Annotated in this window: 44 protein-coding genes; 15 read left to right on the top strand and 29 right to left on the bottom strand. The window is 59.2% G+C overall.

Going from position 1 to position 42,691, the window contains the following annotated elements:
- Positions 1–85: 85 nt before the first annotated feature.
- Entirely contained in the window at positions 86–865 is a 780-nt protein-coding gene (locus tag ACW9I6_RS10745) for an IclR family transcriptional regulator (protein WP_008435411.1), read from the bottom strand.
- A 215-nt stretch (positions 866–1,080) separates the two neighbouring features.
- Between ACW9I6_RS10745 and ACW9I6_RS10740 the strand changes: the two genes are divergently transcribed.
- The 4 genes from ACW9I6_RS10740 to ACW9I6_RS10725 are packed head-to-tail and all read left to right on the top strand — an operon-like array spanning position 1,081 to position 4,539.
- Entirely contained in the window at positions 1,081–1,863 is a 783-nt protein-coding gene (locus ACW9I6_RS10740; RefSeq protein WP_003211407.1) for an ABC transporter substrate-binding protein, read from the top strand.
- Positions 1,860–2,528, top strand: coding sequence for an ectoine/hydroxyectoine ABC transporter permease subunit EhuD (ehuD, locus tag ACW9I6_RS10735; protein WP_003211406.1), 669 nt, complete (start codon positions 1,860–1,862; stop codon positions 2,526–2,528). The genes ACW9I6_RS10740 and ehuD overlap by 4 nt, the downstream gene beginning before the upstream one ends.
- Complete coding sequence (locus tag ACW9I6_RS10730; RefSeq protein WP_087694235.1) at positions 2,525–3,277, top strand: amino acid ABC transporter ATP-binding protein; 753 nt, start codon at positions 2,525–2,527, stop codon at positions 3,275–3,277. Before ehuD ends, ACW9I6_RS10730 begins: the two co-directional genes overlap by 4 nt.
- A complete protein-coding gene (locus ACW9I6_RS10725) occupies positions 3,274–4,539 on the top strand; it encodes an NAD(P)/FAD-dependent oxidoreductase (protein ID WP_177022012.1) in 1,266 nt (421 codons plus the stop codon). The genes ACW9I6_RS10730 and ACW9I6_RS10725 overlap by 4 nt, the downstream gene beginning before the upstream one ends.
- A gap of 62 nt (positions 4,540–4,601) precedes the next feature.
- On the opposite strand, the gene ACW9I6_RS10720 is transcribed toward ACW9I6_RS10725, so the two are convergent.
- On the bottom strand, positions 4,602–5,288 hold the full coding sequence (locus tag ACW9I6_RS10720) for a M24 family metallopeptidase (RefSeq protein WP_087694233.1): 687 nt from the start codon (positions 5,286–5,288) through the stop codon (positions 4,602–4,604).
- Positions 5,289–5,851: 563 nt separating this feature from the next.
- Between ACW9I6_RS10720 and ACW9I6_RS10715 the strand changes: the two genes are divergently transcribed.
- Positions 5,852–6,199, top strand: a complete 348-nt coding sequence (locus ACW9I6_RS10715; protein ID WP_219407161.1) for a DUF6124 family protein — start codon at positions 5,852–5,854, stop codon at positions 6,197–6,199.
- 115 nt (positions 6,200–6,314) lie between these two features.
- Here the strand turns inward: ACW9I6_RS10715 and glsB are convergent, their stop codons facing one another.
- From glsB to ACW9I6_RS10690, 5 genes are all read right to left on the bottom strand, one after another.
- Entirely contained in the window at positions 6,315–7,223 is a 909-nt protein-coding gene (glsB, locus tag ACW9I6_RS10710) for a glutaminase B (protein WP_457339273.1), read from the bottom strand.
- A gap of 187 nt (positions 7,224–7,410) precedes the next feature.
- Entirely contained in the window at positions 7,411–7,896 is a 486-nt protein-coding gene (locus tag ACW9I6_RS10705) for a DUF2199 domain-containing protein (protein ID WP_003211394.1), read from the bottom strand.
- Between the two features lie 104 nt (positions 7,897–8,000).
- A complete protein-coding gene (locus tag ACW9I6_RS10700; RefSeq protein ID WP_177022015.1) occupies positions 8,001–9,227 on the bottom strand; it encodes a nucleoside permease in 1,227 nt (408 codons plus the stop codon).
- Between the two features lie 42 nt (positions 9,228–9,269).
- Positions 9,270–10,322, bottom strand: a complete 1,053-nt coding sequence (locus ACW9I6_RS10695; RefSeq protein WP_087694231.1) for a sugar phosphate isomerase/epimerase family protein — start codon at positions 10,320–10,322, stop codon at positions 9,270–9,272.
- A 14-nt stretch (positions 10,323–10,336) separates the two neighbouring features.
- The gene (locus tag ACW9I6_RS10690; RefSeq protein ID WP_457339274.1) at positions 10,337–11,467 is read right to left on the bottom strand and encodes a Gfo/Idh/MocA family protein; all 1,131 of its coding nucleotides are present in this window, start codon (positions 11,465–11,467) and stop codon (positions 10,337–10,339) included.
- Between the two features lie 167 nt (positions 11,468–11,634).
- Between ACW9I6_RS10690 and ACW9I6_RS10685 the strand changes: the two genes are divergently transcribed.
- Complete coding sequence (locus tag ACW9I6_RS10685; RefSeq protein WP_457339272.1) at positions 11,635–12,630, top strand: LacI family DNA-binding transcriptional regulator; 996 nt, start codon at positions 11,635–11,637, stop codon at positions 12,628–12,630.
- Here the strand turns inward: ACW9I6_RS10685 and ACW9I6_RS10680 are convergent.
- Positions 12,624–13,034 (bottom strand): hypothetical protein, encoded by a 411-nt coding sequence (locus tag ACW9I6_RS10680; RefSeq protein WP_003211385.1) that lies wholly within the window; start codon positions 13,032–13,034, stop codon positions 12,624–12,626. The two genes, ACW9I6_RS10685 and ACW9I6_RS10680, sit on opposite strands and share 7 nt — an antisense overlap.
- A gap of 109 nt (positions 13,035–13,143) precedes the next feature.
- Between ACW9I6_RS10680 and ACW9I6_RS10675 the strand changes: the two genes are divergently transcribed.
- The 5 genes from ACW9I6_RS10675 to ACW9I6_RS10655 all read left to right on the top strand — a co-directional run bounded on the left by ACW9I6_RS10675 (position 13,144) and on the right by ACW9I6_RS10655 (position 18,100).
- Positions 13,144–13,995 (top strand): AraC family transcriptional regulator, encoded by an 852-nt coding sequence (locus tag ACW9I6_RS10675; protein WP_003211383.1) that lies wholly within the window; start codon positions 13,144–13,146, stop codon positions 13,993–13,995.
- 291 nt (positions 13,996–14,286) lie between these two features.
- Positions 14,287–15,015 carry a winged helix-turn-helix domain-containing protein gene (locus ACW9I6_RS10670; RefSeq protein ID WP_003211381.1) on the top strand — a complete coding sequence of 243 codons (729 nt, stop codon included), beginning with the start codon at positions 14,287–14,289 and terminating at the stop codon, positions 15,013–15,015.
- Positions 15,008–15,763 carry a hypothetical protein gene (locus tag ACW9I6_RS10665; protein WP_457339271.1) on the top strand — a complete coding sequence of 252 codons (756 nt, stop codon included), beginning with the start codon at positions 15,008–15,010 and terminating at the stop codon, positions 15,761–15,763. The genes ACW9I6_RS10670 and ACW9I6_RS10665 overlap by 8 nt, the downstream gene beginning before the upstream one ends.
- Positions 15,764–15,795: 32 nt before the next feature.
- Positions 15,796–16,485, top strand: a complete 690-nt coding sequence (locus ACW9I6_RS10660) for a winged helix-turn-helix domain-containing protein (protein WP_003211376.1) — start codon at positions 15,796–15,798, stop codon at positions 16,483–16,485.
- 220 nt (positions 16,486–16,705) lie between these two features.
- Positions 16,706–18,100, top strand: coding sequence for an undecaprenyl-phosphate glucose phosphotransferase (locus ACW9I6_RS10655; protein WP_087694227.1), 1,395 nt, complete (start codon positions 16,706–16,708; stop codon positions 18,098–18,100).
- A gap of 264 nt (positions 18,101–18,364) precedes the next feature.
- On the opposite strand, the gene ACW9I6_RS10650 is transcribed toward ACW9I6_RS10655, so the two are convergent.
- The 17 genes from ACW9I6_RS10650 to ACW9I6_RS10570 all read right to left on the bottom strand — a co-directional run bounded on the left by ACW9I6_RS10650 (position 18,365) and on the right by ACW9I6_RS10570 (position 36,478).
- The gene (locus tag ACW9I6_RS10650) at positions 18,365–20,455 is read right to left on the bottom strand and encodes a YjbH domain-containing protein (RefSeq protein WP_457339270.1); all 2,091 of its coding nucleotides are present in this window, start codon (positions 20,453–20,455) and stop codon (positions 18,365–18,367) included.
- Complete coding sequence (locus tag ACW9I6_RS10645) at positions 20,452–21,219, bottom strand: capsule biosynthesis GfcC family protein (RefSeq protein WP_457339269.1); 768 nt, start codon at positions 21,217–21,219, stop codon at positions 20,452–20,454. The genes ACW9I6_RS10650 and ACW9I6_RS10645 overlap by 4 nt, the downstream gene beginning before the upstream one ends.
- Positions 21,216–21,875, bottom strand: coding sequence for a YjbF family lipoprotein (locus ACW9I6_RS10640; RefSeq protein ID WP_032899416.1), 660 nt, complete (start codon positions 21,873–21,875; stop codon positions 21,216–21,218). Before ACW9I6_RS10640 ends, ACW9I6_RS10645 begins: the two co-directional genes overlap by 4 nt.
- Positions 21,876–21,889: 14 nt before the next feature.
- Positions 21,890–23,002, bottom strand: coding sequence for a polysaccharide export protein (locus ACW9I6_RS10635; protein WP_143495494.1), 1,113 nt, complete (start codon positions 23,000–23,002; stop codon positions 21,890–21,892).
- An 85-nt stretch (positions 23,003–23,087) separates the two neighbouring features.
- Positions 23,088–23,372, bottom strand: a complete 285-nt coding sequence (locus ACW9I6_RS10630) for a hypothetical protein (protein ID WP_003211359.1) — start codon at positions 23,370–23,372, stop codon at positions 23,088–23,090.
- A gap of 179 nt (positions 23,373–23,551) precedes the next feature.
- Positions 23,552–24,895, bottom strand: coding sequence for a UDP-glucose dehydrogenase family protein (locus ACW9I6_RS10625; protein WP_457339268.1), 1,344 nt, complete (start codon positions 24,893–24,895; stop codon positions 23,552–23,554).
- A 12-nt stretch (positions 24,896–24,907) separates the two neighbouring features.
- Positions 24,908–26,335: a mannose-1-phosphate guanylyltransferase/mannose-6-phosphate isomerase gene (locus tag ACW9I6_RS10620; RefSeq protein WP_457339267.1), complete on the bottom strand. Its 1,428-nt coding sequence runs from the start codon at positions 26,333–26,335 to the stop codon at positions 24,908–24,910.
- 54 nt (positions 26,336–26,389) lie between these two features.
- On the bottom strand, positions 26,390–26,866 hold the full coding sequence (locus tag ACW9I6_RS10615; protein WP_003211352.1) for a glycosyltransferase: 477 nt from the start codon (positions 26,864–26,866) through the stop codon (positions 26,390–26,392).
- Positions 26,867–27,322, bottom strand: coding sequence for a glycosyltransferase family protein (locus ACW9I6_RS10610; RefSeq protein WP_023658755.1), 456 nt, complete (start codon positions 27,320–27,322; stop codon positions 26,867–26,869).
- 35 nt (positions 27,323–27,357) lie between these two features.
- The gene (locus tag ACW9I6_RS10605) at positions 27,358–28,320 is read right to left on the bottom strand and encodes a glycosyltransferase family protein (protein ID WP_087694223.1); all 963 of its coding nucleotides are present in this window, start codon (positions 28,318–28,320) and stop codon (positions 27,358–27,360) included.
- Positions 28,321–28,374: 54 nt separating this feature from the next.
- Entirely contained in the window at positions 28,375–28,917 is a 543-nt protein-coding gene (locus ACW9I6_RS10600; protein WP_087694222.1) for an acyltransferase, read from the bottom strand.
- Positions 28,918–29,763, bottom strand: a complete 846-nt coding sequence (locus ACW9I6_RS10595) for a polysaccharide lyase (protein ID WP_457339266.1) — start codon at positions 29,761–29,763, stop codon at positions 28,918–28,920.
- Positions 29,764–29,781: 18 nt separating this feature from the next.
- Entirely contained in the window at positions 29,782–30,933 is a 1,152-nt protein-coding gene (locus ACW9I6_RS10590) for a polysaccharide pyruvyl transferase family protein (RefSeq protein WP_134326349.1), read from the bottom strand.
- Positions 30,930–32,390, bottom strand: coding sequence for an oligosaccharide flippase family protein (locus ACW9I6_RS10585; protein WP_177022021.1), 1,461 nt, complete (start codon positions 32,388–32,390; stop codon positions 30,930–30,932). The genes ACW9I6_RS10590 and ACW9I6_RS10585 overlap by 4 nt, the downstream gene beginning before the upstream one ends.
- Positions 32,387–33,658, bottom strand: a complete 1,272-nt coding sequence (locus ACW9I6_RS10580; RefSeq protein ID WP_008435476.1) for a DUF6369 family protein — start codon at positions 33,656–33,658, stop codon at positions 32,387–32,389. The genes ACW9I6_RS10585 and ACW9I6_RS10580 overlap by 4 nt, the downstream gene beginning before the upstream one ends.
- Positions 33,659–33,763: 105 nt before the next feature.
- Positions 33,764–35,992 carry a polysaccharide biosynthesis tyrosine autokinase gene (locus tag ACW9I6_RS10575; RefSeq protein WP_457339265.1) on the bottom strand — a complete coding sequence of 743 codons (2,229 nt, stop codon included), beginning with the start codon at positions 35,990–35,992 and terminating at the stop codon, positions 33,764–33,766.
- Positions 35,993–36,037: 45 nt separating this feature from the next.
- Positions 36,038–36,478 carry a low molecular weight protein-tyrosine-phosphatase gene (locus tag ACW9I6_RS10570; protein WP_032899408.1) on the bottom strand — a complete coding sequence of 147 codons (441 nt, stop codon included), beginning with the start codon at positions 36,476–36,478 and terminating at the stop codon, positions 36,038–36,040.
- Between the two features lie 232 nt (positions 36,479–36,710).
- Here ACW9I6_RS10570 and rfaH point away from each other — a divergent pair, with 232 nt between their 5' ends.
- From rfaH to ACW9I6_RS10555, 3 genes are all read left to right on the top strand, one after another.
- A complete protein-coding gene (gene rfaH / locus ACW9I6_RS10565; RefSeq protein WP_457339264.1) occupies positions 36,711–37,220 on the top strand; it encodes a transcription/translation regulatory transformer protein RfaH in 510 nt (169 codons plus the stop codon).
- A gap of 120 nt (positions 37,221–37,340) precedes the next feature.
- Positions 37,341–37,649, top strand: a complete 309-nt coding sequence (locus tag ACW9I6_RS10560) for a hypothetical protein (RefSeq protein ID WP_023658750.1) — start codon at positions 37,341–37,343, stop codon at positions 37,647–37,649.
- On the top strand, positions 37,646–37,993 hold the full coding sequence (locus tag ACW9I6_RS10555; protein ID WP_087694217.1) for a hypothetical protein: 348 nt from the start codon (positions 37,646–37,648) through the stop codon (positions 37,991–37,993). The genes ACW9I6_RS10560 and ACW9I6_RS10555 overlap by 4 nt, the downstream gene beginning before the upstream one ends.
- Here ACW9I6_RS10555 and ACW9I6_RS10550 read toward each other — a convergent pair.
- From ACW9I6_RS10550 to ACW9I6_RS10535, 4 genes are all read right to left on the bottom strand, one after another.
- Positions 37,945–38,568 (bottom strand): hypothetical protein, encoded by a 624-nt coding sequence (locus ACW9I6_RS10550; protein ID WP_087694216.1) that lies wholly within the window; start codon positions 38,566–38,568, stop codon positions 37,945–37,947. The two genes, ACW9I6_RS10555 and ACW9I6_RS10550, sit on opposite strands and share 49 nt — an antisense overlap.
- A gap of 69 nt (positions 38,569–38,637) precedes the next feature.
- On the bottom strand, positions 38,638–39,627 hold the full coding sequence (locus ACW9I6_RS10545; RefSeq protein WP_008435483.1) for an ABC transporter substrate-binding protein: 990 nt from the start codon (positions 39,625–39,627) through the stop codon (positions 38,638–38,640).
- Positions 39,620–40,387: an ABC transporter ATP-binding protein gene (locus ACW9I6_RS10540; RefSeq protein ID WP_214498910.1), complete on the bottom strand. Its 768-nt coding sequence runs from the start codon at positions 40,385–40,387 to the stop codon at positions 39,620–39,622. The genes ACW9I6_RS10545 and ACW9I6_RS10540 overlap by 8 nt, the downstream gene beginning before the upstream one ends.
- Before the next feature lies 1 nt (position 40,388).
- A complete protein-coding gene (locus ACW9I6_RS10535) occupies positions 40,389–41,252 on the bottom strand; it encodes an ABC transporter permease (protein ID WP_219406979.1) in 864 nt (287 codons plus the stop codon).
- A gap of 250 nt (positions 41,253–41,502) precedes the next feature.
- On the opposite strand from ACW9I6_RS10535, the gene ACW9I6_RS10530 reads away from it, so the two are divergent.
- Positions 41,503–42,591, top strand: coding sequence for an LLM class flavin-dependent oxidoreductase (locus ACW9I6_RS10530; RefSeq protein ID WP_457339263.1), 1,089 nt, complete (start codon positions 41,503–41,505; stop codon positions 42,589–42,591).
- Positions 42,592–42,691 lie beyond the last annotated feature (100 nt).

Below are 42,691 nucleotides of genomic sequence, written 5' to 3'. Positions count from 1 at the left end.
AGTCACTGCATCTGGCGACTGATACACCGCATTCGCGAGCAAGCCCGCTCCCACATTTTGGATTTGCTGTGTTCTTGAGAGCGGGTTACTCCAGGTTACGCGCCGAATTGCTCAACGCCCTTGAGCACTGCAACAACGCCGGCGCCAACTGCTTCTCTGCATCCGCCCGGCTCCAGCGACTGGTCGGCGCCACCACATGCACCGCCGCCACCGGCCGACCGTTCGCCCCCAGCACCGGCGCGCCGATGGTCATGTCCCCCAGGAACAGTTCCTGGCCATTCACCGCATAGCCCTGCTCGCGCACCTGCTGCAACGACTCCATGATCCTGTCGACCTCAGTCAACGTCTGGCTGGTGTGCGCCACCCGCTGGCTGTGCTCGATCAATGCCAGCGCCTCATCCTGCGGCAACGCACTCAGATACGCGCGCCCCGACGCCGTGCAATACATCGGCACCCGCGAGCCAATCGGCATGTGTACCGGCACGAAGCCCGAGCTGACAAACCGCGCGATATACGTCATGTCGTAACCCGCAGGCTCGGTCAGGCACGAGGTTTCTCCCGTCAGGCGGGTCAATTCCGAGAGGAACGGGTTGGCCACTTCAATCAGCGAATGCGCATCCAGATAACTGAAGCCCAACTCCAGCACCCGTGGTGTGAGTTGGTAATGACGGGTGCGCGAGTGTTTCCGAAGGTAACCCAGGCTCTCGAGGGTAAACACCATGCGCTGGGCCGAGCTTTTGGTCATGCCGGCGGCCTCGGCCACCTCTGCAAGGCTCATGCTGCGGCGCTGGGCGCTGAATGCCTTGAGCACCGACAGGCCTTTTTCCAGGGATTGGTTGTGCAAGCTGTTGCGTTCTTCGGACATGGCGAACTCGCGGTCAGGTCGATCAAGCGTGGCGATATTTCTACACGAAATCGCGAAATTCGACCACTAAAAATCGCATACCGATACGAATGGTTCATTTTGTTCAATTTCCATAGCGTAAAACGATTTTGTTTAATCGAAATGGCACAGAGCTTGCGGTTTGCTCGGTAACCGCTCGCGGTACTGACGATCCGTTTTCCTTCTGGAGTAACCCGATGAACAGTCTTTCGCCCTTGTTTCGCCGCCTCGCCTTCGGTCTTTGCGCCACCTTTTGCGTGGCCACCGTGCACGCCGCCGGTGCAGCCTCGTACAAAGTCGGTGCAACGGCCAGCGGTTCGCCGTTCACCTTCCTCGACATCAAGAGCAACAGCATCCAGGGCGTGATGGTCGACGTCGCCAATGCCGTAGGCAAGGCCGGTGGCTTCACCAGCGAAATCGAGCAGACCAACTTTGCCGCGCTGATCCCGTCCCTCACCTCGGGCAAGCTCGACTTCATCGCCGCCGGCATGCTCAAGACCCCGGAGCGTGCTCAAGTAGTGGACTTCAGCGCGCCGGTGTACGCCTACGGTGAAGGGCTGATCGTGAGTGCCGACGACAACGCGACCTATACCGACCTCAGCTCCTTGAAGGACCAGGTAGTGGGCGTACAAGCCGGCACGATCTTCTACGACATGCTCAACAAGCTGGGGATCTTCAAGGAAATCCGCACCTACGACTCCATCGGCGAAATGGTCCGCGACCTGAGCCTGGGCCGCATCAAGGCCGCCGTGGGTGACCAGCCGGTGGTGGCGTACCAGATCCGCCAGAAGCTGTTCAAGGGCGTGAAGCTCGCCGCCGACTACAAGCCGGTCAACGTCGGCGAGGTGTGCCTGGTGGTGCGCAAAGGCGACAGCGAAACCCTCGCACGCCTGAACCAGGCCATCGCCAGCATCAAGGCCGACGGCACCCTGGACGCGATCCTGAAGAAGTGGGGGCTTGATGCCCAGGTGCAGCCATGAACCCGGCTGAATTCCTGCAAAATGCCCGGGACTTCCTGCCGATCCTGCTGCAAGGCGCCTGGGTGACGATCCAGATCACCGTGCTGTCGTTCCTGCTCAGCAGCGCGATCGGCCTGGTGCTGGCGCTGCTCAAACTGTCGCCGATCAAGGCGCTGTCGTGGGCGGCGAGCACCGTGATCAATGTGATTCGCGGCCTGCCGATCATCGTGCAGCTGTTCTACATCTACTTCGTGTTGCCGGACATGGGCGTGCACCTCAGTGCATTCCAGGCGGGTGTGATCGGCATGGGCATCGCCTACTCGGCGTACCAGGCGGAGAACTTCCGTACCGGCATCATCGCCGTCGAACAGGGCCAGCGTGAAGCCGCCGAAGCCCTGGGCATGCGCTCGGTGCTGATGATGCGCCGGGTAATCCTGCCCCAGGCGTTTCGCATCGCCTTGCCGCCCTACGGCAACACCCTGGTGATGATGCTCAAGGACTCATCGCTGGTGTCGACCATCACCGTGGCCGAGATGACGCGCCAGGGCCAACTGATCGCCTCGTCCACCTTCCAGAACATGACCGTCTACACCCTGGTCGCCCTGCTCTACCTGCTGATGAGCCTGCCGCTGGTGTATGGCCTGCGCCGCATGGAACAGCACCTGGGCCGGAGGAAAAAAGCATGATCGAGATTCGCCAACTGCAAAAGCACTACGGCACCCATCGCGTGCTGCACGGCGTCGACCTGGACGTGGCCAAGGGCGAAGTGGTGTGCCTGATCGGCCCGTCCGGCTCGGGCAAATCCACCTTGCTGCGCTGCATCAACGCCCTGGAAGCCTACGATGGCGGCACCATCAACGTGTTCGGCGAAACCGTGCAACGTGGCAGCAAGACCGTACACGCCCTGCGCAGCCGCATGGGCATGGTGTTCCAGCGCTTCAACCTGTTCCCCCATCGCACCGTGCTGGAAAACGTGATGGAAGGCCCGGTGTACGTCAAGGGCGAACCGCTGCAACAGGCCCGGGAAGAAGCCTTGGCGCTGCTGGATAAAGTCGGCCTGTCGGCCAAGGCCGATGCCTACCCGGAACAACTCTCCGGCGGCCAGCAACAGCGGGTGGCCATCGCCCGCGCACTGGCGATGAAACCCGACGCCATGCTGTTCGACGAACCCACTTCGGCCCTCGACCCGGAACTGGTGGGCGATGTGCTGGAGGTCATGCGCACCCTCGCCGACGAAGGCATGACCATGATCGTGGTGACCCACGAAATGGGCTTTGCCCGGGAAGTGGCCGACCGCGTGTGCTTCCTGCACGGCGGCTACATCGTGGAGAGCGGGCCGGCCGAGCAGGTGCTGGGCAACCCGCAACAACCGCGCACCCAGGACTTCCTGCGCCGCGTGCTGCACCCGACGGCCAACACCCGGAGCCTGCCATGAAGTCACTCTGGGCCGCGACGGCGCCCGCTGCACCGCAAACACCCGCGTTGGCTGAGTCATTGAAGGTGGACGTGGCCATCGTCGGCGCCGGGTATACCGGCTTGTCCACGGCGCTGCACCTGGCGGAGCGCGGCGTGAGCGTGTGCGTGCTGGAGGCCAACGAGCCCGGCTGGGGCGCGTCCGGGCGCAATGGCGGGCAGGTCAACCCGACACTCAAATACGACCCGGATCAACTGGTGCAGATGTACGGTGCCGAGCGCGCCGAGCCACTGATCAACACCGTGTCCAACTCTGCCGACCTGGTGTTCAACCTGATCGAGCGCCATGGCATCGACTGTGCGCCCACACGCAAGGGCTGGATGCAGGTTTCCTATTCCGAAAAAGGCGTGGCGGGCCTGCACGCCCGGGCCGAACAGTGGGCACGTCGCGGGGTGCCGGTGCAGCGCCTGGATGCCGGCGCGGTGTCCGCCCGCATGGGCAGCCAGGCGTTTGCCGGTGGCTGGCTGGACGGTCGCGCGGGCGCCATCCAACCCTTGGCCTATGCTCGGGGCCTGGTGCGTGCAGCCCAGGCGGCGGGCGTGCGCATTCATGGGCAGAGCGCAGTGACCGCGATGCAACAGGCGGGCGCGGGCTGGAAGTTGCAGACCGCGAGCGGCGCGCAGGTGTCGGCCGGCCAAGTGGTACTGGCCACCAACGGCTACAGCGGCGACTTGTGGCCCGGCATGGCCCAGAGTGTGCTCGCGGCCAACAGTTTTATCGTCGCCACCCGGCCCTTGAGCGGGCCTGCGGCCGAGAGCATTTTGCCGGGGCAGGAAACCGTCTCAACCGCCCAACGGCTGCTGCTGTACTTTCGCAAGGACGCCCACGGTCGCCTGCTGATGGGCGGGCGCGGGTTGTTCGAAGATCCCACCGGGCCCGCAGATTTTGCGCACCTGGAGCGCTCGCTGGCACTGTTGTTTCCCCAGTTGGGCAAGCTGGACTTCGAGTACCGCTGGGCGGGCCGGATCGCGATCACCCGGGACTTTATGCCTCACGTCCACGAGCCTGCACCGGGGCTGACCCTGGCACTGGGCTGCAACGGGCGCGGGATTGCCTTGTGCACCAGCCTCGGCCAGCAACTGGCCGGGCGCCTGTGTGACAGCCGCTCCGACTTCGCTTACCCGGTAACGCCTTTGCAGCGGTTGCCACTGCATGGCTTGCAACGCTTCTACATCGGCGCGGGCGTGGCGTGGTACAGCCTGCTGGATCGCCTCTCCCTGTAGGAGCGAGCTTGCTCGCGAAAAAACCGAAGGCGCCGCGTGTCCTCAGGAGACCGGCGCCTTCGTCAAAGCTCGCAGACCTTTCCCTCATCACTGAAGAAATAGATATTTTCATGCTTGTAGCCCCAGCGACCGCCTCGCTCGCGAGCATGCGGCTCGAAGGTAAAGCACGTCACCTCCTCCAGGCGCCGATGATTGCCCGCCTCGATGTAGAGCCTTTGGTCACGCTGCTCGCAGATGCTGTGGCCGACGTTGCCGGCGAAATCGAGGTTCTCGAAACCCTCGGATGCGATCAGGTCATTGGCGAACGCGTGGAGATCGTTGAACGTGGTTTCAGGCCGGGCGAATGTGCGCATCATCGCGTGTAGCAGGTGCTCGACTTCATAACCCCTGCTGAACTCGGCCCCCACCGGCACCGCCCGGCACACGCCCTCCTCCACATAGAAAGAGCGGGCACAGTCGCCCCACACATTGCCTGCTCTCGGGCTCAAATCCACCGTGATCAGATTGTGTAAACCAACGGCTTCATCACTGGGCCGATAGTCGCGTCCCGACACCGAAAGCGCACTGCGCGAACCCAGCAATACGAAGGCCGGGCAGTCGTAATACCAGGTCTGCGGATAGCCGGAATCCGCGAGCATCTGCGTCGCCATTTCGGCGATGGAGGCTTCGGTGGACTGTGGCGTGATCCGCGTAACGAGCTGCTGCAGCACCGACTTGGCGGCGGCCTGGACCACGCGATTAGGCAACATGGATTGTCTCTGACTGATGAGGGATTGCGTCGATGGTAGCAGCACTCTCCTCGACAGGGAGACGCACTCGGATTTTAAGCTCGTTCCCACGCTCCGCGTGGGAATGCAGACCGTGACGCTCCGCGTCACAAAGGCAGACGCAGAGCGTCCAGGGCAGCGCTCCCACGCAGAGCGTGGGAGCGATCAATAGCCGGAGCACCGACTTGGCGGTGGCCAGGACCACACGATTGTGCGACATGGACCGTCTCTGACTGAGGGAGACATGCTCGGATTTTTCCGACAACTGTTTCAGGTTGTCGGTCGGACCCGGGCTGACTAACCTCCCGCAGTCGCTGCCAATTCAGCGACCGGATTTGACCGTCCGCAACCATAGAACAACTGCGCCAAAACCGATCTTGGGCGTTTTTTTTACGCCTGATGTATTGTGTCGCGGCAGCTGTACGCGGGATACCTTCGGGTATGCCGGTTTTGTTCTTTGGGCCGGTCGGTCAACCCGCGTATAGCTGCCACCCTAATCGTTTGACCGCGAATCGTGGCAGCTCCATTCACAAAGGAGCTTCACCATGATTAAAGACAGCCCAAATCCCCCACCGCATACCGACCGGCTTCAAGAAGCCGCTTACCGCGCCATTCACCACTATCTGAAACCTGACGCCCAACCCCAACCGCCTGAACCCACCGAGCTACCGTTCGATGGATTGTTTACCGTGCGTAAGGACCTGGACACAGAAACCTTGCTGGCCAATGCCTCGCAAGACCTGGCGTCGATCAATGTCATCGCCGCTCACCTGGCCTTCGAAGTCGATGGTACCCAGCGCAACGTGGCGCTGGGCATTTGCCGGATGCTGGAAGGTGTGCAGATGCTGGTCGACAAAGCGCTGGATCGATGCGCGCAAACCAGCCCGCGCTGAGCTCGTTCCCACGCTCCGCGTGGGAATGCAGACCGTGACGCTCCGCGTCACAAAGGCAGACGCGGAGCGTCCAGGGCTGCGCTCCCACGCAGAGCGTGGGAGCGATCAAGTCTCTTCAAAAAACCGACCATCCGATCCGCTCGCTCAACAACTCCAACGCCTTCATCCCCGCCAGCGAATTGCCTGCCGCATTCAACTCCGGCGACCACACGCACACCGTAAACTGCCCCGGCACCACCGCGAGAATCCCGCCGCCTACCCCGCTCTTTCCCGGCAACCCGACGCGATACGCAAAATTCCCCGCCTCGTCATACAGCCCGCTGGTGGCCATGATCGAGTTCACTTGCTTGGTCTGGCGCGCCGTCAGAATCTGCTCGCCGCTGTGGGTGCACACCCCCTCATTCGCCAGGAAGCAAAATGCCTTGGCCAGGTCCAGGCAGCTCATCTGCAACGCGCAGTAGTTGAAGTAGCTGTGCAGCACTGCATCCACGTCATTGTGGAAGTTGCCGAAGGACTTCATCAGGTACGCCATCGCCGCATTGCGCGCACCGTGCTGGGCTTCGGATTCAGCCACGACACTGTTGACCAGAATCTGCGGATTGCCCGACAGCCGCCGCACAAAATCACGCATGGACAAAATAGGCACGGCAAAGCGCGATTGGTTGATGTCGCAGATCACCAGCGCACCGGCGTTGATAAACGGGTTGCGTGGCCGCCCACGCTCGAACTCCAGCTGCACCATGGAGTTGAACGGCTGCCCCGAAGGTTCGTGGCCCAGGCGTTGCCAGATGCTCTCGCCGCCATGGTCGATGGCCTGCACCAGGCTGAATACCTTGGAGATGCTCTGTACGGAGAACAAGGTGTGGGCATCGCCCGCGCAGTAGGACGAGCCGTCATTGCCATACACGGCAATGCCCAGTTGCTGGGCCGGCACGTCGGCGAGCGCGGGGATGTAGTCGGCGACCTTGCCGAGGCCGATCAGTGGACGGACTTCGTCGAGAATCGACTCCAACAGGGCCTGCATGTTGTGTTCTGGCATGGTTTGGAAAATAGTGATTGGCGGGCGCGGAGGATACCTGAAACCCAGGGGGTAGAAACGCGCAGGCGCGCACAACGAGGTCTTCGTTTATCCAGACTTTAACTGTTGGTCGATCCATGAAGAGTCGGGCATTCGGTCGCAGCGTTTCTTATGGTCTCTACTGGCAGTGGCGTCAACGTGTCCACACCACATATTCGTGTGCACGATGCGCCGTAATGCCTCGGCATTGCTCAAACGACAGCGGATGGTTACTCGCGATCAGCGTCACCTTTGGCCGGTTAGCCGGGTCAGTCAGGTTCAGCATGGCGGGGAGCCCACATGTTGCAGGCAGACCCGGGATGTCATTGGCAATCGTCACCGAAAACGGTGGTTCGCTTGATTGCTGCGGGTCATCCCAGAGTTCGTAAACCCGCTCAAAATCCAACTGCTCGATTCTGACCCAAATACCGATGTGAAAAACCTCCTCGCGACCCAGCACCGGCAATGGCAGCAACGCACGAATGAAAAATTGCTTACCGCCGATGATGGCCAGGTCATTGTTCTCCTGGACCCCACTCTCTCTGTCGTCTTGCGATAGCGCCATAACGGCATCGGGACGTCGAAACGCCAGCTCCATCTCGTCAATCCGGTGTTCTTCTTCGCACTGGTTGCACAGCAATTAGCGTCTCCTTCAAACATTCTGGCCGCACAGTCGACTCGCTGCGCCGGGCCATTCTAGCGCGATACCAACGCTGCGCAACGCCGCTTTGCGGGCGCCATGCGTCAATCAGCCGGCTCTGCTGGCACCCGCTCCCGCCCCTTGAACGCCAGCGAAAAACAAAAAAAGATCACCAGCGCAAAACCCGCCGGAAACAACCAGATGCTGCGCCAGTCATGGCTGCCACCCGCCGCCACATAGTGGTCGGTCACCTGCCCTGCCACCCAGAACCCAATCAACATGCCCACACCGTACGTGGCCAGGGTAATCAGCCCCTGCGCCGAACTCCTGAAGCGCTCCGGCGCTTTCGCGTCGGTGTAGATCTGCCCCGAGACAAAGAAGAAGTCATAGCAGATGCCATGCAGCGCAATCCCGGTAAACAGCATGAAGGCCAGCTCGCCATTATTGCCGTAGGCGAACAGTGCATAGCGCAGCGCCCACGCCAGCATGCCCACCAACAGCGCGACCTTGATGCCAAAACGCTGGATGAACAGCGGCAATAGCAGCATGAACAGCACCTCGGACACTTGCCCAATGGCCATTTTTGCCGTGGGGTTGGTCACGCCGATTTCCGCGAGAAACGGGTTGGCGTTCTGGTAGTAGAACGCCAGGGGAATGCAGATCAGGATCGAGGCGATGAAGAACACCAGGTAGCTACGATCCTTGAGCAACCCCAGCGCATCCAGCCCCAGCAGTTGCTTGATATCACCCTTGCCCGCCTCGGCTTTCAAGGGCGCGGTACGCGGCAAGGTGAAGCTGTAGAAACCCAGCACCACTGACGCGATGGCAGACATCAGGAAGGTGTTGCGCAACGCGCCCGTGGTGATCGACTGCTGCGAATCCCAGGCGAACACAAAGCTGATCACCAGCCCCGCAACAATCCAGCCCAGGGTGCCCCACACACGGATGCGCGAAAACTCCTGGGCCGGGTCGCTCATTTGCCGGAAGGCCACCGAGTTCACCAGTGCCAGGGTCGGCATGTAGATGACCATGTATGCCAGCACGTAGGGATAAAAGCCGACGAAGTCCGGCGCGCGGTACAGCTGGTACAGCAGCACCGCGCCGATCAGGTGCAGCACCGCCAGGATGCGCTCGGCGTTGAAGTAGCGGTCGGCGATCAGGCCGATGATAAACGGGGCGATGATCGCCCCCCACGACTGGGTGGAAAACGCCATGCCGATCTGCCCGCCGCTGGCCCCCAGGTTGCTGGCGAGGAAGGTGCCGAGGGTGACGAACCAGCCGCCCCAGATGAAGAATTGCAGGAACATCATGACGCTCAGTCGCGCTTTCATTGTGGTCACCGTTTTATTGTTATTTTGAGTCAGAAGCGCTGTTCAGGCGTCGGGCAGGCCCAGCAGCCGTCGGTTGGATTGCTCGTCGGATGTCACGCCGGCGAAGTCATCGAATGCCTTGCTGGTCTTGCGGATCATGTGCTGGCGGATGAACTCCGCCCCTTCTGCCGCGCCTTGTTGCGCGTCCTTCAGGCAGCACTCCCACTCCAGCACGGCCCAGCCGTGGAAGTCGTACTGGGTGAGCTTGCTGAAGATCGATTTGAAGTCGATCTGGCCATCGCCCAATGAGCGAAAACGGCCAGGGCGGTCGACCCATCCTTGGTAGCCGCCATACACGCCGGAGCGCGCGTCGGGGCGAAACTCGGCGTCCTTGACGTGGAACATGCGGATGCGCGCGTGGTAGCGGTCGATGAAGCCCAGGTAATCCATTTGCTGCAGCAGCAGGTGGCTGGGGTCGTAGAGAATGTTGGCCCGGGGATGGTGGTCGACGGCTTCGAGGAAGCGCTCGAAAGAGGCGCCGTCGTGAAGGTCTTCGCCGGGGTGGATTTCGTAGCACAGGTCGACGCCGGCCGCCTCGAAGCAATCGAGAATCGGCAGCCAGCGCTTGGCCAACTCGGCAAAGCCTTGCTCCACCAGGCCGCTGGGGCGTTGTGGCCAGGGGTAGATGTACGGCCAGAGCAGCGCGCCGGAGAAGGTCGCGTGGGCCGTCAAGCCAAGGCGCTGGCTGGCGCGGGCGGCGAGTTTCAATTGGTCGATGGCCCACTCGGTCCGTGCCTGGGGCTGGCCGCGCAGATGGGCCGGGGCGAAGTCGTCGAACAGCGTGTCGAATGCCGGGTGCACGGCCACAAGTTGGCCCTGCAGGTGGGTCGATAGCTCGCTGATTTCGACGCCCGCATGGGCGCAGGTCGCCTTGAGTTCATCGCAGTAGGCCTGGCTTTCTGCAGCGCGGGCCAGGTCAATGTAGCGGGTGCCGAGTGTGGGCAACTGGATCGCCTTGTAGCCCTGGGATGCCGCCCATTGGGCGATGTTGGCCAGGGTGTCGAAAGGCGCTTCGTCCGAGATGAACTGGGCGAGAAAAATGCCTGGGCCGCGCATGTCTGTAGTCTCCTTCATGGGTGGTTCGCCAAGGTGGTCCACTTCGCCTCGCCGTGATGGTTGGCGATCACGGCTTCGATAAAGGCCATGCCGCGCACGCCGACTTCGATGCCGGGTACGCCAACGGCCTCGGTGCCCTGGCGAATGGCCTTGGCGAAGTCGCGGTAGAGGTTGGCCATGGCTTCCAGGTAACCCTCGGGATGCCCGGCGGGCAGGCGCATGCGCTGCAATGCCGCGTCGCACAGCCAGGGCTGGCCGACGCCGGAACGCAGGATGCGCAGCGGTTGGTCGAGGGAACGATGGATCAGACTGGCGGGTTCTTCCTGGCGCCATTCCAGGCCGCCCTTGTCGCCATAGAGGCGGATCTTCAGCGGGTTCTCTTCACCGGCACACACTTGGCTGGCGATCAGCACGCCGCTGGCGCCGGAGGCCATCTTGAACAGCATGGCGGCATCGTCATCCAGTTGCCGGCCGGGTACATGGATGCCCAGGTTCGCGCAAAGCTGTTCGATCGGTTGGTCGGCGATGAACTCGGCCAGGGAAAAGGCGTGGGTGCCGATGTCGCCGATGCAGCCGCCCAGTCCCGAGAGTTCGGGCCGGCTGCGCCAGTCCGCCTGTTTATTGCCCTGCCCGGCCACGTCCTGGCTGAGCCAGCCTTGTGGGTACTCGACGATCACTTTGCGCAACGCGCCGATCACGCCATTGCGCACCATGTCGCGGGCCTGCCAAACCATCGGGTAGCCCAGGTAGGTGTGTGCCAGCCCATAAAGCCCGGAACTGTTTTTGACAACGTCTGCCAGCGCCTGCACTTCAGCAAGATTGAGCGCGGCCGGCTTCTCGCTGAACACGTGGAAGCCCGCCTGCAGCGCCTGGGTCGCAATCGGTGCATGCAGATGATTGGGGGTGACGATCACCAGCAGCTGCATGCGCTGCTCGGCCGGGAGTGCCTGTTCGGCGGCGAGCATCTGCTGCCATTCGCTGTAACAGCGGGACGCGGGCAGGCCCAGCGCATTGCCAGTGCTCCGGTTGTTCTCGGGCTCACGGCTGAAGGCACCGCACACCAGTTCATAACACCCATCCAGCCCCGCCGCCTGGCGGTGAGCCTGGCCGATGAAGGCGCCTTCGCCGCCGCCAACAAAGCCCATTCTTATTTTTTGCACAGCAGCCGTCATCGCAAGTCTTCTCTTTATGGGCAATTACCGATCATGATGTAACCGGTTACATCGTGCCGGAAATTTAGGCCTGGTTGCTCGCGGTGTCAAACCCCGACTGCGGTAAACTTGCAGGCTGCTGTTCTGATAACGAGGTGGTCTTGTCCAATATTCGTGAAGTCGCCCGGCTGGCCGGGGTCTCGGTGGCCACCGTGTCCAGGACCCTGGCCAGCCCTGAACGCGTGTTGCCCGAGACCCGCGACAAGGTCAACGCCGCCGTGGAACAGACCGGCTACCGGCCGAACCGCATGGCGGTGCAATTCCGTTCGCGGCGCACCGGCAACCTGGTGATCTTGGTGCCGGCGATTGCCAACACGTTTTTCGCCCGGGTCATCAGCGGTGCACAGCAAGCGGCGCAGGCATCGGGTTATCGATTGCTGTTGTGCGACACCCGGGGCCAGGCAGAAATCGAAAAACAGTTCGCCGAACTGGTCCACGCCCATCAGGCCGATGGTGTGATTCAGTTGCGGGCCTCGGACCCGTTCAGCGACTGCAGCGACTCACCGCCACTGGTGAACGCCTGCGAGGTGATCCAGGACGGTCGCCACCCCACCATCAGCCTCGACAACCGTGGCGCCGCCCGGGCCATGACCCAGCACTTGATCGACCTCGGCCACCGCCGCATCGGCTTGATCAAAGGCCCGAAAAGCAGCCCACTGACCCGTGACCGCGTGGCCGGTTATGAAGATGCCTTGCTCGCGGCGGGCATCCCCCGCGACCCGGCGCTTATCTGCCACGGCGACTTCACCCTGCACGCCGGTTTCGAGGGCGCAGGCAACATGCTCGCCCTGCCCGAGCGGCCCACTGCGCTGTTCTGCGAGAACGACGAAATGGCCATTGGCGCCTTGAAGCGCATCAAGCAACAGGGCCTGCGCGTGCCCCAGGATATTTCCCTGGTGGGCTTTGATGACATCCCCTTCGCGGCCTACTGCGACCCGCCGCTGACCACTATTGCCCAGCCTGCCGAAATCTTCGGCCGCAAGGCCGTCGAGATGCTCATCGCACTGATCGAGAAAACGCCGCTGCCGGAGCGTCAGGTAGTGGTGCCGTTCGAACTCACAGTACGCGACAGCACGGCAGCGCCCCACACTCAATAGTGCGCCACATCCGACACCTGGGTATCCAGCACATCCCGCGCCAATGCCCAGGCCTGATCCGTGGATTCCACCACCAGCAACGGGTAGCCCCACGCCTTGCCGAACATCACGGCAAACGGCTTGAGCGCCAGCCGCTTGGCTGCGCTGGGCTCCACCTGGATCATGCCTTTGACGAAAGTACGCAGGGCCACCTTGTGCTTCTTCATCCAGATCGAGGCCTGTTTGCGCTCTTCGTGGGAGTGCTCGTGAGTGCTTTCATCCACGGCTTTCTCGTGCAGCAGGACGAAGGGTTCCTCGCGCTGCAACAAGGCCTCGAATGCGCCAAAGGTATCTTGCGGGGGAGTGTCGCTCGGGGCGTCAAACACGATTTTCACCACGGGGAATGTTGAACTGTCGAGTTGCATGGGAAGCTCCTTTAACGAGAATGTTTCTCATGATAGCCATGCCATCACTGGACGCCATTGCACAGAATGGCCAGAATGTTTCGCATTCCAGCCAAGACGCCGCGCCGCCATGTACAACCACCGCCTCGAAACCCGTGACCCCTTGCGCCCGGCCCTCGCCGATGCAATTCCCCGTGCGGTGGTTGCAGTGAGCGCCTCAAGCACCTCTGCGAGTTGGGAGCACGCACCGCACCAGCACCGCAAGGGCCAGTTGATGTACACGTTGCGCGGGGTGATTCATTGCGTCATCGAAGAAGGTATCTGGATCGTGCCCCCCCAGTGCGCGTTGTGGATTCCGGGCGGCCTTTCCCATGCCGCGCGCGGGTCGGGGGCAGCGGATATCTACTGTCTGTTGGTCGACCCCGACGCCGCCGGCGCCCTGCCCCGGCAATGCTGCACCCTGGCGGTATCGCCGTTGTTACACGAATTGATCAGCAAGGCCGTCAGCTTCCCGCCGTTGTACGACACCGAGGGCGCCCAGGGCCGGTTGGTGGCCACGCTGCTGGACGAACTGGCACTGGCACCGGTGGAGGCCCTGCACCTGCCCATGCCCCGGGACACTCGGCTGCGGCGCCTGGCCGACAGTTTGCTGGCCAACCCCAGCGACAAGGCCACCCTGGGCGAATGGGCCGTACGCATCGGCATGAGCGAACGCAGCATGACGCGCTTGTTGCTGGAGGAGATCGGCCTGAGTTTCGGCCGCTGGCGCAGGCAACTGCATGTGATTCTGTCACTGCAGCGCCTGGCGAAAGGCGAAAGTGTGCAGACGGTGGCGCTGGACCTTGGCTATGAAAACGCCAGCGGCTTTATCACCATGTTCCGCAAGGCCATCGGCCAACCGCCGGCGCGCTACCTGGCCGACCGCGCGAGCATCCCCCAGCACACGACGCCCGCTATCGCCTTGCTGGATTATTATAAATAGTCACGTATAAGCATTTTTAGAGCTAAGGGACTAGAAGGCTTAAATCATTCCAGCCAAAAAAAATCAACCTGCCTAAAATACTTATCGCACACTAAAAAATTTGCACTAGCATATGAGTACCCCGGTCCACAAACCCGCTCTCAACACCCGCCTGAAATCCGCCTTACCCCCCGCAAATAAAGTGCCGAATGTTAAAATTTGTCACGTTTTGGCGTATTCAATTCGATTAACATCTAAACGCCTGCAGCGATTGAATTGACGGCCTCGCATGCCGGAAAAGGGAGCAACGTGATGCATTTTTCCAACGTCCTCGCTATTGCACGGACCCCATCGAAATCCGAGGACTTCAGCGAGCTTATAGTTCGTACTGTACCGAAAAATCTAAAAGTCGATACACGCTCCTACGGCCAACTAATCGGTCCCTATGCAAGCCATGGACATTACCGTGCCATCATCATAGAGATCGACACCCCCTCTGCCAGCACCCAAACGCTGGACATCATTAAAAAAACCAGATCGGAAAATCCTGGCAGCACCATTTTCCTGGTTGTCACCTTCGCCACTACACTAAGCAAAACCAAATATTATCTCGCAGGCGCCGATTACTGCATAAAGGTCGTCGAGAGCTCGCCCGAGAAAAAACTTGCCCTGTTTGCCGCGTTCCTCAGCGAGACATACTGGCTAAGTAATACTGATTTGCTACTCGATCAGGACCGCATGTGCATCTACGGGGGTGGCAAAAAGCTCGAAGTGTCCTTTGTCGAAATGAAAGTACTGGAAGCGCTCATTCATAATCGATTGCTCAGCCATGATGAAATCGCCGTGGTAATGGGGCTGAATCCCCGATTTTATGATTCAAGGGCCCTCGAAAAATCGATTAGCCGGTTACGTGGCAAAATAAAATCACATTACGGAAGCAATATAATTCAGAGCATTCGCGGTTACGGCTACAAACTAAGCAGAGGGCTGGCTTCGGTTAATCATATCCACCCCGTCAGGGAGCGGTCGAACCGTGAATAGCGGAACCTTATTACGTGAGGCGTCAGCCTGCTTCACTTTTTCGCGGCAAGCGATACTTGAACGAAGTTGCACGCTGTGGGGCAGTGAGATCCGCGTCCACGCCGGGCCTGCGCTCGACAGCCCGCGTGATGACGCCTGCCCGTTTTATTCCGAACAACTTAAAGACGCCTACAGCGAAGCCCTGCAACATGCCAGGCCGAGTTCATTTGCCCGCACAAGTAAACGTTTGCGCGCGGATAAAAGCCCGGGCCTCCACAAGTTTTTCCGAATTGAGCAATCGCTGTTGATGAATGAGGACCTGCTCAAGGAAATTATCGATACTTCACACACGCTGGAAAAAAACAGACAACAACTCATTGTCAGCGTTGAAAATACACTGGACACCCTTCCGGGCCCGCTGGAACGCCGGAGCATGATCCGTCAACTGTATAGCCTGAAAGACCAGAGCAACCTGAAGCTTGCCTATAACAATTACACATTAAATACAAAAAACACCGACCTGCTGATCGACTTGAGTCTTTATGACTATATAAAAATGCCTTTTCCAGACTCGGCCCTCAGGCTCAGTCTGAACACCCGCTCGGGCCTGTTCGACCGGCTTTACGACCAGATGCTGGGGCTGATGAGCACCACCCGGGTCTCCTTCATCGCCGACAACGTCGAGCACGCCGACAGCGCACTTCTCGCCAGACGCTTGCCTTTTGACTATTTTCAGGGCCCCTACTTCTCCCCTGCTGATAGTTTATGAACCCCCGTACTTTCCTGGAATCGGTGAATGCCATGAGTTCTCTCAAGAAACACACATTTACATCGACGTACCCGTCAATCGCACTGCACGATTTCACGCCAAATGTGGCATTTTTACATTACGACGTCGACAGCGGGCCGCTGATCGAAACCGTGGAAAAAACATCGGACGCTTCGACCAGTTCCTACGCCGTTACCAAAGAGCAGAATTTCAATCTGTGGCTCAGTAACTATGTCGCCGCCAAAAGACTTTACGAAGCCAGTAATCGGCTGACCCGACAACTTTACGACGCATCAAAAAAACCTAACATCACGGCTCTAAAATCAGACGTCACACACACGGACCTGAATAACACCACCGCGGAAACAGTTAACTCATCCTCTGCATTACGCGGCCCCGATGTCTGGCTACTTACCCAGCAAGATCGTGCGCTGGTGAAAGGTGGGCTACGCATTTCCTTGACCACTATTGAGTCGGCATTGATCAAGAAAATGTTGAACCATGAAGAACGTGTGGTCAGCAAGGAAGAACTTATCCGCAACATCGGACGTGAGCCCGACCTCTATCGCGGGCTTGAAATGTGCCTTAGCCGATTGCAGGACAAGTTCAAGCGCGTGAATGATGGCGAACGCCTGTTCCGCGCGGTGCGTAACCGTGGCTACTGCCTGACACAAAAAATAAAAAGCCCGCTGAGCAGTCGCGCAAACGTCACAGAACAATAATTATTTCATAAAAATTACAATTCACCCTGCCTATTAGAACGCCTTTCTATCTGCCATTTTATAACAACATGACCGCGTTATAAGTCGTCAGCCATTGCTCCCTGCCATTTATTACTATCAATACGCACGCCTACGCGTGCGCCTGCCATTTGATAGTCATTAAAACCACGCCTCGCTTTAACCTGCCAGCACGTGAGTGGATACCACAGGGAGCAGAAGTATGCTTAACAACAGAAGAATGCATCGTAACCTTACACCCAAAGGCCTGACCTTTTGGGGACAGTGGGCAATTGCCCTGAGTGTGGTCGTTGTACTTTTGTTTTCACTGGTACTTTTCAAGACCGGGCAATTGGAATCCCATTACCGGATATTGGCAGCCATTACAATACTGGCCTCTATACCGGCCTACATGTTATGTGACGTCTATAGCAAAAAAGATGACTTTTTTGTTGGGCTGGGACGATTATTCACCGGCTGGTTATTGACCCTGGGCATATTGTTCGCGGTCGGCATAGCCTGTAATGCCAGTTCGCTGTTTCCCTTCGAGATCCTGCTACTCTGGGCTGCTGTCAGCTATCCAATACTAGCCCTTTGCTACATTCCCATTCACAGTCTATCCAGGTACTACCACCGGCAACTACATGAGCGCCAGAAATCGCTGATTATTGGTACGGGAAAACTTGCAACCGACTTGGCCAATACTCTCGCCAGGCAAAAACGCTCCCCTCTGGTCGGTCTCGTAGGTCCCCGCACCACCTCCCCCCAGGCCGGCACCCAGCCTCAGATCCTCGGTGACTTGCCCGATCTTCCCGCGCTGATCCGCCAGCACGGTATCCGCCGCCTGTACATCACTCACTCTCTCCAGGAAGCGACCCACATCGAGGCGCTGTACCTCAACCTGCTGGAGATCAGCGTGGACGTGATCTGGGTGCCCGACCTCAACAACATGCTGCTGCTCAACCACAGCGTGGCCGAGGTGGATGGATTGCCCGCGATCTTCCTCAATGAAAGCCCGCTGACCAGCCGGCCGACCGCAGCACTGAGCAAGTCGCTGCTGGACAAGAGCCTGGCCCTGTTGGCGATCATCCTGCTCAGCCCGTTGCTGCTGCTGTTCGCCCTGCTGATCAAACTCACCTCTCCCGGCCCGGTAATTTTCAAGCAGGATCGTCACGGCTGGAACGGCGAGGTGATCAAGGTCTGGAAGTTCCGCTCGATGCGCGTGCATGACGACCACGAAGTGCGCCAGGCGAGCCGCAACGACTCACGCATTACCCCCGTAGGGCGCTTTATCCGCCGCACCTCCATCGACGAGCTGCCCCAGCTGTTCAACGTGCTGCAAGGGCATATGGCACTGGTCGGCCCACGCCCGCATGCCGTCGCCCACAATGACTACTACTCGGGCAAGATTCGCGCGTACATGGCGCGGCATCGCATCAAGCCCGGCATCACCGGCCTGGCGCAGGTCAATGGCTGCCGGGGTGAAACCGAGACCCTGGAGAAGATGCAGCAACGCGTCGATATCGACCTGCGCTATATCAACAACTGGTCGCTGTGGCTGGACATCAAGATCCTGTTCAAGACGCCGTTTACCCTGCTGTCCAAAGACATCTACTGACCCCGCCCTTCCCCGTGCCGCTGCATCGGCGGCGCGGGGCACCAGGCGCGCTTTGCGCCCTCCCCGCCACCACTCCCCGCAAGGCGCAACGATAGCGCCCACAGCAACGCCCGGGCCCGGGCCATTCGCATAGTCATCAAAGAGGAAAGTCAGGCAAGTGTTGCGCGCCGGCATTGCACCTGGCGCTGTAGCGTTCTGGCTTGGCGACTGCCCGGCGCATTCAACGCCGGGCAGTCGATAACCTTGTCGGCAGATGCCGCACCGTCACTCCGTGATCTTCTCGAAGTTGTTATAGAACAACTCGCTGTCACGCCCGTCAGTCATGGTCTGCAGCGAATAGCCGCGGTTCAGGCGTGCGCCGCCGTCACGGGTCAGTGGCGCCCATACGACGTTGGCCCGACGCATCGTCGAGGTGCTCATCAATTCGTCGAAGGGGACGGAAATATAGATGCCCTTGTCGAAGCTGCCTTCGCCATATTCTTCCTTCGAGGCGGTGGTCAGCGTCACCCAGCCACCAAACTTCACGCCGTTCTTGAACTGGCGCGAGATGTCGACGGTGGTGCCCCAGTCCCGCGCCAGGTAACGCCCCACACTGACGGCGGCGAGGGTGTCATAGGGCAGCTCGGTATAGCTGGTGACATGGCCGGTGATGGTCTGGTAATCCCGCAGGCCGAAGCCCTGGTTGAAATCACGCTGGCGCACGAAGTTCAGGTCTGCGCCCACTGACCAGTGCTTGCCCGCCGGCCGGAACAACACCTCGCCGCCCACCCCGGCGTACATGGACTCCAGGTAGCCGCCGTAGACCATGCCATACAGGTCGCGGTCCAGGCGCTGCGCATGGTTGACCTGGAAATTCGGCATCGTCACATCGGACGTGGTCATGTATTGGCGCAGGTCGGTGCGTACTCGCGGCAAACCGCTGGGTGCGTCGTAGGTGAACTTGTCGTAGTTGTTCAGCAGGTTGGCGCTGAGCAAGCCGCTCCACCAGGTATTGCGGGTAAAACGGTACTCCGCGTCGGCGTCGGCAGTGAACTGATAAAGCAAGCCGTCGGGGCCACCGATGTTCTGTTTGTAACCCAGGCCGAGGCCATAGTTGAACGGCTCGGATTTTCCGCTGTAGAGCGTGGTTTCCCGATGGGCAACCGCCGGATTGACCTCGGTATTACGGTGCAGGTCCGTCAACGGCTGCTGGTTGTTCACCAAGGCGCGGAAGGTGTCACGGGGCACGCTGGTTTCTTCGATGGGCATGTCATAGCGCTTGTTCACCAGGGTGAACCAGTCGATATCCTGATTGGCGCTGTTGTCGAGAATCCGGCTGGCGCGTCCCACGGCCTTGGCTGAATAGAAGTAGCGTTGCTGCTCGCCATATACCATCAATTCCGAGCCGCGCCGGGCAATGCGCTCCACCTTGTAGCCGGCATTCTGCTGCAGCCTGTCGGCGACGTTGGCCCAGTTGACCTGGTCGGCCGGGGTGGTGGGCATGCGCGCCGGCAACGGTTCGGCGGGCGGGTCATAGGTCTTGACCGGTGCCTTGCGGCTGACAAAGTTGGTGTGCAGGGTGATGCCGAACATCGCGGTATTCCCGCGTTCCCAGGCCGCACTCAGGTCGACGCTGTCAGCCAGCTTATAGACCACGCCAATGTTTACCGGCGAGTCCTGCTTGATCGGGTTGTCCAACGGCTCGTGCTTGTAGTCATTGCCCTCGTATTCGAGTTTCAGGCTCAGGGGTTCCCAGGGCGTTTGATAGGCGATCCCGCCGAACAACGAAGGGCGGCCCCTGAAATAGGCGTTGGAGTTCACGTCCCCTGCCCTGGCGACGACCGCAGTGCTCTTGGGCCGGTCGTTGAACTTGCTGCCGAACACCGACAGCGGGTTGCCGAAGTCGCCTCGGTTTCCCAGGTAGCCCCAGGCGATGCCGAGGCTGAAATCCAGGTTGCCGTGGCGCTTGTTGGCGACAAAATATTCGCTGGAAAACAGCCCGGTACCGCCGATGTCCCGGGCACCGAAAGCCACCTGCGGTGCCCACCGGCTTTCCTCCCAGAGCCGCGCCTTGAAGTCGATGGCCTTGTCCTTGAAGCTCTGGCTTCCGCTCAACGCCTCGGCGCCGTACCTGCGGTTGCTGATGGCGGTATAACGAAACGAACCCTCCAGCCAATCAAACGGTTGCAGGGAAAAACTGTAGCGCGAGTAGGGATCGGTGCGGTTGGCGTTGGCGCTCAACTCTCCCGCCGGGGCCATGCGTGCGGTGGGGGTCTGTAGCAGGCCCACGCCGCCGAAATCATTTTGGGTGTAACGGGGGTCACCGTGAGCCAACCCGCAAGGCAACAGCAGTACAGCCGCAAAACGTAAATTCAAGGGTTCACCTCAGCCAACGGTTGAGTGGCGAAAAACTCGGCCAGTTGTTGGTTGAGATCAGGGGTCGGCGTCTCAAGGTCGTCGCTGCGGATCGGCACCAGGATCCTGCTGCCGGGGGCCGCCACCACGCCGTCCTCGCGATTCCACGCCGCCACGCCCACGCGCCGTACCTGGCCGTCGGGCTGGATCAGCCACAGATCATCGCGCTCGGCGTCATCGAGGACCGTGCAGTCGCCAACATAATCCCGCACCTCGCGCATGGCCCGGTACGGCACATCACAGGACTGCGCGACCGCGCCGAGCACGTGCACGGTGGACGGCCTCACGGGGTAGACCAGCCGATCCCCGTCATCCAGCAATGCGTTGCGCGCGAACCCCGTCTCCACGGCGATCGGGTCCAGCACTTGCACCTGGCGGCCGGTGACCGGCAACTGTTCGACCTGTCGATACAGACGCGCACTCAAGTCCGCCCGGGCGCCACGGTCATCCAGCAAGGCCCCTCGTTGCAGCAGTTTCAGATCGAACAAAACCCCTGCCTTCAAGCGTTCCTGCGTGCTCACCAATGACTGGTGCAGCCACGCGGCGCCCAACCAGTAGCTTTCTGCATTGGGTTGGGCCACACGAATAACGTCCAGCAAACGCGCCCCCGGCTTGACCTCGAAGGCGCCGGGGCTGCGCACCTCGCCACTGACTGTAACGGCCGCCTGGCCAGTGCCGGGGCCGATCAGCAACAGGCCCAGCCATAAAAGCTTCGAACACTTCATCGGGCGGCCTCCCGGTCGGGACGCAATTGCACGATTTTCAGGGCCAACCGGGGCGTCAAATGCTGCTCGCTGCGCCAGATGAAACCATCCTGCGGGTCGACCCAATAATGGTTGGTGGCGCGGAAATTCAAGGTGGGAGCGTCCACCTGCTCGTCGATGCGCAGCAAGGCGTAATCCTTGTCCAGAATGCGGAGGGTCTCGATACCGTGGCTGCTGAAACGGCTGTTGACCGCGATACCGATTCGGTTGCCGTCGTAGAGGTCGATCCAGCGTGTGCCGGTGTAGCCGTCGGGCAGATGCTGGAGCCCGCGCTTGAACGGCGATTCGCCACTGAAACGCGTGCCATCCAGGGAAACACCCAGCCCGACAGTGCGTACCACCAGGCCGTCACGCATCATCACCACTTGCTTGCCGGAAGCGACCCAGAACTGCAGGTCGCCCCGGCGCCGGGCCATGGCCATCACGCCCTCGCTGACGGCGGTGGTCACCAGGATCTGCGGGTATGGCACCGCGTCGACCTGGGCGCGGGTCACGTTGATCGGGGCCGGGCCCGTCACAGAAGTTTCGAGGGTGTACCACGACGCCCTCATCAACGGGTTACACCCGCACAACAAGAGCGCCATCGACAGGCAGGCGCTGGTAGGCAACATTTTCACCACGGGATAACGCCTTATCTGCTGTTGACTTCACTGAGGTCATTGGCCGATCGGGCACCAATCCCAATGGCACTGGCGGTCGGCAGCAACTGGCTGATCAGGCGGTTCCAGCGCGTCACGCCGGCCGGCCCGACGTACACGATGTCCTGGGGTTGCAAGTCGAACCGGGTGGCCAGCACCAGCGCGGAAGGTGATTGGGCATCGAGTTGGAACACCTTGGCCGGTTCGGCTTCCAGGTTGTCCACGCCGCGAATCACATAGACCGCATTGCCATTGGAAGTGGTCTGGTTCAAGCCGCCTACGGTACCCAGGGCATCGGTCAGGTTGATCGACTTGCCCTTGAAGCTCAGGGCCCGGGGCTGATTGACTTCGCCCATCAGGTAGACACGTTTCTGGTCGTTATAGGGCAGGTACAACCGGTCGCCGCCCTTGAGGTAGATGCCCTGCAGTTGCGAGCCCTGGCGATTGAGGCTGTCCAGGTCAAGCGTGTACTCACGGCCATCGCGCGTCAGGGTCAGGCTCGAGAGGTCGGCATTCGTAGGGTCGACACCGGCAGCGCCAATAGCCTCGACGGCGCTCAATGGCGTGGTGGTGATCGGCTGTTGCCCGGCCTTGATCACCGCCCCGGTCACCACCACTGTCTGGCTGGCAAACCGCAGGACGCTGACGTCGACCTGTGGGCTTTCAATAAATTGCGACAAGCGCCCGGCGATAAAGGCCCGCAGCTCTTCAATGGTCTTGCCGGCCACCGGGACGTTGCCGATATACGGATAAAACAACGTGCCATCGGGGCGAACCAGGCGCCCGTTGGCGTCGATCTGCTGTTGCGGCCCGGACGGTGCCGTCAACTCGGGATGGTCCCAAACCGTGATAAACAACAGGTCATTGGCACCGACGCGATAGCCACCGGGCACATAAGACAACAGTTCTGCCGGCACCGATTCACGAACATGCGTGGCGGCATCCATGGCAATCAATTTGGGGGTGATGGGAATCAACTCTACCCGAGTACTTTCGGAAGAACCCTCACTGGACATTTGACTGGTGTCCATATGTTGACCAGGCGAAAACATGCAGCCGTGCAAGCTGAAACTTGCCAGCAAAAGAACAGGTAACCTACGAATCATAATGGCACTACGCTAGTCGAGGGCGAGTCTAAAAAAGATCACCCAGAAGTTCCGGGTGATCTTGAACAACACACATTGCGGGTTATTAGTTGGTACCGGTGGTACCGCCTGTACCGGTGGTGCCGCCGGTGCCGGAAGTACCGCCATTGGAACTGCCGCCCGAGTTGGAAGCCGCCGCCGCAGCGCCGACTACCGCGGTACCGACCCCGACGGTTTCACCGAGCGTCACGCCGCCCACGAGCGGGGTGCTCAACGACAGGGGCTCGCTCGCGCCGGCCGCATCGCTCAAGGCCTCGCTCGCGACTTCACCTGCCGCCAATGCCGCAGTACTGCTAAAGGCCAGCACGCCGGCCAACAGTATTTTCCTCATATCAGACTCCTTCTCGATATTTACCCCTTATCAAATAATGCAATAAGGGCGTAGTGATGGAACGGAGATAAACAGGCTATGCAAACTGCGCAAAGATCCTGTTGGATCACGCACTTAACCTCCTCGAAATCATCTCACTTGTGGATAGCTCAAACCACCAATGTTAATAATCGTCAGGATTAAACAACGGGGCGTACCGATAACCCGCGACCAATACCGTAATACTCGAAACCATTGGCTTTCATACGCTGCGGATCAAATATATTGCGGCCGTCAAAGATCACCGGCGTGCTCAGTTTTTCTTTTATCAAGTCCAGGTCCGGGGCCTTGAACTCCCGCCATTCGGTCACGATCACCAGCGCATCGGCACCTTGCAACGCCGCTTCCTTGGTGCCCATCAGCAACAGGTCTTCGTTCATCCCGTAAATGCGCTGGGTCTCGGCCATCGCTTCGGGGTCGAATGCCTGGACCCGGGCACCCACGCTGCGCAGTTGTTCGATCAACACGCGGCTCGAGGCCTCGCGCATGTCATCCGTATTGGGCTTGAAGGCCAGGCCCCAGATGGCGAAGGTCTTGCCCTCCAGCTGGCCGCCGAAGTGGTGGTGAATATGCCCGAACAGGTGCTGCTTCTGGCGCTTGTTGACTTCCTCGACGGCAGACAACAGCGTTGCCTGATAGCCGATCGACGACGCGGTGCGCTCCAGCGCCTGCACATCTTTCGGGAAGCACGAGCCGCCATAACCGCAGCCTGGGTAGATAAAGTCGTAGCCGATCCGTGGATCGGAGCCAATGCCTTTACGAACCGCCTCAATGTCGGCGCCCAAGCGTTCGGCGAAATTGGCCATTTCATTCATGAAGGAAATCTTGGTGGCCAGCAGGCAGTTGGCCGCGTACTTGGTCAGCTCGGCACTCCTGATGTCCATCGTGATGATCTTTTCGTGGTTGCGGTTGAAGGGTTCATACAGCTCCCGCATGCGGTCCACGGCGTAACTGCTGTCGCTGCCGATGATGATCCGGTCGGGCCGGGTGCAGTCGGCGACCGCCGAACCTTCCTTGAGGAACTCGGGGTTCGAGATCACGTGGAACTCCACCTCGAGCCCCCGCGACGTCAACACCTCGGACACCTTCGCCCGGACCTTGTCCGCCGTCCCCACCGGCACCGTGGACTTGTTAACGATAATCTTCGGCTCGGTCATGTTGAGCGCAATGGTCGCGGCAACGGAGAGCACGTACTTGATGTCGGCGCTGCCATCGTCATCAGGCGGGGTGCCCACGGCGATGAACTGCACCTCTCCATGCCGCACGCCTTGCGGGGCGTCGGTGGTGAAGTGCAAGCGTCCGGCATCATGGTTCTTCTGGACGAGCGCACTCAGCCCGGGCTCAAAGATCGGAATAATGCCGGCCTTGAGGTTCTCGACTTTAGTCGCGTCCACGTCGACACAACACACCTCATGCCCCGCGTCGGCCAGCACCGCTGCCTGCACAAGACCCACATAGCCGATTCCAAATACAGTTACATTCATTTCAATCTTCCTTTAAACAAGCTCGAGGCGGCCATAGCGGTCTTCAAAGCGGATGATGTCGTCCTCGCCCAGGTACGAGCCCGATTGGACTTCAATCAGCTCCAGCGGGATTCGCCCCGGGTTTTCGAGGGAGTGCACAACGCCAATGGGGATGTAGGTGGACTGGTTCTCGGTCAGCAGCACTTGCTTGTCGGCGATTTGCACATTCGCGGTGCCGGACACCACGATCCAGTGCTCGGCCCGGTGGTGGTGCAGTTGCACCGACAGCTTGTGCCCCGGCTTCACCGTGATCCGCTTCACCTGGTACCGATAGCCCTGGTCCACCGAGTCATATTTGCCCCACGGCCGATAGACTTCGCGGTGGCTGGTGCTCTCGATCCGGTGCTTTTCAGTCAGCTGCGCGACTATTTTCTTGACGTCTTGCGCGTGATCCTTGGTGGTCACCAAAATCGCGTCGGCGGTCTCGACGACCACCACATCATTGATCCCTGCAACCGTGACCAGGCGGTGGCTGGCATGCACATAGCTGTTGGTGACGTCCTGCAGCAGCACGTCACCCTGGGTGCAGTTCTGGTTCTGATCCTTGAGGCCCGCTTCCCACACTGAGTCCCAGGCGCCCAGGTCGCTCCACGGCGAATCGAGGATGACCACCGACGCGATGTGGGTCTTTTCCATCACCGCGTAATCGATCGACACGTTGGGTGCGTTCACAAAATCCACCTGGCTGAGCCGGGTGAAATCCCGGTCATGGGCCGCGTTGGAGAGGGACAGTTCCGCGGCCACCATGATCTCCGGGCTCAGGCGCTCCAGCTCGGCCTTCATCACCGAGGCGCGGAACATGAACATGCCGCTGTTCCAGAAGTAGTTACCTTGTTCCAGGTAGCCTTGCGCGGTCGCCAGGTCGGGCTTTTCCACGAAGGCATCGACATGCGCGGCGCCGTCCACCGCAGCCGCTTGAGTACGGATATAGCCGTAGCCGGTCTCCGGCTTGGTGGGCACAACCCCGAAGGTGACGATCTTGCCTTTGTTGACTTCCACCTTGGCCAGCGTCAAGGCCGCATTAAACGCTTGGGTATCGCCGATCACATGGTCCGCCGCCAGCACCAGCAGGATCGGATCGTCCCCATCCGCCAGCGCCGACAGGGTTGCCGCCGCAATCGCCGGGGCGGTGTTGCGGGCGGTCGGCTCAAGGAGGATTTTCTGCGGGATCACGTCCAGTGATCGACTTTGCTCGGCCACGATGAAACGGTGTTCTTCGTTGCACACAATGATCGGCGGGCTGACGGTCTCGCCCTCTATCGACAGGTTCTTGATGCGATCCAAGGTGGCTTGAAACAAACTCAAGTCACCGTGCAGCGCAATAAACTGCTTTGGTTTAAGCGCTCTTGAAAGCGGCCACAGGCGCGTGCCTGAACCGCCAGACAATATAACTGGGATCATAACGATTACTCGATGATTAAAGGCAATAAGAGCGGATTGACAAACAGCCGAAACTTAAGAAGTGAATGACTTCACATAACTGATCAAGCGGTCCCTTTCGGTAAAGTCCAGTGAACTTTCGGCACTGCTGTAGTTAAGCGCCGAATCGATCGCCGAAAAGAACGCATCTTTATCATGGGCGATAAACACAGAGGGAAGGTCTGAAAAATTTTCGGCGGTGTCGTACTGGTGATTATTGATGTGTTCTCCACGCCGACTGTCGCGCGGGACGATAACAATCGGTTTGCCCAGTTCAAGGGAGCGAATGATATTGCCCATGCCCGCATGGGAAACAATCACCTTTGACGCATTGAAGTTCTTGGAAAACAGCGGCTCGGCGATGGTCTTATAAGCCGTAATGCGCCCCAGGTCATTTTCGTTATTGCCCACCTGGGCAACAATCGGGACCTGCGGGTTTGCATGACTCCACTCATGCAAGTAGCCGAGCATTCTTTCAAAGGGTGCTTGAGTGCCAACGCTGCAAAATATCATTTATACAATCCTCCCTTTATATTGGGCGCGGCTGTTTTGCGACAGCGTGGGCCACTGGGTCAGCAACTCATCGACAAAATACACAGCGATCCTGCCGGACAACGAGAGCTTCTTGGGATTGGCAATGCTGTCGATCCACAGGGTCTTTTTGCCCATCAGTTTTCCCGCGACCAGCCCCAGCAACCCCGGTGCCGCCCCGGTGGAGATCACGTACCTGGCCTTGCTGCGGTAAACGATCGCAAAGATCTGGCAAAAGCCCTTGATGATCTTCAACGGTTCACTGCGATTAAAGTCCGGGACTTGCGCGAAGGCATGGGTTGGATACTGCGAGCCAATGCTGATATCAACGGTGGCGATGGTAACTTTTTGACCGTCGAAGGCAGGCAGCAACTTGCTCATTTGTACCCAGTGCCCACCTCCAGAACAAATCAATAAAACATCACTTGATTGACTCATGACGGTTCCCTTCCTGTCAGGTGTAATAGACATCATTAAATAGTGGCGGCAGTTCTTAACAGTTGGGCCTGGCCTTTCCAGCGGGTTATTCGCTTGGCTTTGAGCAAGGCCGATTTCTCTTTATAGGTTTCTTGATTGGCGATGAGCTGCGCGACGCCGGCCTTGATGGACAGCGGGTCCAGGGTGTCGACAAACACCGCCGCCTCGGAAAACAACGAGCGCAGTACCGTGGTATTCGAAAGCGCCATCGGCCTGCCGGCGCTGACCGCTTCGTTGGCCACGCTCAGTTGGACGTTGTCGCGGGTGGTCAGGCCGAGCACCACATTCGCGTGGCACAGCAGCTGTTCAAAGGTCGCCTTGCTGAGGAAGCCGGTCAGCTTGATGTTCTCGGGGAGTGACGCCACGAGCTCCTCGGAGAGCTTGCCCTGATGCTTGCCGGTGATCAGGAAGTCGACACCGGGCATTTCCCGGGCGGCGTTGATCACGATCTCGATCGGTTCATCGATATCAAACGAGCACGGAAACAGTACATAGGGTGTCTCGCGCTCACTGGCGGGCGCCGCGTGAAAGTCACACGGCAAGTCTTCCAGGATAAAGATATTGGTGTCCTTGACGCCCAGGCCGGCCAACTCTTCTTTGACTTTAAAATTATGAACGACGACGGCATCGATTCTATTCAACAGCGCTACCGTGCCCGGAAAGCCTATCCATTGCTTGCGCAACAGGCTGTTGTGGGCATCGGCGATAATCTTCAGCCGGCGGTTGAATATAAACTTGTAGGCCAGTGCTATATGCAATACCGGGCTCGGCGGCAACTGCACCCACAGCACGTCAGGCGAACCGGCCAACAGGGTCTTCAGGGTTTTAAACGACTTGATCAAGTAATCCAGCGGCCGCGCGGATTTCTTCTTGAACTGGTTGGGCAGATGCAGAATGTCATACGCCCAGTATTGCTTCATGGTATCGGCGCGTCGTTGATAGCCAATCCATGCAATCATTAATGATTTCACGTCAGAGTCCTGCATAAATAAAGGTGGGGCCAGTGAGATTGCTTACACTGCAAACCAGATCGGAAAGTCGGCGTTGTATCGAATAGTGTTGTTTCTGAAGCGGATATGTTTGGCCGGATTGCCACCCACGATCGAATACGCTGCAACGTTGCGCGTGACCACACTGCCCGGATAAACAACCGCGCCTGTTCCGATGGTGACGCCTGGCATCACCATCACATTGGGAAAGATCCAGGCATTGTCTTCAATCAACACCGGCTTCCCCACCAGGCAACTCATGGGGTCATCGATATCGTGGCCCAGCGTATAAACCCGGGTGTTATGGGAAATATTGACGTTGTCGCCGATGCGGATGCCCGCCCGGTTATCCAGGTAGCAGTCGTAATTGACCGTGCAGTTTTTCCCGACCGAGAAGTTGCCGAAGGAGAAAAACACCACGTTGCGGTGGATCGTGGTCCGGGCGCCCACCCGGCATCCGGTTGCCCGGAGCAACGCGCGTCGCAGATTGAAAAACAACGCCAGGCTGAGCAGCGTATTGAACAGCGCAACAGCGGCCTTCTTGATGTTCAGTTTCAGGTTCTTCATCTACTCGCCCTGCCCTGAAGTATCCGTTACGCGCTGTGAACTCATCACAAAATTCCTGAAGCGGATATTGGTACTCACCGGCGTGGCGAAAGACGGGTTATTGCCACCGAAGAACGTCGAAAACAGCAAGCCGTCGATGGTGATCTCCGGCGTGTCTCTAAACGTCAGCCCGGTTTCCGAGTGCACCAGCTGGTTGTCGTACCAAATGGAAATCACACCGTCGGCCTGCCCCGGCGTATTCAACTTCACCAGTTGCTCCAACCTGTGCCATTGCCCCACCGTAAAGATCCAGGATCCCAACCCGACTGCCGTGCCCCAGGTTTTACTGGTGGGCAAATACGCGTAAATGGCGCCGGCGCCCTTTTCTTTCCAGATGTAGCGCGTGGAAAAGCCGTCATGGCCGTTCGGTATCTTGCCGCCCGTATTGCCGGTTCCACCGTAGAGGCCCGGGAGCTTGCCGCCTTTTACAAAGTCGAAATTCCTGTCGAACCTCAACTCATAGGTCAGTACCAGGCATTCCCTGCCCGGTTGCGGCAGTGGGGATTTGAATTCAATGCCGCCGTAGGGCAACCCAAGGCGCACCATCGAACCCGGGTCATAGGAGCCGGCCGGAAAATGCACGGCAATGTCCTTGATCTTTTGGCTGTAGGCCTTGTTCGTCAGATTGGCCCTGCCCTTTATGCTGCTTTGCGCCTGGGGCCCGTCGGCCATCTGCGAAATGTCCGGCAGTAACGGGTAGATGTTCTTGATGCCTGGCTCGCAACGGTCGTTCAACTCAGATGCGCCGCTGGCAGCCACCTGCAGGGCGAACGCCACAATGAGTAGCGTCGAGGCTGTCTTTTTCACGTCGGTTGCCCCTCCACTTTATTTTTCATCGACCCATTTCAAAAAGTCGTCGACCGCTTTTTGCGCAAGGGAAGAACGCTGGGCGATCTCCTGCTTGAGGTGCTCGGCCATTTGCGCCTTGGATTGCCGAAATTCGCTGATGGTGGCCTTGATCACCTCAGGGTCTGGGGTGCTGACCAGCCGGGTGCCCTGCGGCAGCATTTCATGGACTTTTTTCAGCTTGTTTTCGATTTCAACCGCGATGGTGGGAAAGCCCAGGGAAGCCGGCAGCAGTACACCGTGTGCACGGGCGCTGATGATCACGTCGGACTCGACGATCAGTTTCGCCATGAAGGTTTCTGGCGTATCGCCCGCCGCGTCCCAGCACAACCATTCGAACGTGTGGTACTTGTCGATCAGGTGCTGGTCACGTTCCTTGTACAGCGAGACCAGGCGTACCTGCTCGCCACGCTTGGCGAGCTCATCCGCGGCCTGGACCATCGCCTTGATGAACTGTTGCCCGTTCGCGTCATGGGGCCAGTCGCGCAGGATGAAGGACAGGTACTTGCCCTTCTTGAGGCTGCCGACCTCCAGGTCTTTGCTGGAGATCCACAGGTCGGAAAGCAGGCTGGGGTCGGTGTACACCTCGACGTCGGACTTTCCGAAGGCCTTGCAATGCTGCTGGCTGGTACCGTCCCGCACGGAAATGTAGTCACAGCGATTGATCACGCTGACGGCGCGGGTCAGCAGCTTGCCGCCGCCATCGAAGGGGCCCAGGCCAATGCAGAACGCTGCCAGGCGCCGGTGGAAATAGATCCTGTCGACACCACCGCGCAACCCGACATACAAACGCAGAAGCGTGGACTTCAGGTCGGTCTGCGCCTTGATGCTCTTGCACAGCTTCGCCACGATGCCTTTGTTGGCAGCCGCCTCTTTGGCCGGTGGGATAAACGAGAAGAACTGGCCCCCACCGCCCAACACCACCAGGTCAGCCTTGACCGGCTCCTTGATGTGCAGCCACTTGATACGCGGGTTGAAGTTCCTGGCGATCTGCGGATGATCGACACCCACCGCTATATCCGATTCCTTAAAGCGTTTTTTCAGAATATTGATCACGCATAGCATTAATACGTCATCACCCAAATTACCAGGACCGTATGCCCCCCGGATATATACTTTGCTGACATTCATGCTGGGCTTCCATTTTCCACGGGGTCATTAAACACGGCATTCAAGGCAAACGTTGTTGCGAGAATGTAGATAAATATCAGCGCCATGATCATCAATCGATACAGCACACTTTCGACGTAGGCGCTTGATATGAAACTGATGAGAGGCAACGTCCACAAGATCAGGATCCTGGGAGATACGAGCAACTCCAGAGGTAATATCTTCTTGTAGACGAAATACGGCAGTCCCAGCAGGAAGTGAATAAACTGCGAACCAATAAATGCCTTGGCAATCCCGATTGCACCTTCTTCCCGAAGCCACAGTGCTCCGGCAATGAATAACACTCCCCATAGAATGTTACTCATCACACTGAACCAGGCCAGGTTCATCACGATCATTTTTCTTGAAATACCGGACTTGAATGCACTGAGCAGCGAACCCAGGATTACCAGGACTAATGTCACTTCAAAATCCCGCCCCAGGAAACTGCTGCCATACAGTTTGGCCAGCAACTCGGGGAACATGATCACCGGCTGTATGATCACCAACACCACCAGCCAGCCCGACAGAAAGTTCAAGGCGTCCAACTTGCGGCTTTTACCGCCCAGCGCGGCGGCCAGCATCGGCACCAGCACAGAGCCCAACACCACGGAAACATGGGAAAAGATCGCGTTCCATTGCATCGCGGCGGCGTACATGCCCAATGCGGCAAGGCCGTTAGTTGTTTCCGCCAGCAACTTGTTGGCGAACCAGTTCATCGGGGCGACCATCAACCCCGTCAGCAATACCGGCAGGCCAACCGACAGCACTGCGTGCTTTTCAGTCATTGCACCTTTGAAACTCAGCGTGGTATTTCGGGCCTTCAAAGTCTTCCAGCAGGCCAGTGCGCTGAAGAACACGATCAGCAATTGAGAACCGGCCAAGCCCAGCAGCGCACCATTGAGTCGGAACTGCAGGGTCAGGAAGTACGTCGCCGGAATCGCGACAATCGCAATGATTCCGTTGATGGTCGCGATTGTCCGGTATTGGCCCCAACCGGTCAGGCAGCCCTGGGTCCATCCCGACAGGATAATCAACGTGATGGTGCTCAATACGATCAGCGATGCAGCGCTGAGGCTGTCTGCCCCCAGGATAACGCTGGAGAAAAAGTGCGGGAAAAACAGCGCTGTCCCGATGATCATCCCGCTGAACACAACCGAGAACAGCAGCGTCAGCGCAATGCCCCTGCCGGTCTTCTCGGGACAGGTCTCCTTGAACTGCCCGATATGCTTGGCCGTCGCCGTGGTGGTGGCTTGGGCGGCGACGTTGGCAAGCATCACAATCGCGCTCTGGATCAAGCCATACTCGCCAAACGATTGCGCACCCAATACCCGGGCAACCAGGATGCCGGTGATGACCACCGACACTTTGGTGGCCACGGCAGAAACGAAACTCCATGCCGTACTGGACACGAACTTTTTCAACAGTGTGCTGTTCATCCGGCATTCACCTGCAAGGGTGTGGTTATCAGCGGCTGGCCAGGCTTGAGGATCTTTTTGCGTTGCCTGGCGGTGTGTTCGGAACAGACCCGCAGCACAATCGCGCCATACGCGATACCGATGGCGTACGGCTGATAAGGCGTGGCCGAGACAACGAACATCACCCCCAGAAAGATGGCGATCGAAACCGCCACCCGGCTGTTCATGTGCTGGGTAATCGAGGTAATGAACACGTACAACAAGTACACGCCGATCAGCCCGTACTTAACGAAGTAGGTTAAGTAGGCACTGTCGATATTCGAGTTCTTGTCATCGAGGCCACGGTACTCGAACCAGGGAATCTCGAACGGCGTGCCCGCGCCCAGTCCCACAAAGTAATGCAGCGGGTTCATGCCGCGGATCAACTCCAGCGCCGGGCTGAAGCGCGTGGCCAATTGGGCGGCCATGCCTTCGGACGACAAACCATCATTGATTCGATCAGCCCCGATCATATTGCTGATGCCAATGAACGCCATCAGCACCACCGCCCCGGCCAGGGCAACGCCTATCATGCGGGCGGGCCGGGTGTATTGGTGGATGATGATCGCCGCAAACACCGAGACAAAGATGAAGCGAGAGTTGGCAATGAACAAACAGATGAATGAAGTGGCCAGGCAAATGCTTGCGAGCTTTTTCCTGTGTTCGAACAGCCGTGGGTCTATGAAGTAATAAATCAGATAGGCCACGGCGGCGTACGTACCGCCGTCCAGGTAGCGGTAGGCGTTTTCTTCATAGTAGACGTCTTGAAACTTGTACAAGCCCAAGCGTAACCAGGCAATGTCCAGTACATTGAAGGCGGTCATCGCGATCAATAGCAGGAGCACTGTCTGCAACTTCAGCGTTTTTGCGGCAAGGGTCGCGATGTTCGAGAGCACGATAAATGACAGGATCATTATAAACGGCCGAACATCCTTCAACAGGTACTTGTTCGAGGACTCCAGCAGGCCGCAGGCGAGTAACACCACATACAGCCCGCACCCAAAAAGCAGGCCGCCCGGCACCGTCAATTGTTTCTTCTGTGTAGCCACCTGCCGGATCAGCAGTGCGCCCAGCCCGCCGACGATATAAAAGTCAAAGAAGTAGATACCCTTGAGCGAGATTATTTCGCTGTAGGAGTTACCCGTGGGAATAACAGCCAGCATTATCCCGAACACTACGATTGAGTATTTTGGATTTTTCGCCGCGAGCAAACCCGCTGACAGCGCGATAAGGGATAACAGGTAAAACATGGCTGGGTATTCTTTATGCTGATTTGAATTTGGCACGCTACCGCCCCAGGATTTTTCGTTCATTTCCTGAAAACGTGACCTCTATCCTGCAATTACAGTGGTGAATCAGCTCCGATCAGCCTGGTACTCGTACTGGTAATACCCGTAGTTGCCGTAGCCATATTTGGCCGACGCTTTCTTTTCAACGCCGTTGAAGATCGCACCCCTGAGCACGATGCCGTTCTGGGCAAATCGGCGCATGGTGTGCTCGATCTCTTTTGCCGGGTTCAAGCCATAGCGGGTGACGATCAGGTTGGTCCCCGATTGCCGTCCCACGATGGCTGCGTCGGTCACGGCCAAGAGCGGTGGCGTATCCAGAATCACCAGGTCATACCGTTCGCTGACCTGCGCCAACAGCTCGGTCAGGTTGCGGTGCATCAGCAGCTCGGAAGGATTCGGCGGTATTTGCCCGCGGCTGATGATGTCGAGGTTTTCAACGCCGGTTTTGTGGATGGCGGATTCAAGGGTGCATTGATTGGAGAGGATGTCGGAAAGCCCATCCTTGGCCGGCACGCCCAGCACTTTGTGCAGGTAGCCCCGTCGCATATCCACGTCAATCAACAACACGCGCTGCCCGGTTTGCGCGATGACCGCCGCCAGGTTCACCGAGACAAAGGTTTTACCCACCTCGGGGCTGGGGCCGGAAATCATGATCCGGTTATTCGGCGCCTCGAGCATCGCGAAGTGCAAACTGGTGCGCAAACTGCGCAAGGCCTCCACTGCCAGGTCCGTGGGGTGACTGATGGCCAGCAATGAAGAACCGGCATCGGCACGCCCACGCCTGCGGGTGATTTTGTCTTCTTCGACCTTTTGCAGCGTGCTGTACGGAATCGACGCGTACACCGGCAAGCCCAGTTGCTCGATGGCCTCGGGGCTTTCCAGGCCACGGTTCAGCGCCTTGCGCAGCAGCACCAGCGTCACCGCCAGGAAGCCGCCCAGCAGCGTCGCGATCAGCACGATGAGGATCTTTTTCGGCTTGATCGGCTTGAAGAAATTGACGTCTGCGGTGTCGATCAGGCGCACGTTGCCCACGGTGCCCGCGCGCATCACATCGAGTTCCTGGGACTTGTTGAGCAACTGGGTGTAAATGGCCGTGCCGACCTCGACATCCCGGGTGAGGCTCAGCAGTTCCTGTTGGGTGGAAGGCAGGCTCTCGACCCGGCTCGCCAGGCTCTGCTGCTTGCTGGTCAGCTCGCCGATCTGAGTCAGCAATGCGCGATACGCGGGATGCTGGCGGGTGAACTTGCGGTCCATCTCGGCCTGTTGCAGCTTCAGCTCGGAGATGCTGGTATCGAGGCCCACGATCTGGTCGAGAATCGCCTTGGTTTCCAAGGTGATGTCCACCGACTTGCTGCGGGTCTGGTATTCATTCAAGGCCTTCCCGGCTTTTTCCAGGTCCTTCTTGACCTCCGGCAGTTGCTCCTTGAGAAACGCCAGGCTTTGCGCCGCCTCAGCCGAGGTGCGCTCCACGTTCTGCCGCACGTAGATCGCCGCGATCTGATTGAGGATTTTGATCGCCTGGTCCGGCTCGGTGCTTTCCAGCGCCAGGCCGATCATGCCCGACTCCTTCCCTCGCTCGACCACATCCAGGTTTTCCTGATAGTCGAGGATGCTGGTCAGTCGCGCATTGCGGATCACCCGGAAACGCGTGCCGGGCTTGGCGCGCAGTTCTTCAATCTGGAATGCCACGCCATTTTGCTCGAACGGCTGCCCGACCTCGCCGGCCGCCAGCACCTGGTCATCTTCATCCACCAGGGTGTAGTGCGCGTTTTCACCCACGGTCAGGGTCAGCTTCTTGCCCAATTGCCCGTCGGGCAGGTCCAGCTTGAAGATCTTCAGCGACTCGCCGCCCCAGGCGAAGCCGTCCAGGCCCAGCAGCGGCTCGGCGATTGCACCGGGGTTGGCCTTCTGGAAGCGGCGCGCCAGGAACTCACCCACCACCGGGAAGTACATCGGCTGTACGACGATATCGAGTTTCAGGTTGTCGACGGTTTTGCCAATCACGTAGCGGGACTGGATCAGCTCGATCTCGGTGGCCGACGGCGACTCCTTGCCCAGCATCCCGCCGATGTCCGAGAAGCCCAGCAAGTCGTTCTTTTTCGCTTCGACCTGCAGCAGGGCATTCGCCTGGTAGACCGGGGTTGCCAGCACCGCATAGGCGGCGCCAGTGACCATAAAGGCACCGGTCACCGCAGCGATCAGCCATTTATGGTCGATCAGTGTTCCAAACAGACCGAGGAGATCAATCTCCCCGTTATCGTCTTCCTGTACGGTGACTGCTGGCGTTTGCTGCATAAGTCGGATTCTTAGCCTTTATTTCGATTCAAAAAGTAGTGGCGATCAGCGTGCAAGACGCTGCGCCCATGCGTTTACAGCTTCTTCGATCAACGCATAAGCGTGCACAAACGCGGCCTTGCCTTGACGGTACGGGTCGCTGATCTCTCGCTCGTTTTGCCATTTGCCCAGCAGCAAGACCTTGCCTCGTGCCTCGGGCGCCATGCTGAGCACGGCATTGATGTGCTGTCGTTCCATGACCAGGATCAGGTCGGCTTCACTGATCGCCTGTGGCGCCAACTGGGTGGCCTGGTGCTTGTCGGCCGGATGACCGTGGGCTTCGAGTACCGCACGGGCGGTGGTTTCAATCGGCTTGCCGACCAACGCGGCAATACCTGCAGAACTGATCTTGATATCGGAGCACGGGAGTGCGCCACGCAAAAGACTTTCCGCGGTGGGACTACGGCAAATATTGCCAATACAGACAATCAACACTCTTTTAAACAAGGCACTATCCCCGGGCCATCCATTACCCCATGAAGCAACCTCTTCAACTTTATTACTTCACGGCAGTATTTATTAACACGTAACCCTTACTTCCCCCAAAATTATCTCCGGACGAAAAATAACAACCACCGCCTTCAACCCGACAATTTATAACATTCATTACTTCATCACCCCCATCGGCTTTAAATTACAGCCTTGTCACGTATCGCCTTATATAGGAAGAGGAACTCCCATGAGCGCAAATGCCAACAAAGCCTGGTACCTGGTCCAGTGCAAATCCCGGCAGGACGAGCGCGCCGAGGAGCACCTCCAGCGCCAGGGCTATACCTGCTTCCGGTCTACCTATAAACGCGAACGGCTGTTGAAGGGCCAGCGCAGGACCACCCGTGAATCGTTGTTTCCCGGTTATCTGTTTATTCAAATGAGCCAGCAGGACAGCTGGAGCTCACTGCGCTCGACCCGCGGTGTGTCGCGGGTGGTGGCATTCGGCGCGCACCCGTTGCCCATCAGCGACACGCTGGTGGACGAACTCCAGGAGCGCGACCACCAGGCCGTGGTGAGCGCCCTGTTGCAGCCCGGCGAAAGCGTGCGCATCAATGAAGGGCCGTTTGCCGAACTTGAAGCGGTCTTCCTGGCCATGGACGGTGAGGAACGTGTGGTGTTGCTGATGAACTTCCTGCAACGGGAACAACGCATCAACTTGCCATTGGCAGAAATCAACCGAGTGCAAAGAAGTGACTGATAGCGGCGCTGAACAGACAAGAAATAACATTCAACTTAATAACAGACTAAAAATAACATCCGCTTACTTTTTCACCTCTTGAGAATAAAGTAATACGTGAATTAACAGCGAGGGACGGCCATGAAAAGTTCAAAGCTATTGGTAGAGCGTATCGGCCTGTTTCCTTCTTCGGGAAACATTCACGTCAAGGTTAATAGTTCAACCACCGTTGTAGAACGCATGCAGGTGTTATACGCCGGCCATTCCCTGGACAGTGACGAATCCTGTACCGGGCTTTCAATGGTGTTTGCCGACTGGCGCTTCAAGTTGCAGGTGAGCAATCCCCTGTCCATCTGCCTGTGCGTGGAGAGCCGCGGCGACAGCCACCTGATGCAAATGAAGACGGCCGAACTATTGGCGAATATTTCCTGCACCGAGGAGCGGCCATGAGCATTTATGAGGATCTGAAACGGGCCTACGCCTTGAAAAGGCTGACGAACACGTTTGAAGGTTTCGTGGGCCTGGCACCGCACGAACAACTGCCGGCGGAGCAATATGCGCGCAACACCCGGATCATGTCCCACTGGCTGGATCAGTTGCGCGGCATCTCACCGCAGGACATAACCGACACGCTGTTCAAGCAGATGAAGCGTTCGCAGCGCCGTGGCGATGCCCGGCGCTTCAATTGCCAGACGGTGCTGCTGGAGCTGCTGGTGGAAAGTAACCTGGCCCTGGACCTGGCCACTTACTCGGCGTTCAACTGCATGGAAGAGGCCCGCCAGGAAGGCTCCTGATGGGCCTGGTCGGCACCTGATACGGCCACTGCCACATGGTTGAGCAGCTTCTCGGCGTTGTACTTGGGTGCCATCGCACTTAACAACAGGATCACCATTCCCCCACCGATCAACGATGGGGAAACCCGCACTTCAACCACCTCAAGGCGCCACAGAAACGCCAGTGCCGCCATGCCGCCCAAAAAGCCACCGGCCAGTGCTTCGTTGAGTGGGTGAATATAGGGTGCCACGCAATAGGCACTGAACCAGCCGGCGATCAACATCCCGGCGATAGCTGCGGGCCAGCGCCACTCGGGGTTGACCCGGCGCGCCACCAGGCTCATCGCCACGGGCACCATCAACGACGTATTCATGGCGTGACCGCTGAGCACCGCAATATCCAGTTGCTGGAGCGCCACGCCCCAGCCCTTGAACAGCAACTTGCTGAACGCCACGATGGAATAGGTGCAGGCGATGGTCATCAGCCACCACTTGACCGCCTGGGGCCGGGAATACCAGAGCCAGACGGCGATCACCACTGCGGCCGGAATCATGACGGTGATACCGCCATATTGCGCCAGTTCTTCCCGTATCAAGTGCTGTTCCCTACCCGCAAGTTTTTCCCGGACCCATGAGACCTCAGGTCCGGGCAAAACACAACGACTTCAGGGCGCGCCAGCCAGCGATTGCGGCGAAAACACCTCGGTATCCGTCAGTTTCCGTACCTCTACCCGGTGCGGGAAAATCTTCTTTTCCACAAACAAATCATCCACCTGCTGCAACGCCTGCACATCCCGCTCCTCTACCGGCAGCAGCGACTCATCACCCCATGTGCGCAGCAACTGTGAAACCTTGAGCGGGATATCGTTGACCGTGGCAAACACCCGTGCGTATTCCTCGGGGTTCTGCTGCGCCCATTCAAAAGCCTTGGCGAACCGCTGCAAAACGTCACGCAACGCCTGGCGCTTGAGCGGGTCGCTGAGCACTTCATCGGACGCGGTAATAAACGTCAGGCCGGTATTGATGCCCTCCCCGCTGATCAGCACCCGCGCGCCCTGCTGTTCGGCGAACGCCTGGTACACCCCGAAGGTCGCCCAGGCTTCGATCTTGCCGGCGTTGAACGCAGGTAATGCATCGGTGGGCAGCACGAAGCCGACGTTGACGTCCTTTTCATCCACGCCGGCATTCGCCAGGGCGCGGATCAGCAGGTACTGGGAAATGCTCCCACGGGCCGACGACACCACCACATTGCGTCCTTTCAGATCGGCCACGCTGTGGATCGGTGAATCGGGCGGCACCAGGATCGCAATGCTGCGCGCCTGACTGCGGCGCACCGCAACGATACGCAGCGGCGTGCCTCCGGTGGCAGCCGCCAGCACCGGTGTATCCCCGGCCGGGCCGAGGTCCACGGCGCCGGCGCGCAAGGCCTCGAACAGCGGCGCGGCGCCCTGGAAGTTGGCCCACTGGACCTTGTAGTCGATGCCATCCAGGGCGTGGGCGGCCTCCACCACCGTACGCAAGCCCTTGGCCTGGTCACCGAGGATCAAGGTCACACCCGACAGATCCGATGCAGACTTCGGCGCTTCAGCGGCTTTGTCGCAGCCGCCCATCAGCAGTGCAGCCGCCAACAGGCAAAGGGTTCTGAATTCAACCATGGGCAAACCGCCTGACGCTGGCGTTCGCAGGCTGGGCGGCCGGGACGTCCACTTCAACCCCCAACAGGCTCAGCAAGCGGGCGCGAATCGCCTGGAAACCGTCCTGGCCGGTATCCCGTGCACGGGGCAGGTCGATGCGCAGTTGCTCGGCAATCTTGCCCTCCGCCAGTACGATCACGCGGTCGGCCAGCAGGATCGCTTCGTCGACGTCGTGGGTCACCAGCAACACGGCCGGCGTGTGTTTGCGCCAGAGCTCGATGATCAGGCGATGCATCTTGATGCGGGTCAGCGCATCCAGCGCGGCGAAGGGTTCGTCGAGCAACAGCAGCTTGGGCTCGCGCACCAGGCCGCGAGCCAATGCCACGCGCTGGGCCTCGCCGCCGGAGAGGGTCGCCGGGTACGCCTCCAGCCGATGGGCCAGCCCGACTTCCGTCAACGCCTGCACCGCACGGGCCTTGGCGTCGGGAACCCGCAGGCCGAGAATCACGTTTTTCCAGGCGCGCTTCCACGGCATCAGGCGTGGCTCCTGGAATACCGCCGCCCGAGCCTTGGGCACGCGCAACTGGCCGCTGTCGATGCTGTCCAGGCCCGCGAGGCTGCGCAGCAAGGTGGTCTTGCCGGAACCGCTGGCGCCCAGCAACGCAACGAACTCCCCCGGGGCGATATCCAGGTCCAGGCCGTCGATGACCCGCTGCTGGCCGAACTGGCGCACCACATTGCGCAACTGCACCGGTGCTGTTGAAGCTTCGAGAATCGACATGTCAGTTCCTCACAAACGATGGGCGCCAGGCCAGGGCAAAACGTTCCAGGGTGCGGATCAAGCCGTCGATCAGCAGGCCCAGCACGCTATAGATCAACAGGCAGATCACGATCACGTCGGTGCGCATGAAGTCCCGCGCATCACTGGCCAGGTAGCCGATACCGGCGGTGGTGTTGATTTGCTCGACAAACACCAGGGCCAGCCAGGAGATGCCCAGGGAATAGCGCAGGCCGACAAAAAACGAAGGCAACGAGCCCGGCAGGATCACGTGCCAGATCAGCTCGCGACGGTTGAGGCCGAGGGTGTTGGCGGCCTCGATCAGTTTGGGGTCGATGTTGCGGATGCCGGCGAACAGGTTGAGGTACACCGGAAAGGTGGTGCCGGTAACGATAAGTGCGATCTTGGTGAACTCGCCGATGCCGAACCAGAGGATGAACAACGGCACCAGTGCCAGGGAAGGAATGGTGCGCAGCATCTGCATCGGTGAGTCGAGGATTACCTCGCCGCGCTTCGACAGGCCGGTGATCAACGCGGCCACCACCCCGATACTCACGCCGATGCTCAAGCCCAGCAGCGCCCGTTGCAGGGACACCAGCAGGTGCTTGCCCAGCTCTCCGGAGACGATCATTGCCCACAGGGTGCCGCCAATCTGAGACGGCGCGGCGATGATCCGTGCCGGGATCAAGCCCAGCTCGGAGGCCATTTCCCACAGCAACAGCAACACAATCGGGCTGACCAGCCGCAGCAACACATCGGGGGTGCGCCAGTTGCGCAGCCAGCGCGGAATCAAGCGGGACGCAACGCCGGCTTGACCCTCGGCCTTGTCGACGGAAAACGAACTGGCGTTAAGGGACTTTTCAGTCATCGGGCTTCCTTCCTCATCAAGAACACGGCCAGGAGCGCCGCTGCGGTTTCATGCTATTCGCATAAAAAACCTCAGTGAAATTCTATTTGGGAATAACCTAATACGATTAAAATGCGTATTACTGATAACGATATAAAAATATGATTCTGTATTTTTATAATTAGGATAGAACCAATCGGCATTTTACAGGCCCGGGTGCGGCCCCTATTTTCGATAGCAGCTTTATTCCTGCCCTCAACAAGGACTGACCATGAGCATCGAATTTATCGGCTATATCGGCGGCCACCACGCCTCCGAGATCCACCCTCGCAGCGGCCCGACCTTGCAGCCCGACTACGTGGAGACCGTGGCCCGCGCCCACGAAGAGGCCGGCTTCGACCGCGCGCTGGTGGCCTTCCATTCCAACAGCCCGGACAGTACGTTGATCGCTGCCCATGCGGCCAGCGTGACGAAAAAGCTGCAGTTCCTGATTGCCCACCGGCCCGGCTTCGTCCAACCCACCCTCGCTGCGCGACAGTTCGCCACGCTGGATGTGTTCAACGGCGGGCGCACCGCGGTGCACATCATCACCGGCGGCGACGACCGTGAACTGCGGGCCGATGGCAGTCATATCGACAAGGATGAGCGTTATGCGCGCACCGACGAGTACTTGAGCGTGGTGCGGCAGGAATGGACCAGTGAAAAGCCCTTCGACCATCACGGCACTTACTACAGGTACGAGGGTGCGTTTTCGACGGTGAAGTCGCCGCAGCAGCCGCATATACCGTTGTATTTTGGCGGGTCTTCAGCGGCGGCCATTGCGGTGGCGGGCAAGCATGCGGATGTGTATGCGCTGTGGGGTGAGACCTACGAGCAGGTGAAGGGAGTGGTCACCCAGGTGCGGGCTGAGGCGGCCAGGCATGGGCGTACGGTTCGCTTCAGTTTGTCGTTGCGGCCGATTCTGGCAGAGACTGAAGCGCTGGCTTGGGAGCGTGCGGACAGCATCCTGGAGCAGGCGACGGCGTTGGCTGAGAAGAATGGGTTTGTGAGGCGTGAACCGCCGAATGAGGGGTCGCGGCGGCTGTTGGCGGCGGCGGCCCAGGGGTCGCGGTTGGATAAGCGGTTGTGGACCGGGATTGCGGGGTTGCTGGGGGCCCAGGGTAACTCTACATCGCTGGTGGGTACGGCTGATCAGGTGGCCGAGGCGTTGCTGGATTACTACGACCTGGGTATCACGACGTTTTTGATTCGTGGGTTTGATCCGCTGAATGATGCTATTGATTACGGGAAGAGGCTGATTCCGCTGACTCGGCAGTTGGTGGCTGAGCGGGAGCGCCAGGCGGCTGGAAAAGTGGCCTGAGGGAGGGGGACCGAGTACATATCCGTTTCTTCGGTAACGGCCACTTATGGTTCCGCTCTTACAGCGGGTCACTTTTGGCAAACGCCCCAAAAGTAACCAA

Source organism: Pseudomonas sp. SDO5522_S412, from assembly GCF_054071215.1.
This window is presented reverse-complemented; position numbering and strand designations above follow the sequence as displayed.

Bases quoted from the DNA above. Each gene is read 5' to 3' on its own strand.
- ACW9I6_RS10745 (WP_008435411.1), bottom strand. From the start codon at position 865: ATGTCCGAAGAACGCAACAGCTTGCACAACCAATCCCTGGAAAAAGGC.
- ACW9I6_RS10740 (WP_003211407.1), top strand. From the start codon at position 1,081: ATGAACAGTCTTTCGCCCTTGTTTCGCCGCCTCGCCTTCGGTCTTTGC.
- ehuD (WP_003211406.1), top strand. From the start codon at position 1,860: ATGAACCCGGCTGAATTCCTGCAAAATGCCCGGGACTTCCTGCCGATC.
- ACW9I6_RS10730 (WP_087694235.1), top strand. From the start codon at position 2,525: ATGATCGAGATTCGCCAACTGCAAAAGCACTACGGCACCCATCGCGTG.
- ACW9I6_RS10725 (WP_177022012.1), top strand. From the start codon at position 3,274: ATGAAGTCACTCTGGGCCGCGACGGCGCCCGCTGCACCGCAAACACCC.
- ACW9I6_RS10720 (WP_087694233.1), bottom strand. From the start codon at position 5,288: ATGTTGCCTAATCGCGTGGTCCAGGCCGCCGCCAAGTCGGTGCTGCAG.
- ACW9I6_RS10715 (WP_219407161.1), top strand. From the start codon at position 5,852: ATGATTAAAGACAGCCCAAATCCCCCACCGCATACCGACCGGCTTCAA.
- glsB (WP_457339273.1), bottom strand. From the start codon at position 7,223: ATGCAGGCCCTGTTGGAGTCGATTCTCGACGAAGTCCGTCCACTGATC.
- ACW9I6_RS10700 (WP_177022015.1), bottom strand. From the start codon at position 9,227: ATGAAAGCGCGACTGAGCGTCATGATGTTCCTGCAATTCTTCATCTGG.
- ACW9I6_RS10695 (WP_087694231.1), bottom strand. From the start codon at position 10,322: ATGCGCGGCCCAGGCATTTTTCTCGCCCAGTTCATCTCGGACGAAGCG.
- ACW9I6_RS10690 (WP_457339274.1), bottom strand. From the start codon at position 11,467: ATGGGCTTTGTTGGCGGCGGCGAAGGCGCCTTCATCGGCCAGGCTCAC.
- ACW9I6_RS10680 (WP_003211385.1), bottom strand. From the start codon at position 13,034: ATGCAACTCGACAGTTCAACATTCCCCGTGGTGAAAATCGTGTTTGAC.
- ACW9I6_RS10675 (WP_003211383.1), top strand. From the start codon at position 13,144: ATGTACAACCACCGCCTCGAAACCCGTGACCCCTTGCGCCCGGCCCTC.
- ACW9I6_RS10670 (WP_003211381.1), top strand. From the start codon at position 14,287: ATGCATTTTTCCAACGTCCTCGCTATTGCACGGACCCCATCGAAATCC.
- ACW9I6_RS10660 (WP_003211376.1), top strand. From the start codon at position 15,796: ATGAGTTCTCTCAAGAAACACACATTTACATCGACGTACCCGTCAATC.
- ACW9I6_RS10655 (WP_087694227.1), top strand. From the start codon at position 16,706: ATGCTTAACAACAGAAGAATGCATCGTAACCTTACACCCAAAGGCCTG.
- ACW9I6_RS10645 (WP_457339269.1), bottom strand. From the start codon at position 21,219: ATGAAGTGTTCGAAGCTTTTATGGCTGGGCCTGTTGCTGATCGGCCCC.
- ACW9I6_RS10635 (WP_143495494.1), bottom strand. From the start codon at position 23,002: ATGATTCGTAGGTTACCTGTTCTTTTGCTGGCAAGTTTCAGCTTGCAC.
- ACW9I6_RS10630 (WP_003211359.1), bottom strand. From the start codon at position 23,372: ATGAGGAAAATACTGTTGGCCGGCGTGCTGGCCTTTAGCAGTACTGCG.
- ACW9I6_RS10625 (WP_457339268.1), bottom strand. From the start codon at position 24,895: ATGAATGTAACTGTATTTGGAATCGGCTATGTGGGTCTTGTGCAGGCA.
- ACW9I6_RS10620 (WP_457339267.1), bottom strand. From the start codon at position 26,335: ATGATCCCAGTTATATTGTCTGGCGGTTCAGGCACGCGCCTGTGGCCG.
- ACW9I6_RS10615 (WP_003211352.1), bottom strand. From the start codon at position 26,866: ATGATATTTTGCAGCGTTGGCACTCAAGCACCCTTTGAAAGAATGCTC.
- ACW9I6_RS10610 (WP_023658755.1), bottom strand. From the start codon at position 27,322: ATGAGTCAATCAAGTGATGTTTTATTGATTTGTTCTGGAGGTGGGCAC.
- ACW9I6_RS10605 (WP_087694223.1), bottom strand. From the start codon at position 28,320: ATGATTGCATGGATTGGCTATCAACGACGCGCCGATACCATGAAGCAA.
- ACW9I6_RS10600 (WP_087694222.1), bottom strand. From the start codon at position 28,917: ATGAAGAACCTGAAACTGAACATCAAGAAGGCCGCTGTTGCGCTGTTC.
- ACW9I6_RS10590 (WP_134326349.1), bottom strand. From the start codon at position 30,933: ATGAATGTCAGCAAAGTATATATCCGGGGGGCATACGGTCCTGGTAAT.
- ACW9I6_RS10585 (WP_177022021.1), bottom strand. From the start codon at position 32,390: ATGAACAGCACACTGTTGAAAAAGTTCGTGTCCAGTACGGCATGGAGT.
- ACW9I6_RS10580 (WP_008435476.1), bottom strand. From the start codon at position 33,658: ATGTTTTACCTGTTATCCCTTATCGCGCTGTCAGCGGGTTTGCTCGCG.
- ACW9I6_RS10575 (WP_457339265.1), bottom strand. From the start codon at position 35,992: ATGCAGCAAACGCCAGCAGTCACCGTACAGGAAGACGATAACGGGGAG.
- rfaH (WP_457339264.1), top strand. From the start codon at position 36,711: ATGAGCGCAAATGCCAACAAAGCCTGGTACCTGGTCCAGTGCAAATCC.
- ACW9I6_RS10560 (WP_023658750.1), top strand. From the start codon at position 37,341: ATGAAAAGTTCAAAGCTATTGGTAGAGCGTATCGGCCTGTTTCCTTCT.
- ACW9I6_RS10555 (WP_087694217.1), top strand. From the start codon at position 37,646: ATGAGCATTTATGAGGATCTGAAACGGGCCTACGCCTTGAAAAGGCTG.
- ACW9I6_RS10545 (WP_008435483.1), bottom strand. From the start codon at position 39,627: ATGGTTGAATTCAGAACCCTTTGCCTGTTGGCGGCTGCACTGCTGATG.
- ACW9I6_RS10540 (WP_214498910.1), bottom strand. From the start codon at position 40,387: ATGTCGATTCTCGAAGCTTCAACAGCACCGGTGCAGTTGCGCAATGTG.
- ACW9I6_RS10535 (WP_219406979.1), bottom strand. From the start codon at position 41,252: ATGACTGAAAAGTCCCTTAACGCCAGTTCGTTTTCCGTCGACAAGGCC.
- ACW9I6_RS10530 (WP_457339263.1), top strand. From the start codon at position 41,503: ATGAGCATCGAATTTATCGGCTATATCGGCGGCCACCACGCCTCCGAG.